This is a genomic window from Roseovarius sp. BRH_c41 (genome assembly GCF_000961715.1).
Classification (GTDB): domain Bacteria; phylum Pseudomonadota; class Alphaproteobacteria; order Rhodobacterales; family Rhodobacteraceae; genus Roseovarius.
Window position 1 is genome coordinate 1 of sequence record NZ_LADY01000011.1, and the last position, 55785, is coordinate 55785.

Consider the following 55785-nt stretch of genomic DNA (forward strand, 5'->3'; position numbering starts at 1 on the left):
CCCGCGCCACGGGCGCGGTCGCCTCCCCCTCCGCCTCGTCCAGCAACGCGCCGCGCGCCGGGTCCACCCGCCGCGCATGCAGCACCGCCTGCATAGCACCGGACTCCTCGGCCCGCTGATCGGCGGCACCGCGCGGCATCATGGTTTCCTGATCCCAGCCCAGCCGCCCGGCCACCTGCGCCAAGGCCTGCGTCTCGCGCTCGCGCGCCATCAGATCATCATAGGCGCTCATGCTCAGCTTCCCCGAATGGATGTGGCGCGCGGATACTGGCTCAGGAACCGCGCCCGCAGGATCAGCACCCAGAGCACCACCGCCACGAATTGATGCGCAATCGCCAAATGCCAGGGCGCGATATAGAGCACTGTCATAATGCCCAGAACAATCTGGAGCAGCAGCACGGCAAAGGCGGCGTTAAAGGCACCCCGCGTCTGCACATGCGCACTCTTGCGCCCGCGCAGCCAGACCACCACGGCAAAGATCAGCAAGAGATAGCCGCTCATCCGGTGAATGAATTGCACCGTGCCGGGGTTCTCAAAGAGGTTCCGCCACAGGGGCTGCAAGTCCATCATATCGGGGGGCAGAAATCCCCCCGCCATCAGCGGCCAATCGGTATAGCTGCGCCCGGCATCTATCCCGGCCACCAGCGCCCCCAGCAGGATTTGCAGGAACGCAAAATGCATGAGACCCGTCGAGAGACTGTAGAGCTTCGCCTCCCGCCCCCGCCGCGCCTGCATCAAGTCCCGCTCTTCGCGCCCCAAGAGGAACACGAACCAGGCAATCACCCCCAGAATGACAAAGGCCAGCCCCAGATGCGTCGCCAGCCGGTAAGAGGCCACCGCCACCCTCTCACCGCTCAGACCAGAGGACACCATCCACCAGCCAATCGCGCCCTGCGCGCCGCCCAGTGCGCCCAGTACCAACAGACGCCCGGTCCATCCTTTGGGAATCTGCCGCGCCAGCAGGAACCCGAAAAAGCCCAAGGCCCAGACAAGCCCGATCACCCGGCCCAATTGCCGGTGCCCCCATTCCCACCAATAGATGAATTGAAACTCCGCAAGGGTCATGCCCTTGTTGACCAACTCATATTGCGGAATGGCCCGGTATTTGTCGAACTCTTCCATCCAATGCGCCTCAGACATCGGCGGCAGCGCCCCCGTCACGGGCTTCCATTCCGTGATGCTGAGACCACTGTCAGTGAGCCGCGTCAGCCCGCCCACCGCGATCATCACCACAACCAGCGCAAAGAGCACCATCAGCCAGACCCGGATCGCACCCCGCGCGCCGCGGCGGCCCGTGTCGATCATGCCGCCTTGCGGCACGGGCTTCACGGCCCCTGTCTGTCCCACCTCTTCGAAAATGCTGCGTTTTCCGCTCATGCTCACGCCTCTTCCTGTTCGCACCTGGCAACACTAGGGCGCGTCCCCGCCTGCTTCAACTGCGCGCCTTCCAGCGGACCATCTGCCGCATCACCCCATGCAAGGTCTGCACATCGGCCCGCGTCATCGGCATCCGGCTCCACATATTGCGCAGGTTGGTTTTCATGCTCCCGGCCTTGTGCTCGGGAAAAAAGAACCCGGCCTCCTCCAGCCGTTCCTCATAATGTGCCGCCAGCGCCTCGACCTCGACCTGCGCGGCCCAGTCGGTCTTGGCCAGATCGACACGCGCAGGCACCACCTGCCCTGCCGCACGCTGCCATTCATAGGCTGTGAGCAACACGCATTGCCCAAGGTTGAGACTGGCAAACTCCGGATTCACCGGCACGTTGATGATCGCATTGGCGCGGGCGATATCGTCATTCTCCAACCCTGCGCGTTCCGGGCCAAAGAGCACCGCCACCTTTTCACCCGCCGCAATCTTCTCCGCCGCCAACATCATGGCGCGCTCGGGGCTCAGCACCGGCTTGGTCAGCCCGCGCGCCCGTGCCGTCGTCGCCAGCACAAAGGAACAATCCGCCACCGCATCCGCGGTGCTCTCGACCAGGAGCGCCTCGTCAAGCAATCGCCCGGCCCCGCTCGCCATCGCCACAGCCCGCTCATTGGGCCAACCATCGCGCGGCGCCACGATACGCATCCGATCGAGGCCGAAATTCCACATCGCCCGCGCCGCCGCTCCGATGTTTTCACCCATCTGCGGGCGCACGAGCACAAAGGCAGGCTGCGGGCGGTCGGTCGGCATCGGCACTCTCGATCTGGTGTCACAGAATGGGGCCCGCCACCGGCAAGCCCCCTCTTTCATCGGTCTTCAAATACTCAGATCCAACCGGGCGGCAAATGCCGCGCCACCGGATCAGACCGCGGGATTACTCCGCAGCCTTGGTCGAATGGTCTCCACCGCCATCGCCGGAGGATCCGTTCCCCTCGGACTTGGGCACACGCTTGGCACGCGGCTTGCGCGGACGTTTCGGCGCAGCTTTCTCAGCACCCGCGTCAGACCCTTGCTCAGCAGGTTGCTCCACCACAGCGTCCGGCGCAGGCGCAGGCGCAGGTGGATGGCGGCGCGACGGCTCGGATCTGCGCACCGGCTCGGCCTGCGGTTTGCTCTCGGGCGTTTCGACCAGACCGCTATCGCGATCCTCAAAGCCACCGATCACGTCAGGCTGTGACAAGGCGGTAGGTTCATAGGGCTGAGGCCGGTCGCCTTCATCTGCTTCGCGCCCCGCCGGACGATCGCCACGCTCACGGTCGCGGTCGGTCTGACGATCCCGGTTAAAGCGTTCCTGCTCTTCACGCCGCGCATCCTGTTCCTTTTGGGCTTCCCCCAAAAGACGCAGATAGTGCTCGGCATGCTGCTGGAAATTCTCGGTCGCCACCCGGTCGCCCGACAGTTGCGCATCGCGCGCAAGCTGGTTGTATTTCTCGATGATCTGCTGCGGCGTGCCGCGAACCTTGCCCTCGGGACCGGAGCTGTCAAACACACGGTTGACGACATTCCCGACGGTGCGGTTGCGGTTCGGCTTGTTCCGCTGACGTGACTTCGATGATCTCATATGGTGCTGTCCAGCCCTATGCTCAAATTGTCGCTTGACCCGACTGGCGCCCCTTGCGCCGAATGAAACCGGATCGGACATGTTCTGGCTTGGTGTCAAGCGGGACCGCCCGAATGGGCATCCTCCGTCTTGACTGCTCCCCAATAAGCACGCGCCGCCCGGTCACACAAGAGCAAAGCGGATTATTTCCGCGATTCTTGCCAATTATGGCTCATTTCTGCGTGAAGTCCCGGGCCAGTCTCCACACACCACCCGGTCGCGCCCCTCCAGATCAGGCAGCACCGCCACCGCCTCGAATCCCGCCGCGCGCAAGAGATCGGCCACCGCCACCCCCTGCGTCCAGCCGATCTCAACCATCAGCCGTCCACCGGGGTTCAGATGCGCCCCCGCCCCGCCCGCAATCACGCGATACGCGGTCAGCCCGTCGCCCTCATCGGTCAAGGCCATGCGCGGATCGTGGTCGCGCACTTCGGGCATGAGCCCGACCATCTCATCACGCCCGATATAGGGCGGGTTCGACACAATGAGATCAAACGCGCCCGTAATCTGTGCGAACCAGTCAGAGTGGCAGAGCGATAGGCGATCCCGCACCCCATGCCGCACAGCATTGCGCGCCGCCACATCAAGTGCCTCCGCCGAAAGGTCCAGGGCCACGCCCCTCACCCCCGGCCATTCCGCCAGCAACGTCACCGCCAAAATGCCGCTTCCTGTGCCAAGATCGAGCAAAGTCAAAGGCTTGGGCCCGGCCAACGCCTCGGAAATCAGACATTCCGTCTCGGGGCGCGGATCGAGCACATCGGCTGTCACCTCAAACTCCCGCCCCCAGAACACCCGCCGCCCAAGGATCTTGGCCACCGGCTCCCGCGCCATCCGCCGCGCGATCATCGCCTCGAAACGCGCCTCGGCCCCCGGCTCCACCTCATCGCCCAGATGCAGCGTCAGCCGGTCGCGTGCAATCCCCACGGCCCCTGCCAAGAGTGCCCGCGCATCCCCGGCAGCGCCCTCGATCCCCGCCGTCTCCAGCCGCCGCACAGCCCGCAGCAACGCCTCGCGCAGGGTCACGACATTTCGGCCAGCAAGGTGGCCTGCGCATCCGCCGTCAGCGCGTCGATCACCTCATCCAGATCGCCGCCCATCACCTGCTCCAACTTGTAGAGCGTCAGGTTGATCCGATGATCGGTCATCCGGCCTTGAGGAAAATTATAGGTGCGAATGCGCTCTGAGCGATCCCCCGATCCCACCTGCGCCGCGCGATTGGCCGAGCGTTCGCTGTCCACACGGCTACGCTCCATGTCAAAAAGTCGTGATTTCAGAACCTGCATGGCGATCTCGCGGTTGCGATGCTGCGATTTCTCGGAACTCGTCACCACAATCCCGCTCGGGATATGCGTGATCCGCACCGCCGAATCGGTGGTATTCACATGCTGCCCGCCCGCCCCCGAGGACCGCATCGTGTCGATGCGCAAATCATTGGGATTGATCTGGACATCCACATCCTCCGCCTCGGGCAGCACCGCCACCGTGGCCGCCGAGGTATGGATACGCCCACCGCTCTCGGTCTCGGGCACGCGCTGCACCCGGTGAACGCCCGATTCGAACTTGAGCCGGGCAAAGACCCCGTCACCCTTGATATGCACCACCAGTTCGCGAATGCCGCCCAACTCGCTCTGCTGCTCCTCGATCACATCGAACACCCAGCCGCGCGCCTCGGCATAGCGCTGATACATCCGCATGAGGTCAGCAGCAAAGAGCGCCGCCTCCTCGCCCCCGGTTCCGGGTCGGATTTCAAGGATCGCAGGCCGCGCATCCGCCTCGTCGCGTGGCAAGAGCGCCAGTTGCAGCGCCGCTTCCATCCCCGGCAGCCGCGCCTCCAGCACCTCCAACTCGTCACGCGCCAAATCGCGCATCTCGGGATCACCCAGCATCGCCCGCGCGCCCTCGATATCGGTCAGGATCTGACGATAGGCGCGGATCTCCTCGACCAGCGGGCGCAATTCGGAATATTCGCGGCCAAGGCGGGCAATATCGCCACCGCCCTGCATCATCTGCGCCTCGATGAATTCAAAGCGCTCCGCGATTTGTTGCAATCTGTCCAAGGGTACCATGGGAATGATCCTCTGTCCCATCCTTGTGACTTGGTCAAGGGGCGTCACCTGTGCTAGAATCACCGCATGAAAGCGGCGTTGCCCCTCTTGCTGTTCTGCGCCTCCCCGGCGCTTGCCGATGTCACCATCGGACGCAAGACCATTGAATGCTACTGTACCGACCGGAACGGGGCGCGCATCGAGATGGGCGAGACGATCTGCCTTCAGGTTGATGGCAACATGTTCATGGCGCAATGCCAGATGTCGCTGAACGTGCCGATGTGGCGCAAAATTTCGGACGGATGCCTATCCTCCCGCCTGCCCCAATCGCTGCAACCAGCCGTCGATACGGGCGGCGTTCACCCCCAGATCTGACTTGCCAAAGCGCAGCCGCCCGTAAATCTCCAGCCGCGCGCCATCCTGCCGCACCGTGGTATAATCCGGAAAGCCGAAAACGCGCGAGCGGGTGACATAGGTGATCATCCCCTGCGCCACATCCCCGGCCAAAACCTCTGTGCGCGGCGTGGCGCGAATGATCGCATCGAGCGCGGCCAGATCCCCCGGCACTACCCGCATCGCGCCACCGTCCATATCGCGATTGGTGACGCTGTCCAGCATCTGATGCCAGCGCGCCGGGTCTGACGGGGCCAGACGAACAAAGGCCAGCACCGCCACAATCCCCACCAGAACCAGTCCCAGGATCAGCTTCATAGCACGCCCCTATAGTCTGTGCGACAGGTGCCTTAGCCCGCCCGCGCACCGTCCACGGTTTCCGCCAAGGCTTCGGCCCGCGCGGCGATCTCGGCCAGCGTCTCGACCACCGCATCAGGCACCACCGGCACTTCGATCCGTTGCGCCTCTGGGCCGGGCGCATTGCGCAATTGATCCAGCTCCGCTTCTTTCTCCGCCAGCCGATCCTCGGCCTCGCGCAGCTTGTCCTGCAACCCGGCGGTTTTGTCCGCCAGCATCAAACCCGCCATGAGCAACATGCGCGGCTCGGGGATACGCCCGATCTGCGCCGCCAACACGGCGGCCTCCTCATCCAGCATCTTGGCAGCGGCATGCAGGTAATGCTCCTCACCCGCCTGACAGGCCACTTCGAAATTGCGCCCCCCGATCTCGATCTGAACCTCAGGCATCCGATGTCTCCGTTTTGTCGTTCTGGTCTGTTTCTGCGTCAGCCTCGGCAATCACCTGCCCCAAGGCCCCCAGCACCGCCTCTACCTCGCCACGGTCTGCGGTGCGGGCGGCACGCAGCCCCTCCAACTCCGCCATCATGGATTTGTTGATCAGATGCGGCTCGGCCACGCCTGCCGCATTTGCGTCGCGCAGCGCCTGATTGTTGTCACGCAACTGCTGATTGGCCTTGCGCAGTGACTGCAGGTCCGCATCCAGCTTGCGCAGGCTTTCGGCCTGCGCGCCCTCCGCCGCATCCAGCTTGCTGTGCAACGCCTTGATCCGCTCCTGCAACTGCGCATTGGCCAGCCGCTCATCCTCGATCTGTTCATGCAGCTTGCCAAGGTATTCAAGATCACCCGCCGCTGTGGGGCGGTCCTCCAGCCCCTGCGCGATGCGATCCAATGCCGCCGTGATCCGTGCCTGCAACTCGTCTATCTGACTCATCCTCGGAGGTCCTCACTTGTATTGCCCCTATGTCCCACGAATCGCACACTGGGCGGGTTTTGATCAAGTCTAATGAAACCATCCCTGAAATGCGCCCCCAATCCCGCTCAAAGCCCCTGATCCACCGCCTCGCGCTTGAACTTCTGCACCGGGCTGGTATGCAACGCGCAGTCATTGCCCCATTCAAAGGATGTCACCCCCGTGGATATCGCTGCCCTCCGCTCTGCCAACCCCGATCATTGGAAAAAGGCCACCGCCATCCGCGCGCTGACCCTCGACGCCGTCGCCGCCGCCAATTCCGGCCACTCCGGCATGCCGATGGGTATGGCCGATGTCGCGACCGTGCTGTTTGAAAAGCACCTGAAGTTCGATCCCAGCAATCCCAACTGGCCCGACCGCGACCGCTTTATCCTCTCGGCAGGACATGGCTCGATGCTACTCTATTCCCTGCTGCATCTGACCGGCTATGCCGACATGACGCTCGATCAAATCCGCAATTTCCGCCAGTGGGGCGCGAAAACCGCAGGTCACCCGGAATACGGCCACGCCACCGGGATCGAGACCACCACCGGCCCCCTGGGTCAGGGCATCACCAATGCTGTGGGCTTTGCCATGGCCGAGGAAATGCTGCGCGCCCGGTTCGGCACCAAGCTGATGGATCACTACACCTATGTGATCGCCGGCGACGGCTGCCTGATGGAAGGCATCAGCCATGAGGCCATCGGCCTTGCTGGCCGCCACCAACTGTCGCGCCTCATCGTGCTCTGGGACAATAACAACATCACCATCGACGGCACCGTTGACCTCGCAGACCGCACTGATCAGGTGGCCCGCTTCCGCGCCTCCGGCTGGCATGTTCTGGAAATTGACGGGCATGACCCGGTGGCGATTGATGCGGCGCTGACCGAGGCCAAGACCACCGATCAACCCACGATGATCGCCTGCAAGACCCATATCGCCCTTGGTCACGCCGCACAGGACACCTCCAAGGGCCACGGCGCGTTGACCAACCCAGAGCAACTGACCGCCGCCAAAGACGCCTATGGCTGGGCAAACGGCCCCTTCGAAATCCCCGCCGATGTCAAATCCGCATGGGAGGAAATCGGCAAGCGCGGGGCCAGCACCTATGCCGCATGGGCCAAGCGGCTCTCCGCGACATCACCGGCCCGTCAGGCCGAGATTGCCCGCATCTTCAACCGCGACATGCCCACCAAACTTTCGGCCCGCATCCGCGCCCTGAAAAAGCAGATCAGCGCCGAGGCCCCCAAAGTGGCCACGCGCCAATCCTCCGAAATGGTGCTGGAGGTGGTCAACCCGATCCTGCAAGAAACCGTGGGCGGCTCTGCCGATCTCTCGGGCTCCAACAACACCCGCTCGGGCGATATGACCGTGTTTGACGTGGACAACCGCGCAGGCCGCTATATCCACTGGGGCATCCGCGAACATGGCATGGCCGCCGCGATGAACGGCATGGTGCTCCACGGTGGCATCCGCCCCTATGGCGGCACCTTCATGTGCTTTACCGATTACGCCCGCCCGGCCATGCGTCTGGCGGCCCTGATGAAAATCCCGACCGTGTTCGTGATGACCCATGACAGCATCGGTCTGGGCGAGGATGGCCCGACCCACCAGCCGGTCGAGCATCTGGCAATCAGCCGTGCCACGCCCAACACCTGGGTCTTCCGCCCCTGTGATACGGTCGAGACCGCCGAGGCCTGGGAACTGGCGCTCACCTCCAAGGAAACCCCCTCGGTCCTCTCGCTCACCCGGCAATCCCTGCCCACCCTGCGCCGCGAGCATAAGGCCAAGAACCTCACCGCCCAAGGCGCCTATGTGCTGGCCGACTCAGAAGGCAAGCGTCAGGCGATCCTGATGGCCACTGGCTCTGAGGTCGAGATTGCCATGAAGGCGCGCGATCTCTTGCAGGCCGAGGGCATCGGCACGCGCGTCGTCTCCATGCCCTGCTGGGAGCTGTTCGAGGAACAGGAGGACAGCTACCGCAAACGCGTCCTGCCCGCAGGCCCGGTGCGCGTCGCGGTCGAGGCGGCCATCCGCTTTGGCTGGGACCGCTGGCTCTACGGCGAGCGTGGCCGCCGCGAAAAGGGCGGCTTTGTCGGCATGCATGATTTCGGGGCCTCCGCCCCCGCGCCCACGCTCTACAAGGAATTCGGCATCACGCCCGAGGCCGTGGCGGAAAAGGTCAAATCCCTGCTCTGAGCGGGGGCTAAACCCAATGACGAAGCCCGGATGCGCCGCGTCCGGGTTTTTTATTGGCAATGAGATTCCGCGCAGCACTTACCCCCGCGCGGAATCAAGGCGCGTAGCGCCGCCGCGCGGATCGCTGGGCCGTCCCGCGGCCTAGCGATTATGAGAGGGCACGCAATTCTGCGAGGTTAGACGGACTTTTCTGGCATAAAGGGGCATCTAATTCCGTTGCATCGCTAGTCCCCGGCCCAGCGACCGCGCGGCTCCTCCCCACCATCCCCAACTTGCGCGCCCCCATACCCGCGCCTTACACTCCCCCATCATGCCCAGCCTCTGCCGCGATTGCCTCACCCGATTCGACACTGCCCGGCGCTGCCCCGCCTGCGGCAGTCCGCGTATCGTGGCCCACCCCGAGCTTTTCGACCTCTCCATCGCCCATATGGATTGCGACGCCTTCTACGCCTCTGTCGAAAAACGCGACAACCCAGAGCTTGCCGACAAGCCGCTGATCATCGGCGGCGGGCGGCGCGGCGTGGTGTCCACCGCCTGCTATATCGCCCGCATCAAGGGTGTGCGCTCCGCCATGCCGATGTTTCAGGCGCTCAAGCTCTGCCCCGAGGCGGTGGTGATCAAGCCCCGGATGCAAGTCTATGCCGAGGCCTCGCGCGCCATCCGCGCCATGATGCTCGATCTCACCCCCGCCGTGGAACCGCTCTCGCTCGACGAGGCATTTCTCGATCTGACCGGCACCGCGCGCCTGCATGGCGCGCCCCCGGCCGTGATGCTGGCCCGCCTCATCAAACGCATGCGCGACGAGTTGGGGCTCACCGGCTCCATCGGCCTCAGCCATAACAAGTTTCTCGCCAAGATCGCCTCGGACCTCGACAAACCCCACGGCTTTGCGGTGATCGGCGCAGGCGAGACCGCCGATTTCCTGCGCGACCGCCCCGTTAGCCTGATCTGGGGCGTGGGCCAGTCCACCCTCACGGCACTGAATGACGCAGGCATCCGCAGCTTTGCCGATCTGCTGCGCTGGGACCGTCGTGACCTGAACGCGCGCTTCGGCTCCATGGGCGACCGGCTCTGGCATCTGGCGCGCGGACAGGACCGCCGCCGCGTCTCGGCCAATGCGCCGGTCAAATCCATCTCGAACGAGACCACATTTTTTGAGGACACCCGCGACATTGACCTGCTTGACGGGCATATCTGGCGGCTGGCGGAAAAGGTGGCCGACCGCGCCAAGGCCCGCTGCCTCGCAGGCCGCGTCGTCACGCTCAAACTCAAACGCGCCGATCACCGGCTGCTGACTCGCCGCCACGCCCTGCGCGATGCCACGCAACTTGCCGACACACTCTATCGCACCGCCCGCGCGCTCATGGATCAGGTGCCACCGGGGACCGCCTACCGGCTGATCGGCGTGGGTCTCTCGGACCTCGGGCCAGAGACCGGCGCAGATCGGTCCGGCGACTTGCTGGACCCGCAAGCCGTTCAGCGCGCAGGCGCAGAACGCGCCCGAGACGCCATTCGTGCCAAATTCGGTCCCGATGCGATCGTCAAAGGGCGGGCCTTGCGGTAGGGGAAGGCGGCAAGCTCTGCCGGTGCTGGCGACACGCTGAGTAACCGCGCGGTCGCTGGGCCGGGGACTAGCGATGCAACAGAAATGGCTGCCACTTTATGCCTGCCAAGTCCGTATGACGTCTCTGGGAGGCGTTCGCTGTCAAAATCGCTAGGCCGCGGGACGGCCCAGCGATCGCGCGGCGGGCTTCGCCCTTGATTCCGCGCGGGGACATCCTGATCTAACCCCCCTACTCCGCCGCCAAAGGAAGCGCCTCGGCGCGCCCGATCTCGGCGATGTCGCGGATCACGCCCGAGAGCAGGCTGCGGAACGCCTCGAAATTTCCATTCGGGCGGATCAACCGCTCGTTCATATAGAGCGCGCGATCAATCTCCACCTGCACCGCATGCCGTGCGCGCGCCGGCCGACCATAGGCTTGCGTCATATAGGCCCCGGCAAAGGGTGTGTTGCGCGTGACCACCAGCCCGGCATCGGCAAATGCCGACTCGATCCGGTCCATCACCGCCCCATCCGCCGCCGCTCCGAACCGATCCCCCAGAACAATCTCGGGCCGCCGCACACCGCGCCGCGCCACCGCATCCATCGCCTCATGCGGCATCGAATGGCAATCAATCAGAATGGCCTGCCCAAACATCAGATACGCCTGATCCAACTGCCCCTGAAGCGCGGCGTGATACGGCTTCCAATAGCTCTCGATCCGATGCTCGGCCTCGGCCATGCTCAGCTTGCCGGAATAGATCGCCTGCCCATTCGCCACGACGCGCGGGATGACCCCAAGGCCCGAGGCCACGCGCGGATTATGCCCCTGCCGCGACACACCGTCGATCAGCGCCGGGTCCAACTCATCACAGCTTCGGTTGAGATCGACATAGGCCCGCGGCGCGCCCGCTTTGAGCAGCGGCGCGCCATAGAGCGGTGCCGCCTCGAACAGTTGATCGACGAAAGCATCCTCCGAAGACCTCACCGAATGCTCGTTGAGCGTGGTCCGCCGCAAAAACGTCCACGGGTAATCCCGCCCGCTGTGCGGCGAGGCGAACACCACAGCCGTGGTCCGCCGTTCGGGATGCGTGAGGTGATAGGCGACCTTGGGCATGCGCGTTCCTTTCTCTCCCGATAATAGACTGAAATTGAGCTTCTAAAAGCCCTTGATCCCCTCTCCGACTCCTTTTATAGACCAGCGAACCGGCGCGGATTTCCGCGCCCCTCTTTTTGGGGCAGGCGATCGGCTGGCATTCATGGGCGATTAGCTCAGTGGTAGAGCACTTCGTTGACATCGAAGGGGTCACAAGTTCGAACCTTGTATCGCCCACCATGAATTCACTGTCCCGCACTTGCCGGGACGCCCGCAACCCCAGGCGCTGGCCCGCGCCGCGACAACCGAGGAGACGACCATGAAGGTTCGTAATTCGCTCCGCTCGCTCAAGAACCGGCACCGGGATTGCCGTGTCGTGCGCCGCAAAGGCCGCGTCTACGTCATCAACAAGACCCAGCCGCGTTTCAAAGCCCGTCAGGGCTGAGCCGCGATCAGCCTTGGCTGAGAGATCAAAACCCCGCCCAACCGGCGGGGTTTTTCTTTGGGGGATGGTCATCTGAACCAAGAATAAAACCCGCCCCCGCGCGGAATCAAGCCCGAAGGGCGCCGCGCGATCGCTGGGCCGTCCCGCGGCCTAGCGATTTTGAGAGGAAGCCGACCTCTGAAAGGTCATACGGACTTTGCTGGCATAAAGTGGCAGCCATGGCCGTTGTATCGCTAGTCCCCGGCCCAGCGACCGCGCGGCTCATTCTGCCACTCCCTCGCCACAAGAAAAGGCCAGTTCTAGGACTGCTCTAGATCAATCCCTGAGCAACTCGTTGATCCCGGTTTTGGAGCGCGTCTGCGCGTCCACCCGCTTGACGATCACCGCACAGTATAGGTTGATCCCGTTCTTCGACGGCATGCTTCCTGCCACCACCACCGAATAGGGCGGCACTTCGCCATACATCACGGCCCCGGTCTCGCGATCCACGATCTTGGTCGATTTCCCGATGAAAACCCCCATCCCCAGAACCGAGCCTTCGCGCACGATACAGCCCTCAACCACCTCAGAGCGCGCGCCGATGAAACAATTGTCCTCGATGATCGTCGGCCCGGCCTGCATCGGCTCCAGCACGCCGCCAATGCCGACACCGCCCGAGAGATGCACATTCTTACCGATCTGCGCACAAGAGCCCACCGTGGCCCAGGTGTCCACCATCGTGCCACTGTCCACATAGGCGCCCAGATTGACAAAGGACGGCATCAAAACCACGCCCGGCGCGATATAGGCCGATTTGCGCACGACACAGTTCGGCACGGCCCGAAACCCGGCGTCGCGCCACTCGGCATCGCCCCAGCCCTTGAACTTGCTGTCCACCTTGTCCCACCAGCCAGCGCCCTGCGGCCCGCCGGCATGGATTTCCATATCCTTGATCCGGAACCCCAAGAGCACTGCCTTCTTGGCCCATTGGTTCACATGCCACTGACCATCCGCCTGCCGTTCGGCCACCCGTAACGCACCGCTATCAAGCGCATTGAGCGTCTCCTCAATCGCCTCGCGGGTCTCGCCTCCGGTGGCGGGCGTGATCGTATCGCGCGCCTCCCAGGCGGCCTCGATTGCGGTTTCCAGGGCAGCATTCGACATGGGCATCTCCTCGGGTTTCCATCGCGTGTCCCCCCGCCTATAGGGCCAAGCGCGGGCAGGATCAATCCGACCCCACGTCGAAACCCTCAGCCGCCCCGGATCAATTCATCCTCATCATCGGACGCCGACAGACCCAGCGCCTCCAGACCGTTTTCCAGATGATCCGACAGATGCGGCGTGCCCAGGAGGTAATCCGCACAGGGCGTCGTTGCCTCTTCCTCTGCCGTCCGTTTCGCCTCTTCCAGTTCCTCAACCTCGAAACTGCCCCGGCCGATCCACATCACGGCGACCAGACTGGCCTGTTCATCCTCACTCAACCGCTCGATGAAGGCGCGCAATTCGCCCTCCGCCCGACCAAGCTCGCGCGCCATAATAACCACCTGCGCGATTTTATGTACCGTGATGTCCAGCATCGGACCGCCCTCCTGTTACGCGTATCTTAGCACAGGAATGACGGGCGCGCAGCCACCCGTCCTTGATCTCACGCAAACAGCCGGTAATAGGCCCAATCCGGTAAAAACCGTGACAGACGAAAGACATAGCTGAAAAGTCGCGGGAAATGCCGCTGAAAGGCGGCCTCGTCGCACATCAATTCGAACATCTCTTGCGCCGCGGCCTCGGGCGTCATGATAAAGGGCATGCGAAACTGGTTCTTGTCCGTCAGCCGTGTCTTGATGAAACCGGGATTGGCCAGTTGCACCCGCACGCCGCTGCGCCACAGATCGGCCCGCATCGATTCGGCCAAGGACATGGTCGCCGCCTTGGACGCCGCATAGCCAATCGCCCCCGGCAATCCACGAAAGCCCGAGAGCGATCCGGTCAACACCACATGGCCGGCATCCCGCGCCACCATATCGGGCAATACCGCGCCAATGACCCGCACCGCGCCGGTGAAATTCACATCCGCCATGGCGATAGCCTCATCGGCTTTCCACTCGGTCGCGGGCATCGGCCAATAGACCCCCGCCAGCCACACCAACCCGTCAATTTGTCCCACCGCGCGCGCCGCTTCGGCCACGCTGGCATCATCGCGCACATCGACCGGCACCGCACTGGCCCGCCCCGGCAGCCCCGCCACAACCTCGTCAAGCCGCTCGGCACTCCGCGCCGACACGATCACCTCGGCCCCCGCCGCGCTGATCTTCTGCGCCAGCGCGGCGCCCAGACCCTCGCTCGCCCCCACCAGCCAATAGCGTTTGCCGCGCCAGTCCATCATGCCTCCACCCGGCGCATCACCGCCACCAGTTCCGCCACCTTGATCCCGAACTTGCGGAACTGACTGCGATTGACCACCACACCATTCGGGGCCAAGTACATCCAGTCGGTCACGCTCAGCACATGACCGCCCGCCTCCTTGGGCAGGCGGATGCGGTAACAGAGCCGCGCCGCCGCCCCCAGTTGCCGCCCGGCACCGGGGCCGACCAAGTCGTCGGCCTCTGCCCGGATGCTTCCGTCATTGCCAAGTTCCAGACGCCACTCACGGTCCTGAGAATTACCGCTGTCATAATCGAAATGCTCGCGCATCACACCGCGATTGCCCTGCCAGCTTGCCTCGAAATCCCCCGTGAACCGCGACGCGACCCGCCCGAGCGGACCATAGATCACGCCCTCGCATTTGATCGCACCGCGCAGATGCTCGCGCAGATCAAACTGCGGCCCCTGCCCCGCGTAATCCTCCGGAACCTGCGCGCCGAACCCTGCGAGCCGCTCCTTGAGCAGCACCAGCGCCAGCATCACCGCCGCCCCCAGCCCTATCCATCCCAAAACCTCCATCGGATCAGCTCCCTTCCTCAATCGGTGTTCGGGCCAAGAGCGCAATGGCCAAAAGTTTCAACACACAGGGCACCGCTCCATAGAGCAGGCTCAGCAGCATCAGCGCCTCACCCGGATTGTCCTGCCCAGCCTCGAACCCGCCCGCTTCCAGCAGCGGCAAGAGCGCCACAGCCGCCAGCGCCAGCGTGAATTTCGACACAAAGGACCAAAGGCCAAACCCCTCCGCCGCCCCCGGCGAAACCTGCGCCATCCGCCGCGCGAAAAGAGCGGGCAAAAGCGTCATATCCGCGCCCATCGCCGCCCCGGAGGCCACGCAGATCACGCCAAAGGCCCAGAGATCACCCGCCCCGAGCGTGACCGCCCCGGCAAACGCGGCAATCGACAGGACCATGCCTCCCAAGAGCATCCGCTTGGCCCCAAACCGCTCAGCCAAGGCGCCCCAGACCGGGGCCGCCGCCGCCGCCGACAGGAAAAACAGCAAGAGAAACGGTCCTTCCCAGCCCGGCGCTTGCAACCGGCTCTCGACAAAGAACAGGAACAGCGTCGAACTGACCGCGACGGGTGCTGCATTGACCATGGCCACCATCAGCAACCGCCGCGCCACGGCATCGCGCAGCACCGGGCCAAAGCCTGTGCCCGGCACGCCTCCGCAATCCTGCCATTGTCCAACCATGGCCAAACCCGCCAGCCCCGACAAAATCGCAAAGCCAAGGGCAAAACCGCCAAAGCCACCCAAAACCACCGGCGCCACCGCCGCCGCACAAATCCCCAAGAGCGCGCCGGTTTCCCGCCACCGCGCCAGCCGCAAATGACCCTGTCCCGGCAGCCCCGCCGCCGTGGCCACGCCCTGCGCGTAAAAACAGATGGTGAGATAGCTGAAGGCCGAAAACACCAGCACCAGCATCGCCGCAAACCACCAGAGCGGGGCAACAGGCGGCACCACGGCGAACAGCCCCAGCATCGCCGCCGCCATCACCGCAACCGCGACCCAGACGCTGATCGCACGATGCGCGCGCAACCGCTCCGACAACCGCCCGAGTACCGGGTCTTGCACCACATCAATCAGTCGCAGCGCAAAGAGCACCGCCCCCAGCGCGCCCAGCGACACGCCATATTCGTCCACATAGAACTTCGGCGCGTGAATATAGAGCGGCAACCCCGCCGCCGCGAGCATTGCCCCAAAGAGCGCATAGCCCGGCAAACGCGGCGCAGCCTGCGCCACGGTCCCGGCCAAAACTGCACTCACCGGCTCACCTCATCGGCGGGCGGCACCGGGCGGCTCTGAAACGACGCGCCCTTCCACCACAGCTTGAACGCCTGCCAATGGATCAGGCCCAGCACCCGCCGCGACCCGAAGGGCCGCCGCAGCATGGCGCGCAGCAGACCCCAATTGGTCAACCTCCGACGCTGACCCACCAGCGTCGCAATCACGCCGCCATGACCGCCGGTGAAATCAATCCAGATGCCGATGCGATCCTCGCGCAGATCAAACCGGAATTCGTACCCGCCCTCGATCCGCAGGAAGGGCGAGACATGAAAGACCTTTTTTGCCTGCAACCGGTCCTGCGCCGTGATCGGCCCCATGTCATCGCGGTGACATAGATAGGAATGGCGATCCCCATAGGTATTGCTGACCTCGGCGATGATCACCGGCACCTGACCGGCGGCATCGCGACAAATCCAGAAACTCACCGGGTTGAACACATGTCCCAGAATACGCGGCTGTGCCAGCAGCTCGATCCGCGCAGGCGGTGGGATCTGCCGCTCGGCCAACACCTCCCGCACCCACGCCGCGCCACGCCCCTGCCCCGGGATCCCACCGTGATCTGCATCCCAGACCGAGGCCACCCCCCGCCGATTGCGCCCGAACAGACGCGGTGCCGCAGCCTCGGTCTCGGCATCCAGCAGCACATAGTCGATCCCATAGCGAAAGGCATTCTCGATCCCGCCCTTGCGCCCATGCCAGGTATGACCCGCGATATGGTCGATCCGCCTCATGCCGCCGCCACAGCCGAGGCAGCGCGCGCATAAATCGCTTCGGCCACCTCAAGGCCACTTGCCAACCCGTCCTCGTGAAACCCATTCCGCATCCATGCCCCGCAAAACCATGTGTTGCGCCGCCCGTTCATCGCCCGCACGCGGGCTTGTGCCGCCACCGCCCCCAGATCATAGACCGGATGGCGCAGCGTCACCTGATCATAGATCAACTCGTCCCGAATGGGCCGCGTGGTGTTGAGCGTGACGAAATGCGGATCGTCCTCGGGGATCGGTTGCAGGCTATTCATCCAATAGGTCAAATCAATCTGCCCCGCCCGCTTGACCCTTGCCTCGGTGTAATTCCACGACGACCAGACCGCCCGACGCCGCGGCATCACACTGGTGTCCGCATGCAGGATGATGTCGTTGGGCTGATAGGCAATCGCCCCCACGCTGCCGCGCTCGCTCTCATCCGCATCAGCGAGCAATCGCAGCGCGTCGTCGCTATGCGCCGCAATTACCACCTCGTCAAACTGCTCCCAGTCGCCGCCGTCGGCCCGCACCTCCACACCCTCTGCGAGGCGCCGGATACCTGCGATTGGCGCACCCAACCGGATTTCGGCCCCCTTCGAGCGCAAGGACCGCTCCAGCAGGCTGACATAGGCGACCGACCCGCCCACAACCGTATACCACTGATGCTGCTCGCTATAGCCCAGCAATCCATGCTGCTTGAAAAACGTCACCAGCGCCTGCGCCGGAAACTCCAGCACCCGCTCCACCGGCATCGACCAGATCGCCCCCGAAAACGGCGTGAGGTAATAGTCGCGGAAGGAGCAGCCCAACTGCATCTTGGTGATAAGCCCCGCCATGGTCAGCCCCGGCTCCTTGCAAGCCTCCATCGCCCCCTCATTGAACCGGAAAATATCGCGCAACATCATCCAATGCGCCGGGTTCATCACATTGCGTCGCTGGGCAAAGAACGCCCCCGCCCCTTGCAAACCATATTCCAAGGCCCCGCCGCGGAACGACGCCCCGAAACTCATGGTACTTGGCGCAACCGGCACATCCAGCCGCTCAAAGAGCGCGTTGAGGTTGGGATAGGTCGCATAGTTGAACACGATAAAGCCGGTATCGACCGGCTGATCGCCGCGCTTGCCCGCCATTATGGTGCGCGCATGCCCACCCAATCGCGGCTCGGCCTCGAAGACCACCACATGATGCCCATCCGCAAGACGGTCTGCGGCCCCCATGCCCGTGATACCTGCGCCGATCACGGCAATTTTCTTGCGCACCGCGGCGCCTGTCTCAAATGGCATGAAGCGTTCAACCTGCTAATTCGTGCTCGTGCTTGCAATACGCACCGACACCGCGAACGGATTACAATCAGTCTGGAAACAAATCGCGGTTTATTTATGACGAGATGTGATCCAACCCCGCGTTTTCATCGTAAATCTGTCATGTTAAACGAAGCCATCCTCCTGCGTGACCCTGACCCCTCGCCGGTGCTTGTCACCCGTGTTAAGAGGTCCGCGACAACAATGAAACGGGCAGGACCGGCCAAGGTGACAACGATACGTGAGCGGGAAAACACGGATTGGGTGGCTTGCATCGCGGCCATCCGCGAGACGCAGGACGAGGCCGCCTTTGCCCGGCTCTTTGGGCATTTCGCCCCAAGGGTCAAGGCGTTCCTGATGCGCTCGGGCGCCGATGCCACGCTGGCCGAAGAATGCACCCAAGAGGTGATGGCTACGCTCTGGCAAAAGGCACATCTCTTTGATCCATCCCGCGCCTCTGCGGCGACATGGATCTTTACCATCGCGCGCAACCGCAAAATCGACGCGCTGCGCAAACAAAAACGCCCCGAACCCGAGGATCTGCCTTGGGGACAGGACCCGGAACCAGATCAGGCCGATACGCTCGCCCTGCAACAAGAAAGCGACCAATTGAGCGAGGCGATTGCCGCGCTTCCCCAGAAACAACGCGAGTTGATCGAAAAGGCTTATTTCAGCGACCTCAGCCATTCCGAGATTGCAGCACAAACCGGCCTGCCTCTCGGCACGATCAAATCCCGCATCAGACTGGCGCTCGACCGCTTGCGCCACACAATGAAGTAAAGTGTATACCATGACCAGAAAACAGATCACCCACCACCTCAGCGACGCCCTTTTGATGGCCTATTCTGCCGGCAGCTTGCCAGAGGCGTTCAACCTGACGGTCGCCACGCATATCTCCATGTGTGACGAGTGCCGCGCACGGCTCGGCAGTTTTGACAGTCTCGGTGGCGCGCTGATCGAGACCTCTGAAACGGCGGCCTTGGCTCAGGACAGTCTCGCCGCAACCATGGCCCGGATACGCAGGGCCCCGCCGCAGACGGTGACATCGCCCGTGCGCCCCGCGCCCGGCCTCTTTCCCGCACCGCTGCGCGACTATATCGGCGGCGACCTCGATGCCGTGCGCTGGCGGCCCGTCGGCATGGGTGTGAAGCAGGCGATCCTGCCCACCTCTCGCGATGCCACGGCACGTCTGCTCTTTATCCCCGCTGGCGCGGCTGTGCCTGACCACGGCCATCGCGGCACCGAACTCACGCTGGTGCTGCAAGGGGCATTTTCCGACTCGGTGGATTATTTCGGCACCGGCGACATCGAGATTGCCAATGAGGATCTCGATCACACGCCCGTCGCGGATATCGGTGCCGATTGTATCTGTCTTGCCGCAACCGACGCGCCCTTGCGCTTTCGCGCGCTCATTCCGCGCCTCGCACAACCGTTCCTGCGGATTTGAGCCAGAGGCTCAGCACCTCTGCCGCCTGTGGACCAACAGCCACCGGCGGCAGAGGCGAAACCGGCCACGCCCTTTACGCGTCCTCCAGCCGGGTTTCCACCTGCGACGACCGCTCCAGCGTCCGATGCACCGGGCATCTATCCGCGATCTCCAGCAATTTCGCACGCTGATCCTCGCTGAGATCCCCCTCCAGCCGAATGACCCGCGTGAATTTGTCCACCTTGGCATCGGCACGGGCATCGGCATCCTGCGCATGCACCTTGTCGTGACACACATCGACACTCACATGATCCAGAATCCAGCCTTTGCGCCGCGCATACATCCGGATCGTCATCGAGGTGCAGGCCCCCAGCCCCGCCGCCAGAAACCCATACGGCGACATGCCGCGATCCGTGCCCCCATAGGCAATCGGCTCATCGGCAAAAACATGATGCGTCGGGCCGGAATTGATGTCCTGCAAAAACCCGTCGCTCTCTGCCTCGCTCACCCGCACCACGCCTTCCGGTGCGCCGGGCGGCGGCGCGGGCACGCGCATATCCAGATACCGCAAGGCCCAGGCGGCAATGACCCCCGCTGCATAGTCGGCATCCTCTGCGCGGGTGATCAGATGATCCGCCTCATCCAATGTGACGAAACTCTTGGGATGCTTCGCTGCCTTGAATATCTCGGCGGCATTCTCGATCCCAACGGACTCGTCGCGCGGCGCATGCAGCACCAATAGCGCCTTGTGCAACGCCGCGATCTTGGGGCCAAGCACCTCGGCCCGCACATCCTCGACGAAACCGCGCCCGATCCGGATATCCCGGCCCCCAAGCCGCACGTCGGCCACGCCCTCCGCCTCGATCCGCTCCAGCGCTGCGCCAAAGTTTTGCGTCACATGTCCGGGGTCAAACGGCGCGCCGATGGTCACCACCGCCCGCGCACTCCTGATCTGCCCCGCCGCAGCCAAGACTGCGGCCCCGCCCAGACTATGCCCGATCAGCAACCCCGGTGCCATGCCACGTGCCGCGAGCGCCGCCGCCGCGCGCTCCAGATCCTCGACATTCGACCTGAACGAGGTGTTCTCGAACTCGCCCCCCGAATGCCCGAGCCCCGTGAAATCGAACCGCAGCACGGCGATCCCCGCCCCCGCCAGCCGCGCCGCAATCCGCCGCGCGGCGGGGATATCCTTGGAACAGGTGAAACAATGCGCAAAGAGCGCCGTCGCCAGATGCGGCCCCTCCGGCAGATCGAGCCGCGCCACTAGATCATGGCCGCCATGGCCAGCGAATGTTAGGCGTTCGGTGGGCATGTCGCCTCCTTTCTTCTGTCACCCTCAACCCTAGGCAGATGCGGCAGGCATCGCCACCCTGACCGGTCCGCTGTCACGCGAAGGTGAGCTATTCACGCATTTGCCTAAAACCCTGCCTATTCTCTGGGCCTGACCCCAGCCAAAACCCACCACTCATTAACCGCTCCGCGCGATCCTGAGTCAGGGATTACGGGAGAGTGGCAGATGAATTGGCAGATTGAAACTCTGGGCGACGTGCGGCGCTTCGTGGCGCTGATCTGCCTGACGGTACTGGCGGGCGGCGCGCTCTTGCGCGGCCTTGTCCTGCCGCCCGATCTCGCGGCACGCACGCTCATGCCCGGCGCGCTCATGGCGCTCATGCTCGCGGCCCCGCTTGCCTATGCCATCGGCCAACGCCTGCAGGCCGCCCACCACCGCGCGACGCAGCTGGAACATGCGCTGCACCATGACCCGCTCACCGGCGTGCGCAGCCGCAGCAGCCTCTTTGCCACCGTGCCTGCCTGTCCCGATCGCCCCTGCGCCGTAATCCTCGCCGATATCGACCATTTCAAGGGCTTCAATGACCGCCACGGCCATGCCGCAGGCGATCTCGCTCTGCGCCAGTTCGCGGCGATCCTCACCGGCAATTGCCGCGCGATCGACCTTGTCGCGCGCCTCGGCGGCGAAGAATTCGTGATCGTGATGCAGAACACGAGCCTTGCCGATGGTCACGCCGCCGCCCGCCGCCTCGCCCACCGCACCCGGCAAAGCCCGGTGTTTCTGGGCGCGCGGAGCCTGACCCTTACCGCCAGCTTTGGCGTGGCGCTTCTGCCCCCCGGCGGCCCACTCGACACGGCATTGCAACAGGCCGACCGCACCCTCTATCGCGCCAAGCACGAGGGCCGCAATCGCGCCTATGCTTACGACCCGACCCTCGATTCCCTGCCAGCAGGTCTGAGCATCGCGCCGGCCAAACCCATCAAGAAACGTCATGAATAACCCATCATAAATTCGTTTTATGAATTGTTATACTCCGCCTATCCTGGGTCCAGTCATCCCGGACAGAAAGGATCGGATCATGTCCCAAGACCTTTGCCCCACCTACGCGCCTGCGCGCAGCCCCAAGGCACCGTCAGCCGCCCCCATCGCCGTCATCCTGCTTGCGGCCTTGGTCATTGCGGCACTGGCCCCCGCACCACAGGCGCCAACGGCCCATAGCCAGCCCCCGGCATCCGAGGACTGGCACGGCAATGTCATGCGCTCCCATTGGACAGGCGGGGAACAACCCCGCTAAGCCGCCCCCATCAACGCCGCATCGAGCGGATAGCGCGTCAGGTTCTCATAGCCATCCTCGGTGATGAGAACCTGATCCTCCAGCTTGATCGAGAAATCATTGCCGACCTCACTCACCAGCGCCTCGACACAGAGCACCATACCCGGCTCAAGCGCATAGTCGAACGCGCCCGCCACGGCCTTGTCCGCATAGGCGACCAGCGGCCACTCATCACACAGCCCCACACCATGCATCATGCAGCCGTATTTCTGCGCCTGATATTTCTCCTCCAGCCGGTGACAGCCCGCGATCAACTCAGGGATCGTGACACCAGGGCGCAGCATCGCCATATTCGCCTGAATATGCTCCTGAGCATGCTGCATCGCGGCCACCATATCGGGGCGCGGGCGCGCGTCACCAATCCACCAGGTGCGGCTGATATCGACGCAAATCCCATAGCTGCCGATCAAATCGGTATCAAAGGCCACGATCTCGTTATTTTGCGCGATCCGCGGTCCGCATTCCTGAAACCACGGGTTCGTGCGTGGCCCGCTGCTCAGCAACCGGGTTTCGATCCATTCACCACCGCGCCGGATATTCTCGGCATGCAGCACCGCCCAGATGTCATCCTCGCTGACCCCGCCACCGGGCACAGCAGTCCGCGCAAACCGTTCCATCTCCGCCACCGCCGCCTCGCAGGCATGGCTGGCACAGCGCATGGCGCGGATCTCATCCGGTCCCTTGATGGCGCGGGTCTTTTCCGTGACCTCCTCGCCCTCCATGATCTCCAGCCCCTGCGCCTCCAGCGCGCGCAGCCCGTGCAGCATCACCTTGTCCACCGCCAGCCGCCGATTGCCGGGGCTATGCTCCGCCAAGAGCGCCGCCACGTCGCGAGCAAAGACATCGGCGGCCACATCCACTTTGTCGCCCCGGTCGAAATAGAACAGATCCGCCCCCGACCGCGCCTCGCGCACCAGCGGATTGAACCGCGACAGAAACGGCGAGTTCTTGTAGTCCCAGATCACCATATAGCCGTCGGCACAGAGCAGCACGGCCCGAAACGGGTTATGCGTGTTCCACAGCTGCATATTGGTGCTATCGGTCGCATAGCGGATATTGAGCGGATCAAACATCAAGAGCCCGCCATAATCCCGCGCCAAAATCGCTGCCGTTAGCCGCTCCCAGCGAAACTGCCGCATCGTCGGCAGGTCCGGCAATTCCAGCCCCGCCGCCGCCCATTCCCCATAGGCCAGGTGCGTGGGCCCGATTTCCACCCGGTCGGCATCATTGGGCGTGCCATCGCCCAGCATCATGCCCCGGCTCGGGTCGATCTTGCGGGTGTCGCGGTAATGTCTGTTCATCGGCAAGTCCTCCGATGCCCAGACTGTGACCGGCCCCCCGGCTTGGCGCGCTCAGCCGCGACATCGCCTTCGGTCGCTTTTGGCGCTTGGACGTGTGACGGCGTTCAATCCCTCTCGCATGGCTCGATCCTTTCAGCCTGACATGCGCCCAGACTGCCCGCCAAAGGTTAAGATCAGGTTGCCGCGCGGTGCGAATGCGGCGCGGCCCGTCGCGTCGCCACCTTGCGTACAAAACCCGCGTACAAAACGTACATCCTGTACCCTCAGCTCCCCCGAACCGTGTCGATCATCACCTGCACATTGTCCGGGTCCGCATCGGGCGTGATCCCGTGACCAAGGTTGAAAATATGCGGCCCCTTGCGGAACGCATCGACAATCGCGCGGGTCTCGCGCACCAGCGCATCGCCACCCGTAACCATATGGGAAGACTTGAGATTCCCTTGAACGCAGCCATCCTTTTGCACGTTCTCCGCCGCCCAGGCGGCACTGACGGAATCATCCACCGCCACACAATCCGCTCCGGTTTTTGCGTGAAATCCCATGTAGTTATCCCCCGCTTCTCGGGGAAAGGCGATGATCGGAATGCCCGGATGCCGCGCCTTCAACTCGGAAATGATACGCTTGGCCGGGGCGACCGCGTAGTTTTCGAAATCGTCACCTTTCAGCGATCCGGCCCAGCTGTCAAAGAGCTTGATCACCTCCGCCCCGGCCTCGATCTGCGCCGAGAGATACTCGATCGTTCCCGCCGTCAGCCGGTCGATGATCCCTTCGAAAACCTCTTTGTTTTCAGCCTTGAGCGCATGCGCCGGCCCCTGATCCGGGGTGCCGCGCCCGGCGATCATATAGGTCGCCACCGTCCAGGGCGCACCCGCGAATCCAATCAGCGTTGTGTCCTTGGGCAAGGCCCCAGCAAGGTTGCGCACGGTCTGATATACGGGATTTAAGACCTCGTGAATTTCATCCACGGGTTTCAGTTTTTCCAGCCCCGCCCGGTCCGTAATTGTCGAGAGCCGCGGCCCTTCCCCCGTCACAAACCACAAATCCGCCCCAAGCGCCTGCGGCAAAAGCAGAATATCGGCAAAGAGAATCGCCGCGTCAAACCCGTATCTGCGGATCGGTTGCAATGTAACTTCGGTCGCCAAGTCACTGTTATAACACAAAGAAAGGAAATCCCCTGCCTGCTCTCGTGTCGCCCGATACTCCGGCAAATAGCGCCCCGCCTGCCGCATCATCCAGATCGGCGGTGTGGGCAGGGTTTCCCCAGCAAGGGCTCTCAGAATAGTCTTTTGCGCGGGCATCATGTCCTCCGTTTTGACTGTGGTCGCCTTGACACCCCAAGATGTCAAGCGTCAGGCGCTTGCCACGTCGCTTTGTCACGTCTAAACCTGCGGTATGACACGCAATTTACCCACCCCGTCCCACCCGCTCAAGATCGGCACCCGCGGATCACCCTTGGCGCTTGCCCAGGCCTTTGAGACGCGCGCGCGTCTGGGCACAGCCTTTGACTTGCCCGAAGAAGCCTTTGAAATCGTTGTCATAAAGACAACCGGCGATCAGATCATTGACCGTCCGCTCAAGGAAATCGGCGGCAAGGGCCTCTTCACCCGAGAGATCGAACAGGCGCTCCTGATCGGCGAAATCGACATTGCCGTCCACTCGATGAAGGACATGCCCGTCCTGCAACCCGAGGGTCTGCTCCTCGACACCTACCTGCCGCGCGAAGACGTGCGTGACGCCTTCGTCTCGCCCTTGGTCGGGTCACTCGCCGACCTGCCCGCCGGGGCCCTTGTCGGCACCTCCTCCTTGCGGCGCAAGGCGCAAGTGCTGGTCGCGTACCCGCATCTCCAAGTGGTCGAATTTCGCGGTAACGTCCAGACAAGATTAAAGAAATTGGCTGACGGAGTGGCAACCTGCACCTTCCTCGCGATGGCCGGGCTCAACCGTCTTGGCCGATCCGAGGTGGCCACCGGCGCCATTGACCCCGAGGTGATGCTGCCCGCCGTGGCCCAGGGTGCCATCGGCATCGAACGCCGCGCCGATGACACCCGTGCCGCCGAAATGCTGGCCGCAATTCACCATAAGGAAACTGGACAACGCCTTGTTTCTGAACGCGCTTTTCTCGCCGCCCTCGATGGCTCTTGCGAGACGCCGATTGCCGGTCTGGCCGAACTCAACGGCAATACGCTGCGTCTGCGTGGCGAAATTCTGCGCCCAGACGGTAGCGAGAGCCTGACGGACGATCAATCCGCTCCGATCGAAGACGGCGCCGACCTTGGTCGCGCCATGGCCGCCAAACTGCTCGCACAGGCAGGTCCGGGATTCTTTGATTGGCGCAGCTAACCTATTGACCCGGGATTAGTTTTCCAGGGTTCATGATCCCATTCGGGTCCAAAGCCGCCTTGATCGCGCGCATCATTGCGAGGGCGGCTGCGTCCTTGTGCGCCGCCATTGCGGGCAGTTTCGACAGGCCGATGCCATGTTCCGCCGAAAAACTGCCGCCAAGCGCGATCACTTCGCGCTCCACCGCCTCTTGCACCGCCCGACAGAGCACCGGATCATCCCGCGAGGGCCAGCCGACATAGTGCAGATTGCCATCCCCGAGATGCGCGACGCCGGTGTTTTCTATTTCTGGATCAATCGCTTGGCTCACGCTTTGAATGCGCGCGATCAGCTCTTCCATCTGGTCTGTCGCCACCGCGATGTCATTCTCAACCACCGGCTTGCGCACCCGCAGGATCTGCGCCGAGGCCTCGCGCCGCGCCCAAATCTCAGCCCGCTGCGCCTCGCTCCGGGCGACAGTCGCATCGAGAATCAGCCCCTCCTCGTATAACCCCGCCAGAACCGCCTCCAGATGAGCACAGAGCGGCACCTCGCCCGCCTCATCCGGCGTCACATCGCGCGGCGCCCGCGCTCCGAGCTCGACCAAGATATTGACATCATGGGATTTTTCAAACGGGGGGCGCATCTCGGGAAACCGCTGCAACAACGCCGCCATGAATGTGCGCGGCATGTATTCAAAGGCCTCCACTGCGCCACCTGTCTCATCCTGCAATCGGTTCAGCAGGCTTAGGGCCGCCCCAACCGACGGCACAGCCACCATCGCCGTGGCATAGACCCTTGGTCGCGGAAAAAGCTTGAGCGCCGCCGCCGTGATGATCCCGAGCGTGCCTTCGGCCCCGATCATCAGATGGCGAAGATCATAACCGGAATTGTTCTTGTGCAGTGCACTCATCAAATTCATCACGTCTCCGGTCGGCGTCACAACCTCCAGCCCCAGACACAGATCGCGCGTGTTGCCATAGCGCAGGACATTCGAGCCCCCCGCGTTGGTCGAGAGCACGCCCCCCACCATAGCCGAACCGCGCGCCCCGAAACTGAGCGGAAAGATCAGGTCCTGAACCGCCGCCGCCTCGTGCAGACGGGACAGGATCACCCCCGCCTCAACGATTGCCACCCGCGCTTCGTCCCGAATTTCGCGGATGGCAGACATCCGGTCGAGCGACAGCATCAGCGCCCCTTCCGCCATCGTTCCCTTGACCAGATTGGTGTTTCCCGAAACCGGTATGATTGGCAATCGCCGCACATTGGCCAATCGAACAATCGCAGCCACTTCGCTCGTTGTTGCAGGCCGCACAACGGCCAAAGGCTGCCAGCGGATCAACCCTGACCAATCCTGCGACCATGGCGCGGCATCTCCTCCGGTCACGACATAGTCGGGCCCGATGATCCGGCCAATCTCATCAAGAACTGCGTTATCAGGGCCCGTCATGCCCCGGATCATGTGACAAAGGACGCGGCACCACAAGACCAGTCAGAACTGGCATTTTCGCCCTTGACGCACGCCACGTGCTGTCATACCAACCGCCACGGTCTGGCGGAGTAGCTCAGTTGGTTAGAGCAGCGGAATCATAATCCGCGTGTCGGGGGTTCGAGTCCCTCCTCCGCTACCATTGCACCCCAGATTGCGTTGACACATTGCCAGAGGTCCTTAGGGTCAAGCAGGTGGGTCAGTCTTCCCGAAATCTCGACCGGAACGCCGGCCTCGGTGTCGCCCACACGAGTGCCGTACCCGAAGCGACTAAAGAATTCTGCATTTAATCTAAGGCAGATCCGGCACCTATGATGACCCAAGGCGCGATCAGCAAGCCATTCACGAAATCGGCTTGTTCGATTTGCGGGTTCGCAAGGTCGATGGTGTAGGCAGACATGGTATCGCCCTCGCCATCGACAGACCATCCAGATTTGATGACCGTTTGGCCTCATTTTGCATTAAAGCCCGCCACGTCGGTCGCGCCCGCCCTGTGCTATGTGAGATTGAATGACCGGCGACCCAGTCCCCTCCAATCATAGAGCGCCAATAGAACACGCATCAGACTCGAAGACCGGCAGAGGTGTCATCCCGCCTGCCGGTCCAAAGGTCACATTCAGTCAGACGTTGACCGACCCTTTTTTCAAGAACACATAGAGCATCCCACCTAGGACCGCGCCAATGACCCAGTTGTAACCGGACAGAAACCCGAACCAGGGAACCCAAACCGTTGACACCGAAAACACAGCGGCCAGACCGAAGGCCGTGACTGCCGTGCGGTTCCAGCCATTCTGGTAATGATAGCGCCCGCCCTGCATGTCGTAGAGGTCGTCAAGGTCGAGATGGCCTTTGCGATGGACATAGTAATCCACGATCATGATGCCAAAAATCGGGGCCAGCGTGGCGCCAAGCGTGTTGACGAAACCGCTGATCCCAAATTCGCTGATGAAACTGGTCCAGAGTCCGCCGATGATGAGGGCGAAAAACGAAGTAATCAGCCCAGCCTGACGAAAGCTGATCTTGCCGGGCGCAAGGTTGGCGATGCCGTTCACCGCCGGGATGAAATTGGCGACAAGGTTGATGCCAACAGTCGCAGCAAAGAAGGTGATTGCGGCGATGATGCCCAACAGTACCGAGTCGGTACGCTCGACAATCTCACTCGGGTTGGTGATTTCCTCGCCAAAGACCACCGCCGCCCCCGCCGTGGTCAAAAGCGCCAAGGCCGAGAAAAGGATCATGTTGAAAGGCAAGCCGGTGAGGTTGCCCAAAAGCATGGTCGGCTTGTCCTTGGCATAGCGGGAAAAGTCGCTGAAGTTGATCATCACGGCGGCGAAATAGGCCACCATGGTGCCGACGATGGCGACAAAGCCGTTGAATTCGCTGGCAAAGGTCGCGTCGGGATTGGCAAAGATCGTGCCTGCGGCGGACAAAAGCTGTCCGTCAGAGCGTTGCCAGAGCACGATAACAAGACCGATCATCACGAGATAGACAAACGGTCCGGCGATGTTGAGAAAGGTCTCGACCCAGTTCATGCCGCGCCAGAAGATCACGATATGAAAGGCCCAGACGATGAAGAACGACAGCCAGTCGATGCCGGTGAGGCCCAAGATTTCCGCGCCGCCGCTGGCGCCGGTGATCGAACGGATCAGAAGGGCCACAGCTGTCGAGGCGAAATAGACCTGCACGCCGTACCAGAACACCGCCACGGTCGCACGCAGGATCGCGGGCAGTTTGGCACCGCTGGTGCCAAGGCTGGCGCGGGCCAGCACCGGGTAGGGAATGCCGTATCTCTCGCCAGCGGCCCCAGAGAGATTGACCATCCACATGGTAAAGAGCCCCGCCGCGATGAGGGCGGCAAAGGCAGTCCATCCGCTGACCCCGTAAGAGATGAAGAGCGAGGCCACGAGCGAATAGCCAAAGAGCGACTGCACGTCATTGGCCCAAACGTTAAAGATGGCGAACCATCCCCATGTTTTCTCATTCGCGCCGACTGGATTGAGGGTGTTGCCCTCCGGGTCCATCGTATTGCCTGTGGGCACATGCCCTTGTTCGATTGTTGTCATTTTTTTCCTCCCTGACCGATCGAATTCTGGATTTTCTCTGATGTTTCATCTGGCCCGAAATACTTCGGGGGTCCGGGGGCAGCGCCCCCGCATCACAACGCCATATGCCGGTTCACATCCTTGTAGAGCAGATAGCGGAACGGTCCCGGACCGCCCGCATAACAGGCCTGCGGGCAGAAGGCGCGCAGCCACATGAAATCACCTGCCTCGACTTCAACCCAATCCTGATTGAGCCGGTAGACCGCCTTGCCCTCCAGCACATACAGCCCGTGTTCCATGACATGCGTCTCGGCAAAGGGGATCACCGCGCCGGGCTGAAAGGTCACGACAGTGACATGCATATCGTGGCGCAGGTCGGCCGGGTCCATGAACCGTGTCGTGGCCCATCCCCCATCGGTGTCGGGCATCGGCACCGGGGCGATGTCGTTTTCGTTCACGACCATCACCGGGGGATGATCGAGACCGGAAACCGCTTGATAAGCCTTGCGAATCCAGTGGAATTTGACGGGCCTGTCGGAGGTATTGCGCAGCGTCCAGGCGATGCCCGGCGGGATATAGGCAAAGCCGCCCTCGGTCATCTCATACGCCTGCCCGTCCAATGTCAGCCGCAGCGCGCCTTCGACAATGAAAAGTGTGGCTTCGACACCCGCTTCGGTCTCGGGGTAATCCGAGCCGCCGCCCGGCTGCACCTCGGCGATATATTGCGAGAAGGTTTCGGCAAAGCCGGAAAGCGGTCGCGCCAGCACCCAGAACCGCGCCTTGTCCCAGAAGGGCAGATAGCTGGTCACGATATCGCTCATGGTGCCACGCGGGATCACGGCATAGGCCTCGGTAAAGACGGCGCGGCCAGTCAAAAGCTGGGTCTGCGGCGGCAGGCCGCCCTCGGGGGCATAATAGCGGCGCTTGGTCATGGGCGCGGTCCTTCTATGGTCAGAGGCTGGTCGAAGCGGACTTCTTCAAGATTGTCGCCGGGCCCGATCCGGTCGATCACGGCATAGCGCCCCGCACACCCGATGGGGGCCAGAACGCCGTGCCAGACGCTGCGCAGAAGGTTGATCCCCTGCCCCGGCTGGCTGAGAAAAGCACACACTTCGCTAGGTCGCCCACCGTCATCCGCCGCCACGCAGATCAGCATCGGCACACCGTCGAGCGGGATAAACGCCTGAGAGCCCAACGGATGCCGTTCCATCAGGTCGAGCGCATAGGGCAGATGCCGGGCCTCGGCATCGAAAAGACTGATCCCGGCGCGGCCGTCGACAAATTCAAGCCGCGCACGGTCGTGAAACCGCCCGCATAGCCCCGCGTTGATCATCCGGTCAGGCGTGCCCGCTACCTCGAGCACATCGCCGTAAGGGGCAAAGTTGGCGGCGGTCAGCGGTTGGGCCATGAGGCACGCGGCGGTCATGGCAAAAGTGCCTGCAACCGGGGCAGGGTTTGCGCCTCAAACGCGGCGCAGGTCAGCTCGCCGCGCTCTGCCGGTGTCGCCTGTCGCAACACCCGGACAAAGGCGCTCAGCAGCCCCACTGCGCTGTCATGTGCCGGGCCAAACTCTATCTGCCATGCAAGATCCGCGATCCATGGCGCGGGCAGCAGCGGGCCGAACAGCTCGACAAATCGCCCGCGCTCCATCTGGCTGGGTCGTTCCCGGCGGGTATGCGGATGGGTGGCCGCCCAATGCTCGGCAATGTCGATCCGGCGCGGGCACCAGACGCCCGCGCGGTGCTGCACATGGTCGATAAAGCGGCGCAGGCCCGCGATCTTGCCGGGTCGGCCGATGAGGCGGCAATGCAGACCCACGGTCATCATCTTGGGCGCGCCCGCCTGCCCTTCGGCGTAGAGCGTGTCAAAGGTATCGGTCAGGTAGGTTTCGAAATCCGAGCCCGTCACCCAACCGGGCGAGGCGGCAAAACGCATGTCATTGCATTCCAGCGTGTAGGGGATCATCAACTGATCGCGCGCGCCAGATTCCTGCCAATGCGGCAGGTCATCGTCATAGCAGTCGGAAATGTAATCAAAGCCGCCTTCTTCGGCGACAAGGCGCACGGTATTGACGCTGCACCGCCCCGTATACCAGCCGCGCGGGCGGGTCCCCGTAACCTCAGTGTGCAGGCGCACCGCCTCGGCGATGGCGGCGCGTTCCTCGGACTCGGGCATGTCCTTGTGTTCGACCCATTTCAGGCCATGGCTGGCGATTTCCCAGCCTGCCTCTTGCATGGCGGCCACCTGTTCGGGGCTGCGCGCGAGGGCTGAGGCGACGCCGTAAATCGTCAGCGGTATCGCCATCCCGGTGAACAGACGGTGCAGCCGCCAAAACCCGGCGCGCGCCCCGTAGTCATAGACCGACTCCATGTTCCAATGACGTTGTCCAGGCCAAGGCGTGGCCCCCGGAATATCCGACAGAAACGCCTCTGACGCGGCATCGCCGTGCAAGAGACAGTTCTCGCCGCCCTCCTCATAGTTGAGCACGAATTGCACCGCGATGCGCGCCCCGCCGGGCCATTTCGGATCGGGCGTTTGGGGGCCGTAGCCGCGCAAATCTCGGGGATAGCGGATCATGTCATCAACTCCGGAGATCGTGGTTTGGAAAGAAACGCAAGGACAGGGGGCGATTGGCCCCCTGCCCCTGTCTGAAGCGCCTCAGCGGTCGAGAAACCGGCGCGCGGCGGGCAGGTGCCGCATCAGCAGGTAATAGGTGACACCCGCCGGGATCAGGCTGGCATACCAAGAGACGCCCGAGAAGGTCAGCGCCGCGACCACACCCACCGCCATGGCGATGAGGGCGGCGGGGTTGTAGCCCGCATAATCACCGCTCTCATCATAGAGTTTCTCAAGATCAAGCGTCTGGCGGCGCAGCACGTAGTAATCCACCACGAGGATCGCAAAGATCGGCCCCAAGAAGGCGCTGTAGGTCTGGATAAAGAGATTGAGACCGGCGGCGGATTCATTCTTGACCAATTCCCAAGGAAAGGTGCCAAAAGCCAGCAGCCCAACCACAACGGCAGAGGTCTTGTAGCTGAGTTTGAACACATCCATCAGCGCATAGGCGGGCGGCACGACGTTGTTGAGAATATTGGTCGTGACCTGCGCAAAGGCGATGAAAAGCAGCGTGACGACGAGCAGCAGCTTGTTGTCGACCGCGTTCGAAAAGACGCGGATGGGGTCAACCTCGCCTGTTGCACTCGAAACCATGAGGCCGATCAACCCCATGAAGAGTGTCGCGGGCAGGATCGAGTTGGCATAGATCACCACTTGGCGCACCCGCCCGACATCCTGCCGCAATTCTCGGCTGTAGTCCGAGACGTTGAGCATCATCGTGGCGTAAATGCCGAGAAAGAGCATGGTCGCCCCCCAGAACGGCGCGCCCCATGTGCCTTCGACATTGATCAGATTGGTGCTGATTTCATCGCCATATTTGCCGATGACAGAGGTGAACATGTAAATCAGCGCGCCGATTATGAAGACGGAGCCGATATTCTCGAGCCATTTGATGCCGTGAAAGCCCAGAACCGAGAGCATGATTTGCAGCGCCTGAAACCCGACAAAGAACACAACGATATTGGAATAGCCAAACAGCGTCTCGCTCACCAGATTGAGCGCGCCCGCACCGATCCAGCTCTGAAACCCGAACCAGACGAGCGCCGGGACCGAGCGCACCAGTGCCGGGATGCGTGAGCCGGAAAAGCCGAAGGCGGATCGCACCTGCACCATCATCGGGATGCCATATTTATGCCCCGGCGCCCCGTTGATCATCAGCGCAAGGCCGATCACGGTGCAGCCGATGGCGATGGCCAGAAACACCTGCACCAGATTGAGCGTGCCCACGAGGCCAGAGCCGATGGTAAAGGTGCCGATGGAAACGCAGCCGCCAAGCCAGGCAAAGAGATAGGACCAAGGGTCCATGATCCGCGTTTTCTGCGGGGCCAGCGATTCCTCGCCAATGCCTTTATGTTCGATCACCTCGGGCATGTGCCCGTCATGCTGCAAAACACCCCGGTTTGTATCTGAAATTGTCATGTCTCTCCTCCCTGAGATGCATTATTTCGGGTTTGGTGGCGCGTAGGCGCCGATCTTGCTGGTCTTGATGCCGGCCCCTACCAAGGCCTCGGCGAATTTTGTGGCGACGGTGACACCGTCGATCACGGGGATTCCAGTTTCTTCTGTCAGCCATGCGGCAAGGTCCGCCATGCCGGCACAACCAAGAACCACGGCCTCGCAACGATCCTCCTCGATCGCCTTGAGGATTTCGGCGCGCACCAGTTGGCGCGCGTTCGATCCGGGTTCTTCCAGGGCGAGCACCGGGATCGCCGCCGAACGCACGCGGCGGCATTGATGATCCAGACCGTAACGGCGCACCAGGTCTTCGATGATCGGGATCGAGCGCGGCAGGGTCGTGACCACGCTGAACGAGGTGGCGACCATGCTCGCGGCCTTGACCGCCGCCTCGCAGATGCCAATCACGGGCCCGCTGGCAATTTCGCGGCAGGCCCCGATGCCGGGGTCGTCGAAACAGGCCACGACAATCGCGTCGGCATGCTGCGCCTCGGCTTGACGGACCTGATCGAGCAGGCGCGGCACGGCCATCGCCTCGTCGTAATGGCCTTCGATGCTGGCAGGGGCGCCTACGCCCGAGCGCGCCTCGATCACGACACCGGCAGCTGTGACGGCCCGCGCGGACGCCGCAATCTTGTCCGTCATGCTCGTGGTCGAATTCGGGTTGATAACAAAAATTTTCATAGGCTCCTCCACTTGAATTGCAACTTGATTAACATAAATTGTTAACAATTTAAACATCCAATTTTTCCGGTCGATTTTATTGCCTGAAAATGTAAGTTTTCCCGTAATCAAGGAATGGAGCGCCGTATGTCAGACACCCCGGAAAATGTGCTGGTCGAACATGTGCTGGATGCCATCTCGGATCAGCGGCTTCGGGCTGGAACGAAACTGGGCGAACAGGCGCTGAGCGACCTTTTTTCCTGTAATCGCGCACATGTACGCCGGGCACTTGCAATTCTTGCGGCCTATCACGTAGTCGATCTGATCCCCAACCGAGGGGCGTTTGTATCCACCCCTTCTGAGGACGAGGCACGCGACCTGTTTCAGGCGCGGCGCGCTATCGAGGTCACGATCATCCGCAATGTGGTGCGCCGCGCCGACGAGGCCGATATTGCCAATCTGCGCGCGCATCTCGCGACTGAGGATGAGATCCGGCAGCAGAATGACCGCTCGAAGGCGATTCGCGCCTCACGCGACTTTCACATGTTGCTGGCCCGGATCGGGCGAAATTCCGTCTTGGAACATTACCTAGCGGAACTGACCATGCGCACGTCGCTCATCATCGGGCTTTATGGCTCTAAATCCGCAAGTCTCTGCTCGGACGATGAACATGTAAGGATCGTCCAGAGCGTCGCCGACCGTGACGCGGTCACAGCACAAGAGATGGTCGATTACCACCTGCGCCATATCGAAGGCGAAATCGAATTCGGCGACGAAGCCCCAAAGGTCGGGCCACTCTCGATGATCTTTCCATCCTCCCGTACCGGGCGCTGAGGCAAAGGCCTGACGTCTGGCCAAGCGATGGACCTTTGGGCAAGGAGAAGCGCATGCACCGACTAGTGTCACCGGCAGAGCCCCCCTCCGCCTGCTGCAATCAAGAACGAATTACAGCGTCCGCTACCTTCCTCGGGACAAGCACAGCCAAGGTCAGTGATCTCCCGCTTGCCGTCTTCCAAAAGAGCCGGCCATTGCCTCAGAGCTTGCCGTGCGATCCATCACACAGAGGCGCTGTGTCACTGTGCTTGCACCCACAGAAGAACACACGTTTACTCGTGGTAGCCACATATTTGACAGGCGCGATGCCTGTGTCCTTGTGGCTACCGTCACAGAACGGCTGCTTGCTGCTCTGGACGCGGGCCATGCCTCACGGCCTCCCAGTGGGCCTCTACAGCAGCGAGGGCAGCCACAAAGCGGCTCTTGGCCTCTTTGGCGTCTTTCGTCCTCAGGGAGGCTTTGGCGTGATCTCCAATCTTGACCGCGTAGTCTTTGCCCGCAACCTGAACAACCAGCCGAGTGCCTTTGACGCGATCTTTAACGACTGAGGGCACATTGACCCGCAGATAATACACGTTTCCGATTTTGGTTGGATTCGGCATTGCAAGACCCATGATGTACCACCTCTATGTACCAGTTGAGGCGGATCAGGTCTTTAAATATCAATACATTAGCAAGATCAAGAGGTTGGGATGGTGGGTGATGAGAGACTCGAACTCCCGACATCTTCGGTGTAAACGAAGCGCTCTACCAACTGAGCTAATCACCCGTGTTGCGCGTCATACCCAAGCGGTTCCGCGCGCGCAAGAGGGTTTGATCGCAGCTCTGTAAATCAGCCTTGGCTCTGTGTGGGAACCTGCTAGCCTGCGCATCAAACTGACAGGAAAGGCCCACCCATGTCCCCCACCCTCCACATGATCCCTGCGCGTCGCGGCAAGGCCACGCGTCTGAATGCGGGAGAGGCCATTCGCATCGTCAACACCCATGGTGCGCAGGTGGTGGATACCTGGGCCTTCAGCGCCGATGACATGGGCGAATTCATGTCGATGGAGCATATCCGCCCCACCTTGGGCCGCATCTTTCCCACGGCCGGCGATGCGCTTGTGACCAACCGCCGCCGCCCGATCCTGATGTTCGAAGAGGACAGCTCACCGGGCCGGCACGATACGTTGATTGCCGCCTGCGATGACTATCGCTACGGCCTTCTGGGCTGCACCGACTATCACGACAACTGCACCGACAACCTGCACGCCGCCCTGCGCCAACTGGGACTTTGCAGCCCCGAGACCCCCAGCCCGCTGAACCTCTGGATGAATATTCCCGTCGACCCCGAGGGGCACACCTCTTGGGGCACACCGCTCAGCAAACCGGGCGATCATGTCGTGCTGCGCGCGGTGATGGACTGTGTGGTGGCGATGTCGGCCTGCCCGCAGGACATCCTGCCAATCAACGGTGCCGCCTGCATGCCGACCGAGGCGCATTTCGAGATCTTGGGACGCTGAGGCGGGCATCCCCGAGGGCGGTCTTGACCTTGCGTGGCGCTTTGCCGACTCAAAGCCAAAACAGCCTAGCGCAGCAACACAACCGGAACCTTGCACGAGCGCACCATCTCGGTCGTTGTGGAGCCGATGATCAGGCTGCGAATGCGGCTGTGCCCATAGGCACCCATCACCACCATGTCGAAACCGGCGGCCTCCACCAACTTGCCAAGCGCGGTCTCGGGCTGTCCTGCGATCACCTCGGTCTCCGCCACAATCCCCGCCGCCGCAAGCAAAGCGCACGCATCCTCGAGCCCCTTCTTCACCTCGGGCGTTGCCGTGCCGACCGTGACCACATGCAACTTGAGCCCGGCAAAGAGCGGGCTGCGCGCGATGTGATCCACCGCCTTCATCGCAGAGGTGCCGCCATCATAGGCCAATAAGACCCTATCAATCGGCCGAAACGCGCGGGCCGCCACGACCACCGGCTTGTGACAGGCGCGCACGATCCGCTCAAGATTCGATCCCAGATGCCCCTTGGCAAAATCCGCCGCCTCGCCGCGCTTGCCGATCAGGATCACGCGCGCCTCATGTTCGACCTCGGCGACCGTCTCGACGATGTCGCCATGGCGCAGCCGCGTCGTGATCTCACGCACCCCCGCTGCCTCCAGCAGGGCGCGCGCATCCTCCAGAATGGCGCGACCCCGATGCGCCACCAGCTTGGCGCGCTGTGCATCCAAGGCTGCCAGTTCTTCCAATAGCGCCGTGCGCGCACCCAGCCGGATCGAGCCTGAGAGATCAGAGGTCTCTACCCCTTCGCGCCGCCCCAACACATGCAACAACTCCACCGGCGCGCCGGTGCGCTGCGCAATCCACGCTGCGTGTTCGCAGACCGAGGCCGAATATATCGAGCCATCCACCAAGGCGATGATCTTGTCTGTCATGTCTCTCTCCTCCCTCAATGCGCCATCAACTTGTCGATGGCCCCCGGCTTGTTATGCTCGGCCAGCCTGTCCACGAGTGTCCCAGAGGCCGCATTCATGCCCCGGATTTCCACCTCTGCCCCATCCCGACGGAATTTCAGCACCGCCATATCGAGCGCCTGAACCGACGAAATATCCCAGATATGCGCCGCACTCACGTCGATTACGACCCGCTCCAATGCCTCTCGGAAATCAAAGGCCCTCATGAAATCCTCCACCGAGCCATAGAACAGCTGTCCCTCGACCCGGTAAATGCGTTCGCGCCCATCCTTGGAAATTTCAGAGGTGACCCGGAAAAGCTGCGCGATCTTGGCGGCAAAGAAGATGCCCGACAAAAGCACCCCCACCAGCACCCCGATGGCGAGATTATGGGTATAGACCACCGTGACCACCGTCGCGATCATCACGACCGAGGACGAGCGCGGATGCTCGCGCAGGTTCTTGATCGACGACCAGGAAAACGTGCCCACCGACACCATGATCATGATCGCCACCAAGGCGGGCATCGGTATGAGACTAACCAGATCGCCAAGCCCCACCACGAGGACGAGCAGAAAGAGCCCCGCCACAAAGCTCGAAAGCCGCCCGCGCCCTCCGGATTTGACGTTGATGATCGACTGACCGATCATCGCACAGCCCGCCATCCCGCCGATAAAGCCAGTGGCGCTATTGGCCAACCCTTGCCCAATCATTTCCTGAGAGCGATTGGATTTGGTATCGGTCAGATCGTCGACGATGTTCTGTGTCATCAGGCTTTCCAGCAGGCCCACGACCGCCACCGCCACCGAATAGGGCAGGATGATCATCAAGGTCTCAAAGGTCAGCGGAATGTCCGGGATCAAAAACACCGGCAGCGTATCGGGCAGCGCGCCCATATCCCCCACCGTGCGCACATCGAGGCCAAGCGTCAGAGTGACAGCGCTCAGCACAAGAATCGTCACCAGGGGCGAGGGCACCGCCTTGGTCACAAGCGGGAAAAGGTAGATGATCGCCAGCCCCGCCGCGACCAGAACATAGGTGATCCACGTCACCGAACGCGGATCAAGCTCCGGCAATTGCGCCATGAAAATCAGAATGGCGAGCGCATTGACGAACCCGGTCATCACCGATTTCGACACATAGCGCATCACAAACCCCAGCCGCAGCACCCCCATCCCGATCTGAAGGAGCCCCGCCAGCACCGTCGCCGCCAGCAGGTATTCCAGCCCGTGATCGCGCACCAGCGTCACCATCAGCACCGCCGTCGCCGCCGTGGCGGCGGAAATCATACCGGGCCGCCCGCCGGTGATCGCGGTGATCACGGCAATCGAAAAGGACGCATAGAGCCCCACCTTGGGGTCCACGCCTGCAATGATCGAAAAGGCAATCGCCTCGGGGATCAGCGCCAGCGCCACCACCAGACCCGACAGCAAATCACCCCGGATATTGCCAAACCATTGTGCCCGATAGGCATCTATTGAAATCATGTGAAATCCGTCCCTGATCCGGCCACCCGAAACCCGGCCCGATTGTGCATTTTGATAGGTTTCAATGATCCGGCGGATAGGCGGCCGGAAGAGCCACCCGGGGCTTGCACCCGGGGTCCATGCGATTACAAGCGGCGTTTAACGACCTTGCTCCCGGATGCCAAGCCATTTTCGCCGCAAGGCAACAGAACCCGGCCTGCCATCCTCTTAGTCTTGCGTGGCGATCAACTCTGGAATGATGAAGGACTCGGTCTTCACACCACGCGCCTTGGCACTTTGACGCACTGCCTCCTGCAAGCCCGCACTGCGTTTGAGCAACCGTCGGAAACGCGCCTCGTCCAGCACCAACAGGGTTGACGAGGAAATCGCCGTTGCCCCGGTGCGGCGCGGTTTCTGCATCAGGATCGCCATCTGTCCAAACATCTCGCCGCGACCCAAGCGCCATGTCTGACCGGCAACCGCCAATTCCACCGCGCCCGACGCAATGAAAAACACGCTGCGCGCGGGCGAATCCTTGCGCAGGATCACATCCCCCTCGTTGACATACCGCGTGCGCAAGGCGCGCGTCAGCTGTCGCAGGCTGCGCTCGTCCAGATCCGCAAAGAGCGGAAATTGCCGGACAAGTTCCGCTTTCTGCACTGCCACGTCCAGCTTGGGCCGTTGTTCTTCACTCAATCTGCGCGCCGCGATGTCCTGCATCAGCGCCACATGCAATTCCGCGCCGATCAACCCGTCTTCGCGCAGCATTCCGTATTCCCGCTCCTCCAGACGTAGTGCGGTGCGTCGAATGAACCGCCGCTCCAATTCCTCCGCATAACCGGGATACTGGAGTCGCAACCCCTCCAGCGCAGTTTCCACTGCCTCCTGACGCCGCCCGAGCAACTCGTGCAAGAGGTCGGCCACCCGCTTGCCGTGAATGCGCCGAATGCGCCCGTCGATGAACCCGCTCAGATCGCGCAGGATCAGGCGTTGAGACAAGAGCACCTCGAACCGATCCGCGGTCATCAGAGCCAAAGGCCTTGAAATCCGCAACCGGTTGTTCAGAATCACCGCCGCCCGAAAGCCTCGGCCATAGCGCAGGCTGCGCCGGGCGGCCCGCTGATAGCCAGTCCGCCCACCAGACCGTGCCGCCTCGATCAACCGATCGGCTTCGGTCAGGATCTGTTCCGATAGGCGGGCCGAAATCGCCTGTTCTCGGAACCGCGCAAGAATTGTGTCTCGCTCTGCCCCTGCCAGCGCGATCAACCCCAGTGTGATCCGGTCGCGGTCCTGAATTGCACGGTCCGCCTCAGCGGTTTGTACGGCACCGTCCAGTCGCGCAGCAAAACGCTTGGCCTCGGACCGCACCGTCTCGCGCGTCAATTCGTAATTCTCGGCCGTCCGCGCCACGTCTTCCCGCACGGTTTGCAGGGCCACCGCGATCACCTGATTGCTAAGCGCCTGATCGAGCGGCGACAGCCGATCCAGCCCAAGCCGCCCAATCACCCAGCGCAACGTCGTCCCCTGCACAAGCAGCGTAAAGAGCGTAAAGCCAGTGGCCAGAATACCCACGAGCCGCTTGACTTCGGGGGGCACCCGGAAACTCTCGGTGACCGCCAACGCGAGCGCCAGCGTGACCGCCCCCCGCAACCCGCCCCAAAGAATGGCAACGCGATACGGTCGCTCGACCACCGGCGACAGCTTGAACTTGCTCAGGATCGGCATCAGCCCAAAGAGTATCACCGCGCGCGCAGCCACCGCCGCCGCAATCACCACCGCGATCAGAATGAAATCTCCCGCCCGCACCTCTTCGAGCAGCCGGGGGATCAGCAGCGCCGCGAGAATAAAGATGAGCGCCCCGGCCCAATGCGCCAAGAGGTCCCATACCTCGCGCAGGTTGCCCCAGACCGCAGGCGGCAGGCGCGCCGGACCCGTCAGATTGAGCGTCAGCCCCGCTGCCACGACCGCGATAACCCCCGACGCCCCGATGCTCTGTTCCGCGCCGATATAGGCCAGATAGGGCAATGCCACAGAGACCGAAATCACCGCCAACTCATACCGCGCCATCAGTGCCATGATCCGCACCGCAATGCGTGCAGCCACCCAGCCTGCCAGCGCGCCGCCAGCAATCAGCACCGGAAATTGCGACAGGGCATCCTGAAAGCTGGGGTCCGGCACGCCCAGCATGACAAACCCCATAAAAAGACCAAACAGCGCAATCGCGGCCGCATCGTTCAACAGGCTCTCACCCTCGATGATGCGCGCCAATCGTCGCGGTGCCGAAATCGAGCGGAATATACCCACCACAGCCGAAGGGTCCGTCGTGCTGACAATCGCGCCGATCAGCAAACAGACTACCAGCGGCAGCGCACTCGCCCATGCCAGCGCATAGCCGACCGCCAGCGTCGCCACCACAACCGCGACGACCGCCAGCACCAGAATAGGCACCCAATCATCCATCATCCGCCTCGGATTGACCCCCAGCGTCACCTGAAACAGCAGCGTCGGCAGGAACACATAGAGAAAAACATTTGATCGGATCGGCAGGCCCAGAATCGCTTCGGCCACCGGATTGAGCGCATCAGTCAACTCGGTGCGCAGGAAAAAGATCGACGCAACGCCTATCATCATGCCCAGACAGGCCAAAATCACGGTATAGGGCAGCCGGAGACGCGCGGCCAAAGGATCAGCAGCGGCAATCACCAAGAACAGCGACGCAATGATTGTGGTGACAAGAACGATATCCATATCTCTGAAATAGCTTGAATATCTGACATTGGAAATCAGAGGTTCGGGGATCGCCGATGACTTTTAACACGGTCCCAGCAAACTGCCGCCTAAAGCATCTCGCCGCCGTCTATCACAAGCGCCAGTCCGGTCACAAAGCTTGACCGGGCCGAGGCCAGATAAACGATCCCATGCGCGATTTCTTCGACATTCGCCCATCGCCCCATCGGAATTGAGCCTGCCACATAGGATTCGAGCGCCTCGCGTCCCCCCATCTGTGTCTCAAACCCGGCGTTGAAAGGCGTGTCGACAAAGCCGGGGCAAAGCGCGTTGAAGCGGATATTATCGCCTGCGTAGTCCACCGCCATCTGTTTGACCATCGCCACGGCGGCATGTTTGGTCGTGGCATAGGACACCATGCCTCGATCATACTGGCAGCCCGAGTTTGACGCGGTCACGATCACCGATCCGCCGCCCTGCGCGCGCATCGGCGCAATGACCGCCCGCGCCAACACGAAATGCGCCCGCACATTCAGCTTCCAGGCCACATCCATCTGTGCGGGTGTCACATCTTCGGCCCGTCCGGGAATCTGGATGCCCGCATGACTGTGCAGGATGTCGATCCGCCCCCAATCCGCCACCACCTGCGCGACCATCGCGGCGCAGTCCGCATCCTCTGCCACATCAAGCGCAAAGGCTGCCCCCCGACCACCTGCCGCCTCGATCTGCGCCAAGGTCTCCTGCGCCAATTCGCCATCCAGATCGGTGACAATGACCACCGCCCCTTCGCGGGCCATCGCAATAGCCCCGGCCCGGCCAATTCCCGACCCTGCCGCCGTCACCAGCGCGATACGATCCTTGAGCATGCCTGTCTCCTGCATCCGATCAGCGCCCGGCCCGCACGGCACCGGGCCGCAACAGCACCTGCGCGATAATCAGCATGGTCAGCGATGCGACCATCACCATCGTGCCAATTGCGTTGATTTCAGGCGTCACGCCTCGGCGGATCGACGAAAAGATATAGATCGGCAGGGTCGTCTCGGACCCCGCGACAAAGAAGGCCATGATGAAATCGTCAAAGCTGAAGGTGAAGGCCAGCAGAAACCCCGCCAGAATCGCCGGTGCGATCTGCGGCAGCGTTACCTGCACAAAGGTCGCCACCGGACCGGCCCCCAAATCGCCAGAGGCCTCGATTTGCGCGCGATCGAAACTCTCAAGCCGCCCGCGCACCAGCAAGACCACCAGCGACATCGTGAACATGCCATGCAACCCGATGAGCGACCCCATGCCCAACGACAGCCGGCGGCCCATCACAGTCTCAAGCCACGGATTTATCAGATCAAACACCGTCACCAGCGCGATCAGCGTGGCAATGCCGATGACGATGCCGGGGATCATCACCGCAACCTGCACCAGCGTGTCAAAGAACACCCGCAACCGCCCCCGCATACCTGTGAGCGCCAGCGCCGCCATGGTCCCCGCAACCGTCGCCAGAACGGCCGACAGAAACGCCACCTTGAGCGAGGTCCAGAGCGCCTCCATCACAAAGGGATTGCTCAGCGCGCGGCCATACCATTCGGTCGAAAACCCCTGCATCGAACTCGCCGACCGCCCGGCGGAAAAGGAAAACAGCGCAATGATCCCGATGGGCAGGTACAGAAACACAAAGACGGCGATGGCATAGGCTCTCATGGCACCCTCACATCAGCCCGACATCGTCGCGGCCTGCCCCGAAACGGCGGACCGCCCGGCTATAGAGCGCGACAACGATCAACATGATCACGATCAGCGCCACAGCTACTGCCGATCCAAACGCCCAGTTGCGCGACTGCAAAAAGAGATCGACCAGCGCATTGCCGACAAAGAACACCTTGCCGCCGCCCAGAATGGCGGGGATCAAGAATTCGCCGGTGAGCAGGATGAACACCAGCATCGAGCCTGTCAGAACCCCCGGCATCGACAAAGGCAGCGTGATTTGCAGGAAACTGCGCCAGGGCGGCGTGCCCAGATCCGCCGCCGCCTCCAACAGGCTGCGATCCAGCTTTTCCAATGCGACGTAAATTGGAAAGACCATCAGCGGCAGATAGCCATAGACAATCCCCACCAGCACCGCGAAGGGCGTATTTATCAGGCGAATATCGCCCAGCCCCACCGCCTCCAGCAGCGCCGGAATACCATTGCCCCCGAGCAGGTAAATCCACGCATAGGACCGGATCAGGATTGAGGTCCAAAATGGAACGATCACCAGAATGAGCAGCGTCGTCTTCCAGCGCGCCGACACCTTCAACGCCAGATAATAGGCCAGCGGATAGGCAATGATCAACGCCGCCAGCGTGCCCAGCGGCGCCAATGTCAGCGTGTTGCGAAAGGCGGCAAACCGCGCGGGCAGGTTGGCATATTGCTCCAACGTAAAGCCCGGCGCATAGCCACCAATCGGGTTCCGCTCGCCAAAGGAAAAGACGAGGACGACGGCCAAGGGAAACAGCAGCAGCACGCCATACCAGATACCCGCCGGCATCAACAGCAGCGCGCGCGCCCTCTCCCGTGTCATGGCCATCGCCCTCGGTCCTCCGCTCAGGCCGATTTGAACCGGGCCATCAATTCGGCGCGGTTGGGATCGGTCAGCGTCACCGCCGCACCGAATTCCAACGCATTGAGCGCCTCCGCCGCCGGATAGAGGATCGGATCGTTCAGCAAATCCTCAGGCAAGAGCGCATTGGTGCGCGCATCCGCCACCGGATAGCCGTGCGCCAGCGCCTCACGCGCGTTGACCTCCGGGTCGAGCAGATAGTTGATCAGCGCATAGGCCGCCTCGCGGTGTGGCGCGCCGACCGGAATGGCATAGTAATCCGACCAGATTTCGCCGCCCTCTTTGCCAAGGGCAAAGGCGATTTCGGGCAGGTCGGTATTGAGTTGCTTGCCATCCCCCGTCCAGCACATCGTGAGCCAGGCATCACCATTGCGCATCGCGGGCTGATAATCCGACGAAATAGCAAAGAGATGCGGCTTGACCTCGATCAGCAGCTTTTCGGCCTCGGCCAGTTCCGCCGGATCGACCGAGTTAAAGCTGTAGCCGAAATACGCCAGCGCATTGCCGATGGTGGTCAGCTGATAGTCATGCACCATGACGCGCCCGTCGAACTGATCCTTGGCCCCGTCAAAAAAGGTCTTCCAGCTATCGACCACGCCGCCGGTCTTGGCGGTGTTTGACGCAATCCCCGTGGTGCCCCAGTTTTTCGGCACGGCATAGACCTTGCCATCAATCGTACCCGCATCTGCAAAGCGTGCATCAAACGCGGCAGCATCAAAATTGGGCAGTTTCGCGAGGTCCAAAGGCTCGATCAAACCGGCCTCGACATAGGTCGAAATCGCATAGTTGGTTGGAACGAACACGTCCCAGCCCGAACCACCCGCCTGAATCTTGGCCAGCATTTCCTCGTTCGAGCCAAACACATTGACCTGAGAGAAAACGCCGGTCTCGGTGGCGAAGAGGTCAAAGTTTGCCGCGTCATGGTAATTGGGCCAGGTCGCCAGAACCACCCGGTCACCCAGATCCTGCGCGATGGCACGCCCCGGCATGAGGCCCGGCAACGCGCCCCCCAGAACCGCCATCGCGGTGCCAAGGCCAGTGGTGCCCAGAAACTGACGTCGGCTGATCGAACCCTTTTCGTAGCGGCGCAGTTCCTCAATGAATTTCTTACGCGAAATCGGTGTGTTATCCTGAGTCATCGTCTCGTTTCCCTTGTTGAACTTGGTGCAGTTGTTATCCGTCACTCTTCGGCAGCCAGAACCAGACCCGTGCCTGCCGTCCAGAGGATATGGACCTCATCGCCCACCCCCTGCCCGCCCATGGCTCTTTCGGCCTGTCGCGGAACATTGACCTGAAGCGGGCCAATGCTATCGGCCTGCAGCAGATATTCGGTATGATCCCCCAAAAAGGTGCGATGGGTGATCCGCGCCCGCAGCATCGCATCCTCGCCCGGTGCCTCGCCCGGCACGGCAAGGCGCAACGCCTCTGGGCGCACCGCGATATCGACATGACGGCGCGTATCCGCCTCCGCTTCGGGCACCAGCACCTCTGTGCCCTCCGCCAGTGCGATCCGCGCCAGACCTGCCTGCCGCGACAGAACCTCGCCGCTCAGGATGTTCGCCTTGCCCACGAAATCCGCCACATAACGATTGCGCGGCCGATCATAGAGATCCTGCGGCGTGCCCACCTGCACGATCCGCCCTGCCCCCATGATGCAGATGCGATCCGACATCGACAGCGCCTCTTCCTGATCATGGGTGACCAGCACAAAGGTGATCCCAAGGCTGCGTTGCAGATCGAGCAATTCGCGCTGCATCTCGCCGCGCAGCTTGGCATCGAGCGCCGCCATCGGCTCATCCAGCAACAAGAGCTTGGGCTCGTTGATGATCGCCCGCGCCAAGGCCACCCGCTGCTGTTGGCCGCCCGACAGTTCCCATGTGCGCCGCGCGCCAAACGCGTCCAACCGCACCTTGGCCAAGGCAGCCTCCACCCGCGCGGCAATCTCGGATTTCGCCAGCTTGGGCCGTACCTGTCGCAACCCATAGCCGATGTTCTGCGCCACGGTCATATGTGGAAAGAGCGCATAGTGCTGAAACACCATGTTCACCGGGCGCGCATAAGCGGGCACGCGGCTGACATCCTGCCCGTCGATCCGAACCATGCCGTCGCTCGGCGCTTCGAACCCGGCCAGCATCCGCAGCGCTGTGGTCTTGCCACAGCCAGAGGGGCCAAGGAACGACAGGAATTCGCCGCGCCGGATACGCAGGTTGATCCGGTCCGCCGCCAAAATCGCGCCAAATCTCTTGGTGGCCCCGACGAACTCGGCGACGCAATCCTCGTCCGAGGGATGGCCCTGTATGCTGTGCGTCCCCTGTTCCCGGCTCACGCCCATCCTGATCTCCGTCTCGGCATTCGCATCCAGCATGCCGGTCCTCTCGTGTTGCGGCACACCCACACCTATGCCATACATTCTCAAAACGGTAAGAAAATCGCAGCCGGTTGTATATATCATAAAGAGCATAGATGACGACGAAAATGCAGATGTCAGATTGGTTCGAAACCAGCGCGCGGGCGGTCTCGGCGCTCGGTACGTCCGGCTTTGCCTCGGCCCTCACCACCGCTCTGCGCAGCATTGTACCCTATGAGTTCACGGTAATCTTTGCCTATTACCGCGACCACAAACCCATTGATCTGCATGATGATTTTCCCGCTGCCAAGCGCAAGGTCATGGTGGATGACTACCAAGAAGGGCCTTATCTGCTCGATCCCTTCTACCTCAATGCCACGGCCCCCACGACGCCCCGCCTCGCACGGCTGCGCGATTTGGCGCCAGATCGGTTCTATCAGGCAGAATATTTTCGCAATTATTACATCCAGACCGGACTTGCCGAAGAAATAGGCTTTATCGTCGATCTCGGCGACGGGGTGAGCGTGGTGATTTCCGCCATGCGCGAACACAAGGCCTTCTCCGCCCGCGAATTCCGCGATCTCGAAGCCGCCTTTCCCTTCGTCGCAGCCATCGCCCAGAAACAGTGGAGCGGCCTGATCACCCAATTCTCGGCGCGGCCCCAAACCGACGGTCCTCGCCTGCCGCAACTGATCGAGGATGCCTTTCAAAGTTTGGGCCGCAACCTCCTCACCCCGCGCGAGGCGGAGGTCGTGGAATATGTGCTCAAGGGTCATTCCGCCGATGCCACAGGCCGCGCCTTGGGCATTTCACCGGGCACCGTGCGCATCCATCGCCGCAACATCTACGTCAAACTGCGGGTGAGTTCACAAGGAGAACTGTTCTCCAGCTTTATCGCCGCGTTGTCAGAACTCGCCTGAGACGATCAGGATGGATCGACCCGTGTGGCATTTGGTGTCTGAACTCAGCCCCATGGGACCGTGGCGAGATTTCTGGATCATCTTGGTCTGACTTTGGAGATAGCGACGAAAGGGTCGCAGAGGGCTGGCTCTATTGCCATGTTTCTTCGTCATGTTTCGCGGTTAGAGAGAGATACGCGATTGAAGTTGCTCACGCGACACCTGATATCCGTCACAGGATTCTGAAAGGCGCATCATGCCAGGACGTCAAGGCAAGCGAAAACGACCATCCTTGTCCCTACCGATCTTGCGAAACTCGCGTGCGCAGCACCGCGCGGGGACATTGACCTTGGGCACGTTGCTGACCGCCCTTGGTGAGACCTCTTTTGGATGGGCTATTGTGGTGTTTTCGCTGGTGACCCTTTTGCCCCTGCCGCCCGGAACCACCCTTCTGACCGCCTTGCCTCTTTTGGTCACCACGGGCCAGATGGTCCTCGGCTATCCGCATGTGAAACTCCCCGGTCCGCTCGGGCGTCTCAGGCTTGATCACCCCATGCTGCGACGTGCTGTTCTGCGCCTCAGACCCGTGACCCGCAGGCTCGAACGCATCCTGAAACCACGGTACACGCGGCTTTTTTCACGCCAGAACGAGCGCCCCCTTGGCGCGCTCCTCTTCATCATCGCCTTTGCGCTCTTTCTGCCGGTCCCGCTTAGCGGATGGTTTCCGGCGGTGTCGCTCTTCATCGTGGGGGTCGGCATCGTCGAGCGCGACGGGCTGGTCACCTGCGCCGGACTCTGTCTTGGCGGCCTCTCGGTCCTGCTGACTGCGACAATTCTCGTCTCCTTGGCAGCCGGAGCAGATGCCCTGATCCATTGAGATGTGACATAATCTGCTGTGCCCGGCGCCGCGCACACCAAGAACCCCGCGAAGCCATAGGTATTCCTGACGCCCGAGGCCCGCGCCTATGGGAAACCCCGGCATCCGGGGATGTCCTCGCGACAAAGCGCAAGGCGCCCCCCTGATCACAGAGAGCCGCCTTGGAATGTCAGTTTCTGCGGGTCTTGTTCAAAAGGTCTTGGCGAGTGTCAGCTTGAAATTGCGCCCCGGCGAGGGTCGTGTCGCAAGATTTGGCGTGAATTGCGCGTCAAACAGGTTCTCGATCCCAACCCGGAATTCGGTGCCATCCCAGACCCCCCGCTTGGGGGCGATCGTGGCCCGCAGGTTATGCACCGTATAGCCGTCATCGCGCACCCCGTTGACGGTGATGGACTCGGCACTCACAACTTCCCAACTCAGGTCATAGGTGTCATCAAACACCTTACCCACAGAGGCGCGCAGGTTGTTGGCCGCAAGGTTGCGCCAATCGCGCACGCCGCCCAGGACATCCACTTCTTCGCCCTCCGCGACGGTGGCGTTGAGATCGACGTAAAACCCGTTCTCCATCGCATAGGACGCCTCGAACTCGAGACCTTGGGTCTGAATCTCATCCAGCGGGTTCTGCGCCGGGGTGGTGTCGACAAAAGAATTCACATCCCAAAGCTCACTGTCGAAATAGGTGACCTTGAGGGCAAGCGCGTCATTCTCACGCAAGAGCCCGCGACGATCATAGGAAAACCCGACCTCATAGGTGCGCGACTTCTCGCTTTGGGTCATGCGGCTTGGAAATTCCAGATCGTCGATGATCGGCAAAACCTCGGTATAGGCGGCGCTGCCAAAGACCGCCAAACCGTTGTTGAACGCATAACGCACCGACAGCCCCCCCATAAGTGCATCCTCGGAAAAGCGACCATCATTGGGGGCTGTATCGCCCTCGACCTTCGATGTCTCATACCGAATGGCGGGCGTCAGGGTCCAGGCGCGACCAATGTCGATCTCGTCCACCGCAAAGAGTGCCCAGCGATTGTCCTCACCACCCGGTGCCGCAAAGGCATCGACGCGCGTGCGGTTGATATGCTCGATCCCCGCCGTCAGATCATGGCGCAGCGCGCCCGTATCAAACAGTGACGTGTTCTTGAGAGTAAGCGTGGTGGTCTCGTAATCGTGGTCCGCATTCAGCAGCGCCGAGCAGATGGTGATCGGGGCGGGCGGGCTACCGGGACAAGAGACCGCATCCTGAAGGATCGCCTCATCGACATGCGAATATTGCAGTGTCAGATCGACCAGATCATTGAGCGGGTTGAAATTGTATTTGAGGATACTGGTCTGACTCTCGACTTCCCGGTCAACATTGCCAAAGAACGTGAGATTGCCAAAACTGTCATACGGCACGTCGAATTGCGAGCTTTGGGTATCCTGATAGCTGGCCTCGATGGAATGGGCCTTGTCCTCGCCAAAGCGGTACTTTGCCTTGACCAACCACGACGGGTCGTCGATCCGTTCCCGCAGCGGATTGATGACAGCGCCATTGCCATCCTCGGGAAAGCCAAGCCTGCGGCTGACGTAATTGAACAGCACCCCAAAGTCCTCGGTGGGCTGCCAGGCCCCGATGCTCGAGGAGGTCACACCATTGCCATTGGTCTGGAATTCCAGCGTCTGACGCAGGCCAAATCCGGTCTCGCCCCCTGTCACATCCTCGGGGTCGATGGTTTCAAGCCGCACCACACCGCCAACCACGCCAGATCCATATTGGAACGACCCGACTGTGCCCCGGATCACCTCGACCTCCTTGAAGAGAAAAGGATCGGTAAAAAGCTGGGTTCCAATGCGGTAAAGTTCCTCGGAACCGCGCGTGGCACCATCGACCTGGATTAACACCTTCTGGTCCGTGCCGAACGTTGCATTGGAGCCAAAGCCACGGATGGAGATGCCTGATCCCTGCGCGGTATCGCCGTTGAGCAGAGCCACGGACGGCACCGTCACCAGCAATTCGGCGACCGATCCGGCCTGACGGTCACGAATTTCGTCTTCGTCGATCACAGTCGACGGAGTCGCGGTTTCGGTTTGCACCGTCCGTTTGCTCTCTCCCAGCGTGAGTGTCCCAAGAAATCCCTCTTGAGCAGGTGTCTCTTGCGCCAGACTGGCAGAGCCATGGCCAAGCCCCATGCACAGGCAGGTTGTCGTCATTAAAATGCAGCGCGTGTGCGATGTCATCACGTGTCCCCTTCGTTTCATTGACAATGGCTGTCACACCGTTGTGCTTGCGAAAGGCTGGCACGGTTTTTTCATTTGGTTTCAATGGTTGAGCGATCTATTCCGGATCGGTCTTGCGTTCCTTATTCTTTTATGAGTAAAAGAGTCAAGATTGTGATTCAGATTTCTTGGATCGCAAATGAGAGCCACGTCCGCGCCGCATGCGCGATGCAGCCAGCCCATTTCAACACCACACGAGGCAGGCATGACAGACTCCGCTCCCCTTTCCCCCGACGCAATTCGTGCCTTTCAGGCCGAAAACCCCAAACTGCGTAGCCGCGATCAGGCGGACCGCCTTGGCATCAGCGAGGCGCAGTTGAACGCCGCCCATATCGGGCGTGGCGCGACGGCTATCGCCGCCCATCCCGATCAGGTCATGGCCGCCGCGCAACAGCTGGGCGAGGTGATGGCCCTCACCCGCAATGAGAGCTGTGTGCATGAAAAAGTGGGGCGTTATGACAATTACCACAGCGGTCAACATGCGGCGATGGTGCTGGCCGAGGATATCGACCTGCGGATGTTCCCAAGCCATTGGTGCCATGCCTTCATGGTCGCGACCGAGACCGACGCAGGCACCCGCCGCAGCCTGCAAGTGTTCGATGCCGCGGGCGACGCGGTGCACAAGATTTTTCTGCGCGACGGCTCATCTCTGGCCGCGTGGGAGGCGCAGCGCTTGGCACTGGCCCTTCCGGACCAGTCCGAGACCTTGACCGTCGATCCGCGCAAGCCCCCCGAAGCCGCAAAATCCAACCCCGACAAGATCGAAGTGCTGCGAGAGGAATGGCGGCGGATGACCGACACCCACCAATTCCTGCGCCTGACGTCCAAGCTGCGGATGAACCGGCTTGGGGCCTACCGCATCGCGGGCGCACCGTTTGTGCGCGCGCTGGCCACCGAGGCGGCGAATACCCTGCTGACCCAACTCGCAGAGACGGGCACCGAGGTGATGATCTTTGTCGGCAATCGCGGCTGCATCCAGATTCATTCCGGCCCCATTGTGGCCCTCAAACCCATGGGTCCGTGGCAGAACGTGATGGATGCGCGGTTCAACCTGCATCTGCGGCTGGATCATGTGGCCGAAGTCTGGGCCGTGGACAAACCCACGCAACGCGGCGCAGCGATTTCGGTCGAAGCCTTCGACGCGCAGGGGTCGCTAATCTTTCAGATCTTCGGGCTTGGCAAAGAGGGGCGCGACAGCCGCGCCGCCTTTGCCCGGATGGTCGAGGCCCTGCCGGGGCTGCAAGAGGCAAACGCGGAGGCGTTGACATGATCAAATTCACCCTGACACGCCGCGTGCTCATAGCACAGGTGGCGCTCTTTGCCCTGGCCTCTGCGAGCATGGCGCAGGAGACCGACCGAGTGCTGTCGATTGGTGGATCAGTGACCGAAATCGTGCATGCCTTGGGGCAAGAGCATCGGCTGGTTGCGCGCGATACCACCTCGACCTTTCCGCCCAAGGTGACGGAATTGCCCGATGTGGGCTATGCCCGCGCGCTCAGCCCCGAGGGTGTGCTCTCGGTTGCACCCTCGCTCATCCTCGCCATCGAGGGGGCTGGCCCGCCCGAGACCATCGAGGTTCTCAGACAGTCCGGTGTGACATTTGTCAGCATCCCCGAGGCGCAAAACGCGGCAGGGATCCTTGCCAAGATCTCCGCCGTTGGCGCGGCATTGGGCGTGCCCGAGCGCGCCGAGGCTTTGGCGACAGAGACGCGCGCCGCACTCGACACGGCGACGGCGCGGACAGCACAGACGCCCGAGGCCGCGCGCAAGCGCGTGCTCTTCATCCTCAGCCTGCAAGGCGGCCGCATCCTTGCCTCAGGGCGCGACACACAGGCCGCAGCCATCATCGAAATGGCCGGCGGCATCAACGCGGTCACAGGCTTCGATGGCTATAAGCAGATGACGGATGAGGCCGTGGCAGAGGCCGCGCCGGACGTGATCCTGATGATGGACCGGACCGGGGATCATGCCATCCTCGACGAACAGCTCTTTGCCCTGCCCGCGATCCGAACCACCCCTGCTGGCACCGCCGAGTCAGTGCTGCGGATGAACGGGCTCTACCTGCTGGGATTCGGACCGCGCACGGCCAAGGCTGCGCTGGACCTGAACACGGCCCTCTACGGCCACACGGAGACCGCGAACGATGACCGTGACCCAAGCTGACACTCTGCCCCACAGCAATCGCTGCGACCGCCGAACACTGGCGCGGCGCGCCCATCTCTGGCTGGGTCTCGGTCTGCTTCTGACCTGCGCCATAAGCCTTGAGACAGGCGCGTCAGGCGTTTCTCTTTTGTCGGTATTCGGTGCCGGGCTGGCGGAGAACCCCGTCCAGAGCATAATCCTCTGGGAGGTCCGCCTGCCCCGCGTGCTCTTGGGCGTGCTGGTGGGCGCAGCACTTGCGGTTTCGGGCGCGGTGATGCAGGGGCTCTTTCGCAATCCGCTGGCCGATCCAGGCATCGTAGGGGTTAGCGCCGGTGCCGGTCTTGGGGCTGTCACGGCAATTGTTCTTGGCGGCCTGCTGCCCATCGCTTTGCGCGACAGTCTGGGACTGTTCCTTGTACCGATCGCGGCGTTCTTCGGCGGCTGGGCCTCGGTCCTTCTGCTCTACGGCGTCGCCACGCGCGGCGGCCGCACGTCGGTGGCAACCATGCTGCTGGCCGGGATCGCACTCGGGGCCTTGTCGGGCGCGGTCTCGGGCCTTCTGGTCTACGCCGCTGACGATCAGCAATTGCGCGACCTTACATTCTGGGGGCTTGGCTCGCTCGCCGGGGCGACATGGGCCAAGGTGGCCACTGCCACCCCAATCATTCTTGCGGCCCTCATGGGGGCACTCCTTCTGGGGCGCGGCCTCAATGGTCTGGCCTTCGGAGAAGCGACGGCGCTGCATCTGGGCATCCCCGTGCAACGGGTCAAGACGCTGGCCATCCTCGCCGTCGCGGCGGCAACGGGCGGCGCGGTGGCCGTCTCGGGCGGGATTGGCTTCATCGGTATCGTGGTGCCGCATCTGCTGCGGCTGGCGACCGGGCCCGACCATGGCCCGCTCCTGATCAACGCGGCCCTTCTGGGGGCAACCCTGCTGCTCGGCGCGGACATCATCAGCCGCGTGATCATTGCTCCCGCGGAATTACCCATCGGGATCGTCACCGCTATTCTGGGTGCGCCGGTTTTTCTATGGATTTTGCTGCGTCGGCGCGGGCTGGTGGATCTATGATACTGCGGGCTCAAACCCTATCGGTGACGCTCGGGCAGAGATCCATCCTTCGGGATATCAACCTCTCCGCCTCTCCCGGTGTGCTGACTGCCATCGTTGGCCCCAACGGCTCTGGCAAAACCACGCTTTTGCGCGCCCTCATTGGCGAAATCGAGACCCAAGGCGTTCTCACACTCGGCGATCTTGAGATCAGTCCGCGCAATGCCGCTGTCTTGGCTGTGCGCCGGGGGGTCTTGCCGCAGGCGTCCCACCTCGCCTTTCCCTTCACCGTGCGCGAGGTGGTAGACGTCGGCCACCGCGCCGGACCTTGGGCAACCCGCAAAGACCTGCCCCACCGCGCCCTGGACCGGGTCGGCCTGTCCCATATGGCAGAGCGGTTCTATCAGGACCTCTCAGGCGGCGAACAACAGCGCGTGCAATTGGCGCGGGTTCTGGCCCAGATCTGGGAACCGACCGGACAAGACGGGCCGAACTGGCTCTTTCTCGATGAACCGGTCTCTAGCCTCGACATCGGGCATCAGCTGTCCGTCATGCGTCTCGCCCGAGAGTTTGCGGATCAGGGCGGGGGCGTGGTCACGGTCATGCATGACCTGAACCTGACAGCAATGTTCGCGGATGAGGTGGTGATGATGCAGAACGGACGGATCGTGGCACAGGGATCTCCGTATGAGGTCATCACCAGCACCACCCTCTCGCGAGTCTACGACTGCGACCTCGCGGTCAGCGTGCCCCCTCCCGATATGCCCTATGTCTTGCCACAGTCGGCGACGATCTGACAGACATCAGGGACAGGTCTGACCTGCTCCCCTTTGAGTCCGCTAATTTAGGTTAGCTCTGTTCAGGTTTGGTCCTGTTTTGACCGATTAGCATATTACACTGGCGTCAGACCAGCGAGACTGGTGTGTGGGCGGTGGTGGTTGACGGCGCGGCCTCGTTCATTTCAGAGATATCCCCCGATGTTCGCGGGTGACCTAGCCCAGTTCCATTGTCCCCACGGCATGCAGCGTGGCGCCGATTTCAGCGCCAACGCCACGATACATCCGGGCGGTTGCGAACCCCTCGACAAATCCGCTCTGTCGCAGCAAAGCGCCAAAGGCTGCACATCTGTCCGGGACGTCGATGATGGCCAGCGGCTCTGCCATGGCTGCCGCCGCCTGATGCGCAAGATGCAGCGCGGCGGCGGCATCGGAGGCCACAATCGGGCCAATCTTGACGCCCTCCCGGCACAGCCGCGCCGTGGCAAAGCCAGTCACATCCGCGCCCTCGCGCAGCAGGACGGTCTTGCGCGTGGGTCCATTGCGCAGCCATTCCCCCAGGAACCGCTCCCGCGACACGCCAGTCGCAGCCTTGTCGAGCCGGGCAAGGGTGGCAAAATCCTCTTGCGTGGCCAATGGCAACGACGGAGCGTCGATCGCAATGACACCGGTCAGACGGCGTGTCCGATCCGCCAGCACAAAGCCAGACTTGGCGTAATTGGCCTCTTGCGCAGAAACACCATCTAGGCCCACGGTCCGTCCACCCGCATGCGTAATGGCATGCTGCCAGAGCGCAAAACCGATCCCCTGCTCGCGAAAGTCCGGGCGGCACAGGTAAAGCCCCAGAAAGGCGTAACTTTCCGAATGGTTCACAACAGAGATGGCGGCGACCGGCTGCCGCTCCACCTCGGCCGCAAAGAACCCCTGCGGATCGGCGGCATAAAAGGCCGCTGCGTCGTCGCGCCCCGGATTCCAACCTTCATCCGCCGCCCAGTCCAGCATCCGTTCGACTTCAGGCAAGGTTGCGGTGCGGCACAGCAAACGTGTCATCGCTGCAACGCCTCGCGCAAACAAGTAGGCGGTTGGGTGACAGTGCGCAGGTCCAGCGAGGCCACGAGATCAAGCAAGTGGCTCTTCATCAGTTGCTCGGCCAAGCCAGCGTCGCGGTTGGCAAAGGCATCAAGGAGCGCGTGATGCGCCTGTGTTTCGCAGAGCGCAGCGCGGCGGCGCCA

General features: G+C 62.3%; 54 protein-coding genes, 3 tRNA genes, 3 pseudogenes and 1 other annotated feature (1 of these 61 only partly in view). Of the genes and pseudogenes, 19 read left to right on the forward strand and 41 right to left on the reverse strand.

Annotated elements, in window-relative coordinates:
• The 6 genes and pseudogenes from VR71_RS03330 to prfA form a co-directional block, all read right to left on the reverse strand.
• Positions 1-232 (reverse strand): annotated as a pseudogene (locus tag VR71_RS03330) (carboxypeptidase M32); the annotation flags it as partial.
• A 2-nt stretch (positions 233-234) separates the two neighbouring features.
• The gene (gene ctaA / locus VR71_RS03335) at positions 235-1377 is read right to left on the reverse strand and encodes a heme A synthase (RefSeq protein ID WP_045681192.1); all 1143 of its coding nucleotides are present in this window, start codon (positions 1375-1377) and stop codon (positions 235-237) included.
• A 55-nt stretch (positions 1378-1432) separates the two neighbouring features.
• Positions 1433-2176: an RNA methyltransferase gene (locus VR71_RS03340; protein WP_045681194.1), complete on the reverse strand. Its 744-nt coding sequence runs from the start codon at positions 2174-2176 to the stop codon at positions 1433-1435.
• Positions 2177-2300: 124 nt separating this feature from the next.
• A complete protein-coding gene (locus VR71_RS03345) occupies positions 2301-2987 on the reverse strand; it encodes a DUF4167 domain-containing protein (RefSeq protein WP_045681196.1) in 687 nt (228 codons plus the stop codon).
• A 204-nt stretch (positions 2988-3191) separates the two neighbouring features.
• Positions 3192-4049 carry a peptide chain release factor N(5)-glutamine methyltransferase gene (gene prmC, locus VR71_RS03350; RefSeq protein ID WP_045681197.1) on the reverse strand — a complete coding sequence of 286 codons (858 nt, stop codon included), beginning with the start codon at positions 4047-4049 and terminating at the stop codon, positions 3192-3194.
• Positions 4046-5092, reverse strand: coding sequence for a peptide chain release factor 1 (gene prfA / locus VR71_RS03355; protein ID WP_045681293.1), 1047 nt, complete (start codon positions 5090-5092; stop codon positions 4046-4048). Before prfA ends, prmC begins: the two co-directional genes overlap by 4 nt.
• A gap of 66 nt (positions 5093-5158) precedes the next feature.
• Here prfA and VR71_RS24595 point away from each other — a divergent pair, with 66 nt between their 5' ends.
• Positions 5159-5446, forward strand: a complete 288-nt coding sequence (locus VR71_RS24595) for a hypothetical protein (RefSeq protein WP_296429830.1) — start codon at positions 5159-5161, stop codon at positions 5444-5446.
• On the opposite strand, the gene VR71_RS03360 is transcribed toward VR71_RS24595, so the two are convergent.
• Genes VR71_RS03360 through VR71_RS03370 form a run of 3 tightly spaced genes read right to left on the reverse strand, consistent with a single transcriptional unit; the run spans position 5378 to position 6694 of the window.
• Positions 5378-5782, reverse strand: a complete 405-nt coding sequence (locus tag VR71_RS03360) for a DUF1499 domain-containing protein (RefSeq protein WP_045681199.1) — start codon at positions 5780-5782, stop codon at positions 5378-5380. The genes VR71_RS24595 and VR71_RS03360 overlap by 69 nt on opposite strands.
• A gap of 32 nt (positions 5783-5814) precedes the next feature.
• Positions 5815-6210, reverse strand: a complete 396-nt coding sequence (locus tag VR71_RS03365; protein ID WP_045681201.1) for a cell division protein ZapA — start codon at positions 6208-6210, stop codon at positions 5815-5817.
• Entirely contained in the window at positions 6203-6694 is a 492-nt protein-coding gene (locus tag VR71_RS03370; protein WP_045681203.1) for a hypothetical protein, read from the reverse strand. Before VR71_RS03370 ends, VR71_RS03365 begins: the two co-directional genes overlap by 8 nt.
• 201 nt (positions 6695-6895) lie before the next feature.
• On the opposite strand from VR71_RS03370, the gene tkt reads away from it, so the two are divergent.
• Both tkt and VR71_RS03385 read left to right on the forward strand, forming a co-directional pair.
• Entirely contained in the window at positions 6896-8911 is a 2016-nt protein-coding gene (gene tkt, locus VR71_RS03375) for a transketolase (RefSeq protein WP_045681205.1), read from the forward strand.
• 310 nt (positions 8912-9221) lie between these two features.
• Entirely contained in the window at positions 9222-10475 is a 1254-nt protein-coding gene (locus VR71_RS03385) for a DNA polymerase IV (RefSeq protein ID WP_296429832.1), read from the forward strand.
• 229 nt (positions 10476-10704) lie between these two features.
• Here VR71_RS03385 and VR71_RS03390 read toward each other — a convergent pair whose 3' ends face one another.
• Positions 10705-11568: an N-formylglutamate amidohydrolase gene (locus VR71_RS03390; RefSeq protein WP_045681211.1), complete on the reverse strand. Its 864-nt coding sequence runs from the start codon at positions 11566-11568 to the stop codon at positions 10705-10707.
• 144 nt (positions 11569-11712) lie between these two features.
• Here VR71_RS03390 and VR71_RS03395 point away from each other — a divergent pair.
• A tRNA-Val gene (locus VR71_RS03395) sits at positions 11713-11787 on the forward strand.
• Positions 11788-11866: 79 nt separating this feature from the next.
• Complete coding sequence (gene ykgO / locus VR71_RS03400) at positions 11867-11992, forward strand: type B 50S ribosomal protein L36 (protein ID WP_008282420.1); 126 nt, start codon at positions 11867-11869, stop codon at positions 11990-11992.
• Positions 11993-12307: 315 nt separating this feature from the next.
• Here ykgO and dapD read toward each other — a convergent pair whose 3' ends face one another.
• The 7 genes from dapD to VR71_RS03435 all read right to left on the reverse strand — a co-directional run bounded on the left by dapD (position 12308) and on the right by VR71_RS03435 (position 18201).
• Positions 12308-13135 carry a 2,3,4,5-tetrahydropyridine-2,6-dicarboxylate N-succinyltransferase gene (dapD, locus tag VR71_RS03405; RefSeq protein ID WP_009818343.1) on the reverse strand — a complete coding sequence of 276 codons (828 nt, stop codon included), beginning with the start codon at positions 13133-13135 and terminating at the stop codon, positions 12308-12310.
• A gap of 86 nt (positions 13136-13221) precedes the next feature.
• Positions 13222-13548 carry a DUF3775 domain-containing protein gene (locus VR71_RS03410; RefSeq protein ID WP_009818342.1) on the reverse strand — a complete coding sequence of 109 codons (327 nt, stop codon included), beginning with the start codon at positions 13546-13548 and terminating at the stop codon, positions 13222-13224.
• Between the two features lie 68 nt (positions 13549-13616).
• The gene (locus VR71_RS03415) at positions 13617-14351 is read right to left on the reverse strand and encodes an SDR family oxidoreductase (RefSeq protein ID WP_045681213.1); all 735 of its coding nucleotides are present in this window, start codon (positions 14349-14351) and stop codon (positions 13617-13619) included.
• Complete coding sequence (locus VR71_RS03420) at positions 14348-14908, reverse strand: DUF3833 family protein (RefSeq protein WP_045681215.1); 561 nt, start codon at positions 14906-14908, stop codon at positions 14348-14350. Before VR71_RS03420 ends, VR71_RS03415 begins: the two co-directional genes overlap by 4 nt.
• A gap of 4 nt (positions 14909-14912) precedes the next feature.
• Positions 14913-16154, reverse strand: a complete 1242-nt coding sequence (locus VR71_RS03425; RefSeq protein ID WP_296429835.1) for an MFS transporter — start codon at positions 16152-16154, stop codon at positions 14913-14915.
• Positions 16151-16906: a DUF1365 domain-containing protein gene (locus tag VR71_RS03430; protein ID WP_045681217.1), complete on the reverse strand. Its 756-nt coding sequence runs from the start codon at positions 16904-16906 to the stop codon at positions 16151-16153. Before VR71_RS03430 ends, VR71_RS03425 begins: the two co-directional genes overlap by 4 nt.
• Positions 16903-18201, reverse strand: a complete 1299-nt coding sequence (locus tag VR71_RS03435) for an FAD-dependent oxidoreductase (RefSeq protein ID WP_045681220.1) — start codon at positions 18199-18201, stop codon at positions 16903-16905. Before VR71_RS03435 ends, VR71_RS03430 begins: the two co-directional genes overlap by 4 nt.
• Positions 18202-18423: 222 nt before the next feature.
• Between VR71_RS03435 and VR71_RS03440 the strand changes: the two genes are divergently transcribed.
• Positions 18424-18999 carry a sigma-70 family RNA polymerase sigma factor gene (locus VR71_RS03440; protein WP_009818336.1) on the forward strand — a complete coding sequence of 192 codons (576 nt, stop codon included), beginning with the start codon at positions 18424-18426 and terminating at the stop codon, positions 18997-18999.
• A 10-nt stretch (positions 19000-19009) separates the two neighbouring features.
• Positions 19010-19666: a ChrR family anti-sigma-E factor gene (locus VR71_RS03445; RefSeq protein WP_045681299.1), complete on the forward strand. Its 657-nt coding sequence runs from the start codon at positions 19010-19012 to the stop codon at positions 19664-19666.
• A gap of 73 nt (positions 19667-19739) precedes the next feature.
• On the opposite strand, the gene VR71_RS03450 is transcribed toward VR71_RS03445, so the two are convergent.
• Positions 19740-20957, reverse strand: coding sequence for a bifunctional alpha/beta hydrolase/OsmC family protein (locus tag VR71_RS03450; RefSeq protein WP_045681222.1), 1218 nt, complete (start codon positions 20955-20957; stop codon positions 19740-19742).
• Positions 20958-21161: 204 nt separating this feature from the next.
• Between VR71_RS03450 and VR71_RS03455 the strand changes: the two genes are divergently transcribed.
• The gene (locus VR71_RS03455) at positions 21162-21935 is read left to right on the forward strand and encodes a GGDEF domain-containing protein (RefSeq protein WP_045681225.1); all 774 of its coding nucleotides are present in this window, start codon (positions 21162-21164) and stop codon (positions 21933-21935) included.
• Positions 21936-22014: 79 nt separating this feature from the next.
• A complete protein-coding gene (locus VR71_RS03460) occupies positions 22015-22230 on the forward strand; it encodes a hypothetical protein (protein WP_045681227.1) in 216 nt (71 codons plus the stop codon).
• Here VR71_RS03460 and dddP read toward each other — a convergent pair.
• Complete coding sequence (dddP, locus tag VR71_RS03465; protein ID WP_045681229.1) at positions 22227-23570, reverse strand: dimethylsulfonioproprionate lyase DddP; 1344 nt, start codon at positions 23568-23570, stop codon at positions 22227-22229. The genes VR71_RS03460 and dddP overlap by 4 nt on opposite strands.
• Before the next feature lie 263 nt (positions 23571-23833).
• The gene (gene hemE / locus VR71_RS03470; protein WP_040651487.1) at positions 23834-24868 is read right to left on the reverse strand and encodes a uroporphyrinogen decarboxylase; all 1035 of its coding nucleotides are present in this window, start codon (positions 24866-24868) and stop codon (positions 23834-23836) included.
• Positions 24869-24962: 94 nt separating this feature from the next.
• On the opposite strand from hemE, the gene hemC reads away from it, so the two are divergent.
• Positions 24963-25910 carry a hydroxymethylbilane synthase gene (hemC, locus tag VR71_RS03475; RefSeq protein ID WP_045681231.1) on the forward strand — a complete coding sequence of 316 codons (948 nt, stop codon included), beginning with the start codon at positions 24963-24965 and terminating at the stop codon, positions 25908-25910.
• Between the two features lies 1 nt (position 25911).
• On the opposite strand, the gene VR71_RS03480 is transcribed toward hemC, so the two are convergent.
• A complete protein-coding gene (locus VR71_RS03480; RefSeq protein ID WP_045681234.1) occupies positions 25912-27339 on the reverse strand; it encodes an FAD-binding oxidoreductase in 1428 nt (475 codons plus the stop codon).
• Between the two features lie 104 nt (positions 27340-27443).
• Here VR71_RS03480 and VR71_RS03485 point away from each other — a divergent pair.
• Positions 27444-27520 (forward strand) — tRNA-Met (locus tag VR71_RS03485).
• A gap of 478 nt (positions 27521-27998) precedes the next feature.
• Here the strand turns inward: VR71_RS03485 and VR71_RS03490 are convergent.
• The 6 genes and pseudogenes from VR71_RS03490 to VR71_RS03515 form a co-directional block, all read right to left on the reverse strand.
• Complete coding sequence (locus tag VR71_RS03490; protein ID WP_045681236.1) at positions 27999-29441, reverse strand: NCS1 family nucleobase:cation symporter-1; 1443 nt, start codon at positions 29439-29441, stop codon at positions 27999-28001.
• Positions 29442-29533: 92 nt separating this feature from the next.
• Positions 29534-30352 carry a bifunctional allantoicase/(S)-ureidoglycine aminohydrolase gene (locus VR71_RS03495; protein ID WP_009818325.1) on the reverse strand — a complete coding sequence of 273 codons (819 nt, stop codon included), beginning with the start codon at positions 30350-30352 and terminating at the stop codon, positions 29534-29536.
• A complete protein-coding gene (locus tag VR71_RS03500) occupies positions 30349-30846 on the reverse strand; it encodes an ureidoglycolate lyase (protein ID WP_045681238.1) in 498 nt (165 codons plus the stop codon). Before VR71_RS03500 ends, VR71_RS03495 begins: the two co-directional genes overlap by 4 nt.
• A gap of 62 nt (positions 30847-30908) precedes the next feature.
• Positions 30909-31997, reverse strand: a pseudogene (gene puuE / locus VR71_RS03505) (allantoinase PuuE); the annotation flags it as partial.
• A gap of 81 nt (positions 31998-32078) precedes the next feature.
• Positions 32079-33455 carry an NCS1 family transporter gene (locus tag VR71_RS03510; RefSeq protein ID WP_254656422.1) on the reverse strand — a complete coding sequence of 459 codons (1377 nt, stop codon included), beginning with the start codon at positions 33453-33455 and terminating at the stop codon, positions 32079-32081.
• Positions 33456-33476: 21 nt separating this feature from the next.
• Complete coding sequence (locus VR71_RS03515) at positions 33477-34175, reverse strand: aspartate/glutamate racemase family protein (RefSeq protein WP_009818321.1); 699 nt, start codon at positions 34173-34175, stop codon at positions 33477-33479.
• A gap of 126 nt (positions 34176-34301) precedes the next feature.
• Between VR71_RS03515 and VR71_RS03520 the strand changes: the two genes are divergently transcribed.
• Positions 34302-34988, forward strand: coding sequence for a GntR family transcriptional regulator (locus VR71_RS03520; RefSeq protein ID WP_009818320.1), 687 nt, complete (start codon positions 34302-34304; stop codon positions 34986-34988).
• A 199-nt stretch (positions 34989-35187) separates the two neighbouring features.
• Here the strand turns inward: VR71_RS03520 and VR71_RS24600 are convergent.
• The 3 genes and pseudogenes from VR71_RS24600 to VR71_RS03530 form a co-directional block, all read right to left on the reverse strand.
• Positions 35188-35343, reverse strand: a pseudogene (locus VR71_RS24600) (CDGSH iron-sulfur domain-containing protein); the annotation flags it as partial.
• Entirely contained in the window at positions 35318-35602 is a 285-nt protein-coding gene (locus VR71_RS25525) for a DUF6538 domain-containing protein (RefSeq protein ID WP_367118641.1), read from the reverse strand. The gene VR71_RS25525 and the pseudogene VR71_RS24600, both read right to left, overlap by 26 nt.
• A gap of 79 nt (positions 35603-35681) precedes the next feature.
• A tRNA-Val gene (locus VR71_RS03530) sits at positions 35682-35757 on the reverse strand.
• A 127-nt stretch (positions 35758-35884) separates the two neighbouring features.
• Between VR71_RS03530 and VR71_RS03535 the strand changes: the two genes are divergently transcribed.
• Positions 35885-36490, forward strand: a complete 606-nt coding sequence (locus VR71_RS03535) for a DUF1989 domain-containing protein (protein WP_040650586.1) — start codon at positions 35885-35887, stop codon at positions 36488-36490.
• Between the two features lie 65 nt (positions 36491-36555).
• On the opposite strand, the gene VR71_RS03540 is transcribed toward VR71_RS03535, so the two are convergent.
• The 8 genes from VR71_RS03540 to VR71_RS03575 all read right to left on the reverse strand — a co-directional run bounded on the left by VR71_RS03540 (position 36556) and on the right by VR71_RS03575 (position 46576).
• Positions 36556-37410, reverse strand: coding sequence for a universal stress protein (locus VR71_RS03540; protein WP_045681244.1), 855 nt, complete (start codon positions 37408-37410; stop codon positions 36556-36558).
• A gap of 14 nt (positions 37411-37424) precedes the next feature.
• On the reverse strand, positions 37425-38915 hold the full coding sequence (locus tag VR71_RS03545) for a SulP family inorganic anion transporter (RefSeq protein WP_045681246.1): 1491 nt from the start codon (positions 38913-38915) through the stop codon (positions 37425-37427).
• Positions 38916-38978: 63 nt separating this feature from the next.
• Positions 38979-39037: a sequence feature (sul1 is cis-regulatory element that is thought to sense ions involved in sulfur or methionine metabolism; They are found in Alphaproteobacteria), on the reverse strand.
• An 85-nt stretch (positions 39038-39122) separates the two neighbouring features.
• The gene (locus VR71_RS03550; protein WP_045681248.1) at positions 39123-41642 is read right to left on the reverse strand and encodes a cation:proton antiporter; all 2520 of its coding nucleotides are present in this window, start codon (positions 41640-41642) and stop codon (positions 39123-39125) included.
• An 89-nt stretch (positions 41643-41731) separates the two neighbouring features.
• Positions 41732-42502 (reverse strand): SDR family NAD(P)-dependent oxidoreductase, encoded by a 771-nt coding sequence (locus tag VR71_RS03555; RefSeq protein ID WP_045681250.1) that lies wholly within the window; start codon positions 42500-42502, stop codon positions 41732-41734.
• Between the two features lie 4 nt (positions 42503-42506).
• Entirely contained in the window at positions 42507-43313 is an 807-nt protein-coding gene (locus VR71_RS03560) for an ABC transporter permease (protein ID WP_045681253.1), read from the reverse strand.
• A 7-nt stretch (positions 43314-43320) separates the two neighbouring features.
• Positions 43321-44172 carry an ABC transporter permease gene (locus tag VR71_RS03565; RefSeq protein WP_040651480.1) on the reverse strand — a complete coding sequence of 284 codons (852 nt, stop codon included), beginning with the start codon at positions 44170-44172 and terminating at the stop codon, positions 43321-43323.
• Positions 44173-44195: 23 nt separating this feature from the next.
• Complete coding sequence (locus tag VR71_RS03570) at positions 44196-45350, reverse strand: extracellular solute-binding protein (RefSeq protein WP_045681301.1); 1155 nt, start codon at positions 45348-45350, stop codon at positions 44196-44198.
• A 41-nt stretch (positions 45351-45391) separates the two neighbouring features.
• Entirely contained in the window at positions 45392-46576 is a 1185-nt protein-coding gene (locus VR71_RS03575) for an ABC transporter ATP-binding protein (protein WP_296429840.1), read from the reverse strand.
• 98 nt (positions 46577-46674) lie between these two features.
• Here VR71_RS03575 and VR71_RS03580 point away from each other — a divergent pair, with 98 nt between their 5' ends.
• Positions 46675-47478 carry a helix-turn-helix transcriptional regulator gene (locus VR71_RS03580; protein WP_296429842.1) on the forward strand — a complete coding sequence of 268 codons (804 nt, stop codon included), beginning with the start codon at positions 46675-46677 and terminating at the stop codon, positions 47476-47478.
• A 271-nt stretch (positions 47479-47749) separates the two neighbouring features.
• A complete protein-coding gene (locus tag VR71_RS03585; protein WP_296429847.1) occupies positions 47750-48334 on the forward strand; it encodes an exopolysaccharide biosynthesis protein in 585 nt (194 codons plus the stop codon).
• 189 nt (positions 48335-48523) lie between these two features.
• Here VR71_RS03585 and VR71_RS03590 read toward each other — a convergent pair whose 3' ends face one another.
• Positions 48524-50500 carry a TonB-dependent receptor gene (locus VR71_RS03590; RefSeq protein ID WP_009818307.1) on the reverse strand — a complete coding sequence of 659 codons (1977 nt, stop codon included), beginning with the start codon at positions 50498-50500 and terminating at the stop codon, positions 48524-48526.
• A gap of 292 nt (positions 50501-50792) precedes the next feature.
• On the opposite strand from VR71_RS03590, the gene VR71_RS03600 reads away from it, so the two are divergent.
• The 4 genes from VR71_RS03600 to VR71_RS03615 are packed head-to-tail and all read left to right on the forward strand — an operon-like array spanning position 50793 to position 54574.
• A complete protein-coding gene (locus VR71_RS03600; RefSeq protein ID WP_045681258.1) occupies positions 50793-51857 on the forward strand; it encodes a hemin-degrading factor in 1065 nt (354 codons plus the stop codon).
• The gene (locus VR71_RS03605; RefSeq protein WP_045681260.1) at positions 51854-52750 is read left to right on the forward strand and encodes a hemin ABC transporter substrate-binding protein; all 897 of its coding nucleotides are present in this window, start codon (positions 51854-51856) and stop codon (positions 52748-52750) included. Before VR71_RS03600 ends, VR71_RS03605 begins: the two co-directional genes overlap by 4 nt.
• On the forward strand, positions 52731-53798 hold the full coding sequence (locus tag VR71_RS03610) for an iron ABC transporter permease (protein WP_045681262.1): 1068 nt from the start codon (positions 52731-52733) through the stop codon (positions 53796-53798). Before VR71_RS03605 ends, VR71_RS03610 begins: the two co-directional genes overlap by 20 nt.
• Positions 53795-54574, forward strand: a complete 780-nt coding sequence (locus tag VR71_RS03615; protein ID WP_045681306.1) for a heme ABC transporter ATP-binding protein — start codon at positions 53795-53797, stop codon at positions 54572-54574. The genes VR71_RS03610 and VR71_RS03615 overlap by 4 nt, the downstream gene beginning before the upstream one ends.
• A gap of 195 nt (positions 54575-54769) precedes the next feature.
• On the opposite strand, the gene VR71_RS03620 is transcribed toward VR71_RS03615, so the two are convergent.
• Positions 54770-55603: a GNAT family N-acetyltransferase gene (locus VR71_RS03620; RefSeq protein ID WP_045681264.1), complete on the reverse strand. Its 834-nt coding sequence runs from the start codon at positions 55601-55603 to the stop codon at positions 54770-54772.
• On the reverse strand, positions 55600-55785 hold the 3' end of the coding sequence (locus VR71_RS03625; RefSeq protein ID WP_009818300.1) for a GntR family transcriptional regulator. The gene runs 501 nt beyond the window's last position; the window shows 186 of its 687 coding nt (coding positions 502-687); its start codon lies off the right edge, out of view; its stop codon occupies positions 55600-55602. Before VR71_RS03625 ends, VR71_RS03620 begins: the two co-directional genes overlap by 4 nt.

Excerpts from the sequence above, each read along its gene's own strand:
- ctaA (WP_045681192.1), bottom strand. The coding sequence starts at position 1,377 with ATGAGCGGAAAACGCAGCATTTTCGAAGAGGTGGGACAGACAGGGGCC.
- VR71_RS03340 (WP_045681194.1), bottom strand. The coding sequence starts at position 2,176 with ATGCCGACCGACCGCCCGCAGCCTGCCTTTGTGCTCGTGCGCCCGCAG.
- VR71_RS03345 (WP_045681196.1), bottom strand. The coding sequence starts at position 2,987 with ATGAGATCATCGAAGTCACGTCAGCGGAACAAGCCGAACCGCAACCGC.
- prfA (WP_045681293.1), bottom strand. The coding sequence starts at position 5,092 with ATGGTACCCTTGGACAGATTGCAACAAATCGCGGAGCGCTTTGAATTC.
- VR71_RS24595 (WP_296429830.1), top strand. The coding sequence starts at position 5,159 with ATGAAAGCGGCGTTGCCCCTCTTGCTGTTCTGCGCCTCCCCGGCGCTT.
- VR71_RS03360 (WP_045681199.1), bottom strand. The coding sequence starts at position 5,782 with ATGAAGCTGATCCTGGGACTGGTTCTGGTGGGGATTGTGGCGGTGCTG.
- VR71_RS03365 (WP_045681201.1), bottom strand. The coding sequence starts at position 6,210 with ATGCCTGAGGTTCAGATCGAGATCGGGGGGCGCAATTTCGAAGTGGCC.
- VR71_RS03370 (WP_045681203.1), bottom strand. The coding sequence starts at position 6,694 with ATGAGTCAGATAGACGAGTTGCAGGCACGGATCACGGCGGCATTGGAT.
- VR71_RS03385 (WP_296429832.1), top strand. The coding sequence starts at position 9,222 with ATGCCCAGCCTCTGCCGCGATTGCCTCACCCGATTCGACACTGCCCGG.
- VR71_RS03390 (WP_045681211.1), bottom strand. The coding sequence starts at position 11,568 with ATGCCCAAGGTCGCCTATCACCTCACGCATCCCGAACGGCGGACCACG.
- ykgO (WP_008282420.1), top strand. The coding sequence starts at position 11,867 with ATGAAGGTTCGTAATTCGCTCCGCTCGCTCAAGAACCGGCACCGGGAT.
- dapD (WP_009818343.1), bottom strand. The coding sequence starts at position 13,135 with ATGTCGAATGCTGCCCTGGAAACCGCAATCGAGGCCGCCTGGGAGGCG.
- VR71_RS03410 (WP_009818342.1), bottom strand. The coding sequence starts at position 13,548 with ATGCTGGACATCACGGTACATAAAATCGCGCAGGTGGTTATTATGGCG.
- VR71_RS03415 (WP_045681213.1), bottom strand. The coding sequence starts at position 14,351 with ATGATGGACTGGCGCGGCAAACGCTATTGGCTGGTGGGGGCGAGCGAG.
- VR71_RS03420 (WP_045681215.1), bottom strand. The coding sequence starts at position 14,908 with ATGGAGGTTTTGGGATGGATAGGGCTGGGGGCGGCGGTGATGCTGGCG.
- VR71_RS03430 (WP_045681217.1), bottom strand. The coding sequence starts at position 16,906 with ATGAGGCGGATCGACCATATCGCGGGTCATACCTGGCATGGGCGCAAG.
- VR71_RS03435 (WP_045681220.1), bottom strand. The coding sequence starts at position 18,201 with ATGCCATTTGAGACAGGCGCCGCGGTGCGCAAGAAAATTGCCGTGATC.
- VR71_RS03440 (WP_009818336.1), top strand. The coding sequence starts at position 18,424 with ATGAAACGGGCAGGACCGGCCAAGGTGACAACGATACGTGAGCGGGAA.
- VR71_RS03445 (WP_045681299.1), top strand. The coding sequence starts at position 19,010 with ATGACCAGAAAACAGATCACCCACCACCTCAGCGACGCCCTTTTGATG.
- VR71_RS03450 (WP_045681222.1), bottom strand. The coding sequence starts at position 20,957 with ATGCCCACCGAACGCCTAACATTCGCTGGCCATGGCGGCCATGATCTA.
- VR71_RS03455 (WP_045681225.1), top strand. The coding sequence starts at position 21,162 with ATGAATTGGCAGATTGAAACTCTGGGCGACGTGCGGCGCTTCGTGGCG.
- VR71_RS03460 (WP_045681227.1), top strand. The coding sequence starts at position 22,015 with ATGTCCCAAGACCTTTGCCCCACCTACGCGCCTGCGCGCAGCCCCAAG.
- dddP (WP_045681229.1), bottom strand. The coding sequence starts at position 23,570 with ATGAACAGACATTACCGCGACACCCGCAAGATCGACCCGAGCCGGGGC.
- hemE (WP_040651487.1), bottom strand. The coding sequence starts at position 24,868 with ATGCCCGCGCAAAAGACTATTCTGAGAGCCCTTGCTGGGGAAACCCTG.
- hemC (WP_045681231.1), top strand. The coding sequence starts at position 24,963 with ATGACACGCAATTTACCCACCCCGTCCCACCCGCTCAAGATCGGCACC.
- VR71_RS03480 (WP_045681234.1), bottom strand. The coding sequence starts at position 27,339 with ATGACGGGCCCTGATAACGCAGTTCTTGATGAGATTGGCCGGATCATC.
- VR71_RS03490 (WP_045681236.1), bottom strand. The coding sequence starts at position 29,441 with ATGACAACAATCGAACAAGGGCATGTGCCCACAGGCAATACGATGGAC.
- VR71_RS03495 (WP_009818325.1), bottom strand. The coding sequence starts at position 30,352 with ATGACCAAGCGCCGCTATTATGCCCCCGAGGGCGGCCTGCCGCCGCAG.
- VR71_RS03500 (WP_045681238.1), bottom strand. The coding sequence starts at position 30,846 with ATGACCGCCGCGTGCCTCATGGCCCAACCGCTGACCGCCGCCAACTTT.
- VR71_RS03510 (WP_254656422.1), bottom strand. The coding sequence starts at position 33,455 with ATGACAATTTCAGATACAAACCGGGGTGTTTTGCAGCATGACGGGCAC.
- VR71_RS03515 (WP_009818321.1), bottom strand. The coding sequence starts at position 34,175 with ATGAAAATTTTTGTTATCAACCCGAATTCGACCACGAGCATGACGGAC.
- VR71_RS03520 (WP_009818320.1), top strand. The coding sequence starts at position 34,302 with ATGTCAGACACCCCGGAAAATGTGCTGGTCGAACATGTGCTGGATGCC.
- VR71_RS25525 (WP_367118641.1), bottom strand. The coding sequence starts at position 35,602 with ATGGGTCTTGCAATGCCGAATCCAACCAAAATCGGAAACGTGTATTAT.
- VR71_RS03535 (WP_040650586.1), top strand. The coding sequence starts at position 35,885 with ATGTCCCCCACCCTCCACATGATCCCTGCGCGTCGCGGCAAGGCCACG.
- VR71_RS03540 (WP_045681244.1), bottom strand. The coding sequence starts at position 37,410 with ATGACAGACAAGATCATCGCCTTGGTGGATGGCTCGATATATTCGGCC.
- VR71_RS03545 (WP_045681246.1), bottom strand. The coding sequence starts at position 38,915 with ATGATTTCAATAGATGCCTATCGGGCACAATGGTTTGGCAATATCCGG.
- VR71_RS03550 (WP_045681248.1), bottom strand. The coding sequence starts at position 41,642 with ATGGATATCGTTCTTGTCACCACAATCATTGCGTCGCTGTTCTTGGTG.
- VR71_RS03555 (WP_045681250.1), bottom strand. The coding sequence starts at position 42,502 with ATGCAGGAGACAGGCATGCTCAAGGATCGTATCGCGCTGGTGACGGCG.
- VR71_RS03560 (WP_045681253.1), bottom strand. The coding sequence starts at position 43,313 with ATGAGAGCCTATGCCATCGCCGTCTTTGTGTTTCTGTACCTGCCCATC.
- VR71_RS03565 (WP_040651480.1), bottom strand. The coding sequence starts at position 44,172 with ATGACACGGGAGAGGGCGCGCGCGCTGCTGTTGATGCCGGCGGGTATC.
- VR71_RS03570 (WP_045681301.1), bottom strand. The coding sequence starts at position 45,350 with ATGACTCAGGATAACACACCGATTTCGCGTAAGAAATTCATTGAGGAA.
- VR71_RS03575 (WP_296429840.1), bottom strand. The coding sequence starts at position 46,576 with ATGCTGGATGCGAATGCCGAGACGGAGATCAGGATGGGCGTGAGCCGG.
- VR71_RS03580 (WP_296429842.1), top strand. The coding sequence starts at position 46,675 with ATGACGACGAAAATGCAGATGTCAGATTGGTTCGAAACCAGCGCGCGG.
- VR71_RS03590 (WP_009818307.1), bottom strand. The coding sequence starts at position 50,500 with ATGGGGCTTGGCCATGGCTCTGCCAGTCTGGCGCAAGAGACACCTGCT.
- VR71_RS03600 (WP_045681258.1), top strand. The coding sequence starts at position 50,793 with ATGACAGACTCCGCTCCCCTTTCCCCCGACGCAATTCGTGCCTTTCAG.
- VR71_RS03605 (WP_045681260.1), top strand. The coding sequence starts at position 51,854 with ATGATCAAATTCACCCTGACACGCCGCGTGCTCATAGCACAGGTGGCG.
- VR71_RS03610 (WP_045681262.1), top strand. The coding sequence starts at position 52,731 with ATGACCGTGACCCAAGCTGACACTCTGCCCCACAGCAATCGCTGCGAC.
- VR71_RS03615 (WP_045681306.1), top strand. The coding sequence starts at position 53,795 with ATGATACTGCGGGCTCAAACCCTATCGGTGACGCTCGGGCAGAGATCC.
- VR71_RS03620 (WP_045681264.1), bottom strand. The coding sequence starts at position 55,603 with ATGACACGTTTGCTGTGCCGCACCGCAACCTTGCCTGAAGTCGAACGG.